At 71.3% G+C, this 51,082-nt stretch carries 42 protein-coding genes; 20 read left to right on the top strand and 22 right to left on the bottom strand.

Annotated elements, in window-relative coordinates; genetic code table 11:
- Positions 1 to 53 precede the first annotated feature (53 nt).
- A complete protein-coding gene (locus tag ACFU95_RS30530) occupies positions 54 to 2,282 on the bottom strand; it encodes a helix-hairpin-helix domain-containing protein (protein WP_383833804.1) in 2,229 nt (742 codons plus the stop codon).
- Positions 2,279 to 3,262: an aldo/keto reductase gene (locus ACFU95_RS30525; protein WP_383833800.1), complete on the bottom strand. Its 984-nt coding sequence runs from the start codon at positions 3,260 to 3,262 to the stop codon at positions 2,279 to 2,281. Before ACFU95_RS30525 ends, ACFU95_RS30530 begins: the two co-directional genes overlap by 4 nt.
- Before the next feature lie 185 nt (positions 3,263 to 3,447).
- Here ACFU95_RS30525 and ACFU95_RS30520 point away from each other — a divergent pair, with 185 nt between their 5' ends.
- Together ACFU95_RS30520 and ACFU95_RS30515 are read left to right on the top strand one after the other, a co-directional pair.
- On the top strand, positions 3,448 to 4,503 hold the full coding sequence (locus ACFU95_RS30520) for an LLM class F420-dependent oxidoreductase (protein WP_383833797.1): 1,056 nt from the start codon (positions 3,448 to 3,450) through the stop codon (positions 4,501 to 4,503).
- 249 nt (positions 4,504 to 4,752) lie between these two features.
- Positions 4,753 to 5,541, top strand: coding sequence for a ferritin-like domain-containing protein (locus ACFU95_RS30515; RefSeq protein WP_383833794.1), 789 nt, complete (start codon positions 4,753 to 4,755; stop codon positions 5,539 to 5,541).
- A gap of 16 nt (positions 5,542 to 5,557) precedes the next feature.
- Here ACFU95_RS30515 and ACFU95_RS30510 read toward each other — a convergent pair whose 3' ends face one another.
- Positions 5,558 to 6,556, bottom strand: a complete 999-nt coding sequence (locus tag ACFU95_RS30510; RefSeq protein WP_383833791.1) for a magnesium and cobalt transport protein CorA — start codon at positions 6,554 to 6,556, stop codon at positions 5,558 to 5,560.
- A gap of 62 nt (positions 6,557 to 6,618) precedes the next feature.
- On the opposite strand from ACFU95_RS30510, the gene ACFU95_RS30505 reads away from it, so the two are divergent.
- The 4 genes from ACFU95_RS30505 (at position 6,619) to mshC (ending at position 10,235) form a co-directional block, all read left to right on the top strand.
- Complete coding sequence (locus ACFU95_RS30505) at positions 6,619 to 7,305, top strand: histidine phosphatase family protein (protein WP_383833788.1); 687 nt, start codon at positions 6,619 to 6,621, stop codon at positions 7,303 to 7,305.
- Between the two features lie 69 nt (positions 7,306 to 7,374).
- Positions 7,375 to 7,965 (top strand): DUF3090 domain-containing protein, encoded by a 591-nt coding sequence (locus ACFU95_RS30500; protein ID WP_383833785.1) that lies wholly within the window; start codon positions 7,375 to 7,377, stop codon positions 7,963 to 7,965.
- Complete coding sequence (locus tag ACFU95_RS30495; RefSeq protein WP_383833782.1) at positions 7,929 to 8,747, top strand: SCO1664 family protein; 819 nt, start codon at positions 7,929 to 7,931, stop codon at positions 8,745 to 8,747. Before ACFU95_RS30500 ends, ACFU95_RS30495 begins: the two co-directional genes overlap by 37 nt.
- Positions 8,748 to 9,005: 258 nt before the next feature.
- Positions 9,006 to 10,235 (top strand): cysteine--1-D-myo-inosityl 2-amino-2-deoxy-alpha-D-glucopyranoside ligase, encoded by a 1,230-nt coding sequence (mshC, locus tag ACFU95_RS30490; protein ID WP_383833780.1) that lies wholly within the window; start codon positions 9,006 to 9,008, stop codon positions 10,233 to 10,235.
- A 95-nt stretch (positions 10,236 to 10,330) separates the two neighbouring features.
- Here the strand turns inward: mshC and ACFU95_RS30485 are convergent, their stop codons facing one another.
- On the bottom strand, positions 10,331 to 10,921 hold the full coding sequence (locus ACFU95_RS30485) for a hypothetical protein (protein WP_383833777.1): 591 nt from the start codon (positions 10,919 to 10,921) through the stop codon (positions 10,331 to 10,333).
- A 35-nt stretch (positions 10,922 to 10,956) separates the two neighbouring features.
- Positions 10,957 to 12,678, bottom strand: a complete 1,722-nt coding sequence (locus ACFU95_RS30480) for a S8 family peptidase (RefSeq protein ID WP_383833774.1) — start codon at positions 12,676 to 12,678, stop codon at positions 10,957 to 10,959.
- A 310-nt stretch (positions 12,679 to 12,988) separates the two neighbouring features.
- Here ACFU95_RS30480 and ACFU95_RS30475 point away from each other — a divergent pair, with 310 nt between their 5' ends.
- Positions 12,989 to 13,963: an SMP-30/gluconolactonase/LRE family protein gene (locus ACFU95_RS30475; RefSeq protein ID WP_383833771.1), complete on the top strand. Its 975-nt coding sequence runs from the start codon at positions 12,989 to 12,991 to the stop codon at positions 13,961 to 13,963.
- A 68-nt stretch (positions 13,964 to 14,031) separates the two neighbouring features.
- Here the strand turns inward: ACFU95_RS30475 and ACFU95_RS30470 are convergent, their stop codons facing one another.
- The 8 genes from ACFU95_RS30470 to ACFU95_RS30435 form a co-directional block, all read right to left on the bottom strand.
- Complete coding sequence (locus ACFU95_RS30470) at positions 14,032 to 15,021, bottom strand: PAC2 family protein (protein ID WP_383833768.1); 990 nt, start codon at positions 15,019 to 15,021, stop codon at positions 14,032 to 14,034.
- A gap of 160 nt (positions 15,022 to 15,181) precedes the next feature.
- Entirely contained in the window at positions 15,182 to 15,853 is a 672-nt protein-coding gene (locus ACFU95_RS30465; RefSeq protein ID WP_383833765.1) for a FadR/GntR family transcriptional regulator, read from the bottom strand.
- A gap of 70 nt (positions 15,854 to 15,923) precedes the next feature.
- The gene (locus ACFU95_RS30460; protein ID WP_383833762.1) at positions 15,924 to 17,222 is read right to left on the bottom strand and encodes an amidohydrolase; all 1,299 of its coding nucleotides are present in this window, start codon (positions 17,220 to 17,222) and stop codon (positions 15,924 to 15,926) included.
- Positions 17,219 to 18,007, bottom strand: a complete 789-nt coding sequence (locus ACFU95_RS30455) for a nucleoside phosphorylase (protein WP_383833759.1) — start codon at positions 18,005 to 18,007, stop codon at positions 17,219 to 17,221. Before ACFU95_RS30455 ends, ACFU95_RS30460 begins: the two co-directional genes overlap by 4 nt.
- A complete protein-coding gene (locus ACFU95_RS30450; protein ID WP_383833756.1) occupies positions 18,004 to 18,870 on the bottom strand; it encodes an ABC transporter permease in 867 nt (288 codons plus the stop codon). The genes ACFU95_RS30455 and ACFU95_RS30450 overlap by 4 nt, the downstream gene beginning before the upstream one ends.
- Entirely contained in the window at positions 18,870 to 19,910 is a 1,041-nt protein-coding gene (locus ACFU95_RS30445; protein ID WP_383833753.1) for an ABC transporter permease, read from the bottom strand. Before ACFU95_RS30445 ends, ACFU95_RS30450 begins: the two co-directional genes overlap by 1 nt.
- Positions 19,907 to 21,433: an ABC transporter ATP-binding protein gene (locus ACFU95_RS30440; RefSeq protein WP_383833750.1), complete on the bottom strand. Its 1,527-nt coding sequence runs from the start codon at positions 21,431 to 21,433 to the stop codon at positions 19,907 to 19,909. Before ACFU95_RS30440 ends, ACFU95_RS30445 begins: the two co-directional genes overlap by 4 nt.
- Positions 21,414 to 22,466 carry a BMP family ABC transporter substrate-binding protein gene (locus tag ACFU95_RS30435; RefSeq protein ID WP_383833747.1) on the bottom strand — a complete coding sequence of 351 codons (1,053 nt, stop codon included), beginning with the start codon at positions 22,464 to 22,466 and terminating at the stop codon, positions 21,414 to 21,416. The genes ACFU95_RS30440 and ACFU95_RS30435 overlap by 20 nt, the downstream gene beginning before the upstream one ends.
- 339 nt (positions 22,467 to 22,805) lie before the next feature.
- Here ACFU95_RS30435 and mtnA point away from each other — a divergent pair, with 339 nt between their 5' ends.
- From mtnA to ACFU95_RS30420, 3 genes are all read left to right on the top strand, one after another.
- Entirely contained in the window at positions 22,806 to 23,837 is a 1,032-nt protein-coding gene (mtnA, locus tag ACFU95_RS30430; RefSeq protein WP_383833744.1) for an S-methyl-5-thioribose-1-phosphate isomerase, read from the top strand.
- A gap of 50 nt (positions 23,838 to 23,887) precedes the next feature.
- Positions 23,888 to 24,220, top strand: coding sequence for an ArsR/SmtB family transcription factor (locus ACFU95_RS30425; protein ID WP_383833741.1), 333 nt, complete (start codon positions 23,888 to 23,890; stop codon positions 24,218 to 24,220).
- A 67-nt stretch (positions 24,221 to 24,287) separates the two neighbouring features.
- Positions 24,288 to 25,169 (top strand): TIGR03620 family F420-dependent LLM class oxidoreductase, encoded by an 882-nt coding sequence (locus tag ACFU95_RS30420; protein WP_383833738.1) that lies wholly within the window; start codon positions 24,288 to 24,290, stop codon positions 25,167 to 25,169.
- A gap of 46 nt (positions 25,170 to 25,215) precedes the next feature.
- Here the strand turns inward: ACFU95_RS30420 and mtnB are convergent, their stop codons facing one another.
- The 3 genes from mtnB to ACFU95_RS30405 are packed head-to-tail and all read right to left on the bottom strand — an operon-like array spanning position 25,216 to position 27,160.
- Positions 25,216 to 25,824, bottom strand: coding sequence for a methylthioribulose 1-phosphate dehydratase (gene mtnB, locus ACFU95_RS30415; RefSeq protein WP_383833735.1), 609 nt, complete (start codon positions 25,822 to 25,824; stop codon positions 25,216 to 25,218).
- On the bottom strand, positions 25,821 to 26,564 hold the full coding sequence (mtnC, locus tag ACFU95_RS30410) for an acireductone synthase (RefSeq protein WP_383833732.1): 744 nt from the start codon (positions 26,562 to 26,564) through the stop codon (positions 25,821 to 25,823). Before mtnC ends, mtnB begins: the two co-directional genes overlap by 4 nt.
- On the bottom strand, positions 26,561 to 27,160 hold the full coding sequence (locus tag ACFU95_RS30405; RefSeq protein ID WP_383833729.1) for an acireductone dioxygenase: 600 nt from the start codon (positions 27,158 to 27,160) through the stop codon (positions 26,561 to 26,563). Before ACFU95_RS30405 ends, mtnC begins: the two co-directional genes overlap by 4 nt.
- 549 nt (positions 27,161 to 27,709) lie before the next feature.
- Between ACFU95_RS30405 and ACFU95_RS30400 the strand changes: the two genes are divergently transcribed.
- From ACFU95_RS30400 to mtnK, 4 genes are read left to right on the top strand one after another with little or no spacing between them, the layout of a single operon-like run.
- Positions 27,710 to 28,807: a substrate-binding domain-containing protein gene (locus ACFU95_RS30400; RefSeq protein ID WP_383833727.1), complete on the top strand. Its 1,098-nt coding sequence runs from the start codon at positions 27,710 to 27,712 to the stop codon at positions 28,805 to 28,807.
- Positions 28,794 to 30,341 (top strand): sugar ABC transporter ATP-binding protein, encoded by a 1,548-nt coding sequence (locus tag ACFU95_RS30395; protein ID WP_383833724.1) that lies wholly within the window; start codon positions 28,794 to 28,796, stop codon positions 30,339 to 30,341. The genes ACFU95_RS30400 and ACFU95_RS30395 overlap by 14 nt, the downstream gene beginning before the upstream one ends.
- Before the next feature lie 40 nt (positions 30,342 to 30,381).
- Positions 30,382 to 31,428: an ABC transporter permease gene (locus ACFU95_RS30390; protein ID WP_383833721.1), complete on the top strand. Its 1,047-nt coding sequence runs from the start codon at positions 30,382 to 30,384 to the stop codon at positions 31,426 to 31,428.
- 22 nt (positions 31,429 to 31,450) lie between these two features.
- Positions 31,451 to 32,623: an S-methyl-5-thioribose kinase gene (gene mtnK / locus ACFU95_RS30385; protein WP_383833718.1), complete on the top strand. Its 1,173-nt coding sequence runs from the start codon at positions 31,451 to 31,453 to the stop codon at positions 32,621 to 32,623.
- A gap of 206 nt (positions 32,624 to 32,829) precedes the next feature.
- Here mtnK and ACFU95_RS30380 read toward each other — a convergent pair whose 3' ends face one another.
- The 4 genes from ACFU95_RS30380 to ACFU95_RS30365 form a co-directional block, all read right to left on the bottom strand.
- Positions 32,830 to 34,446, bottom strand: coding sequence for an FAD-dependent oxidoreductase (locus ACFU95_RS30380; RefSeq protein WP_383833715.1), 1,617 nt, complete (start codon positions 34,444 to 34,446; stop codon positions 32,830 to 32,832).
- A 49-nt stretch (positions 34,447 to 34,495) separates the two neighbouring features.
- Entirely contained in the window at positions 34,496 to 36,037 is a 1,542-nt protein-coding gene (glpK, locus tag ACFU95_RS30375) for a glycerol kinase GlpK (RefSeq protein WP_383833712.1), read from the bottom strand.
- A gap of 97 nt (positions 36,038 to 36,134) precedes the next feature.
- Positions 36,135 to 36,929: an MIP/aquaporin family protein gene (locus tag ACFU95_RS30370; RefSeq protein WP_370256009.1), complete on the bottom strand. Its 795-nt coding sequence runs from the start codon at positions 36,927 to 36,929 to the stop codon at positions 36,135 to 36,137.
- A 319-nt stretch (positions 36,930 to 37,248) separates the two neighbouring features.
- On the bottom strand, positions 37,249 to 38,013 hold the full coding sequence (locus ACFU95_RS30365) for an IclR family transcriptional regulator (RefSeq protein WP_383833708.1): 765 nt from the start codon (positions 38,011 to 38,013) through the stop codon (positions 37,249 to 37,251).
- 293 nt (positions 38,014 to 38,306) lie between these two features.
- Here ACFU95_RS30365 and metH point away from each other — a divergent pair, with 293 nt between their 5' ends.
- The 4 genes from metH to ACFU95_RS30345 all read left to right on the top strand — a co-directional run bounded on the left by metH (position 38,307) and on the right by ACFU95_RS30345 (position 46,439).
- Complete coding sequence (gene metH / locus ACFU95_RS30360) at positions 38,307 to 41,825, top strand: methionine synthase (protein ID WP_383833705.1); 3,519 nt, start codon at positions 38,307 to 38,309, stop codon at positions 41,823 to 41,825.
- 207 nt (positions 41,826 to 42,032) lie between these two features.
- A complete protein-coding gene (locus ACFU95_RS30355; RefSeq protein WP_383833702.1) occupies positions 42,033 to 42,728 on the top strand; it encodes an HAD family hydrolase in 696 nt (231 codons plus the stop codon).
- A gap of 426 nt (positions 42,729 to 43,154) precedes the next feature.
- Positions 43,155 to 44,759, top strand: coding sequence for an ABC transporter substrate-binding protein (locus ACFU95_RS30350; RefSeq protein WP_383833699.1), 1,605 nt, complete (start codon positions 43,155 to 43,157; stop codon positions 44,757 to 44,759).
- A gap of 99 nt (positions 44,760 to 44,858) precedes the next feature.
- A complete protein-coding gene (locus ACFU95_RS30345) occupies positions 44,859 to 46,439 on the top strand; it encodes an ABC transporter substrate-binding protein (RefSeq protein ID WP_383833696.1) in 1,581 nt (526 codons plus the stop codon).
- Positions 46,440 to 46,554: 115 nt separating this feature from the next.
- Here ACFU95_RS30345 and ACFU95_RS30340 read toward each other — a convergent pair whose 3' ends face one another.
- Positions 46,555 to 47,226, bottom strand: coding sequence for a response regulator (locus tag ACFU95_RS30340; RefSeq protein WP_383833693.1), 672 nt, complete (start codon positions 47,224 to 47,226; stop codon positions 46,555 to 46,557).
- A 74-nt stretch (positions 47,227 to 47,300) separates the two neighbouring features.
- Positions 47,301 to 48,302 carry a RecB family exonuclease gene (locus tag ACFU95_RS30335; RefSeq protein WP_383833690.1) on the bottom strand — a complete coding sequence of 334 codons (1,002 nt, stop codon included), beginning with the start codon at positions 48,300 to 48,302 and terminating at the stop codon, positions 47,301 to 47,303.
- A 175-nt stretch (positions 48,303 to 48,477) separates the two neighbouring features.
- Here ACFU95_RS30335 and ACFU95_RS30330 point away from each other — a divergent pair, with 175 nt between their 5' ends.
- Together ACFU95_RS30330 and ACFU95_RS30325 are read left to right on the top strand one after the other, a co-directional pair.
- Positions 48,478 to 50,052: a site-2 protease family protein gene (locus tag ACFU95_RS30330; RefSeq protein ID WP_383833687.1), complete on the top strand. Its 1,575-nt coding sequence runs from the start codon at positions 48,478 to 48,480 to the stop codon at positions 50,050 to 50,052.
- Between the two features lie 74 nt (positions 50,053 to 50,126).
- Entirely contained in the window at positions 50,127 to 51,029 is a 903-nt protein-coding gene (locus tag ACFU95_RS30325; protein ID WP_383833684.1) for a tRNA (adenine-N1)-methyltransferase, read from the top strand.
- Positions 51,030 to 51,082: the final 53 nt, after the last annotated feature.

The raw sequence follows: 51,082 nt of genomic DNA, 5'->3' as shown, positions 1-51,082 counted from the left end.
GGACCGCCGCCGTCGCCGTGTGGTCCGTGTGCTTCCCCGCGCCCCGGGGCGCGTCAGTTCTGCGTCTGCTGTTGTGTTCCGAGCAGGACGGGCAGGCGGGTCGTGCGCGGCTTCGCGGTGACCTCGGCGACCGCTCGCGGCAGGGCCTGCTCCACCCCGTGGACCACGGACAGATGGCGGTCGGCCCGGCCGAACGCCGTGTAGATCCACGGTCGGTTCAGCGTCTGCGCGGCATCGCCGGGCAGCACCACGACCACGGCCGCCCATCGGGCACCCGCCGCCTGGTGTGCGGTCAGCGCCCAGCCGTGCCGCACGGACTGCTCCACCCGCTCCTTCGGTACGACGACGGCCTCGCCCGCACAGGACAGGTGCAGTCCCTCGGCGTCCGCCTTCACCACCTGGCCCGGCACCGTACGGCCCGGCGCGGGCGAGTACGCGACGCGGTCACCGGGGTCGAAGCCGCCGAAGCGGCCGGGGCCGGGGTTGAGCCGTTCCTTGAGGGCGGCATTGAGTGCGCGGGTGCCGGCCGCGCCGCCGTGGCCCGGCGTGATCACCTGGGTCTCCTCGGCCGGGATACCGATCGCCCGCGGCACCGAGTCCGCGACGAGCTGCACGGTGCGGTGCACGGCCTCGCCCGCGTCGCGCACCGGCACGATCACGACCTCCTTGCCGGGCGCCTCGACCTGGTTCAGCTCGCCGATGCCGATCCCGGACACCAGCTCGCCCAGCGGGCCCGGATCCGGCCGCCGCGAGGCGATCTGCGGACAGATCCGCGCCGCCAGCAGATCGGCGAACACCCGCCCGGGCCCCGCCGACCACAGCACCGCGGGATCCCCGGCCAGCACCAGCCGGGCCCCGTCCGGCAACGACTCCGTGAGCAGGGCCGCCGTCTCCACGTCCAACTGCGGCGCGTCCAGCAGGACGAGCAGGTCGAGGGCGAAGGCACCGTCCGTGTCCCGGCCGGGCCCTTCGGTGCCGGAGAGCAGACCGGCCATGGTGGCGACGCCGGGCGCGGATCCCGTCGGCGCGGGGTCGCCCGGCCGCCCCGACCCGCTCAGCAGCGCCGCGAAGCGGCCCCGGGCGAGCGGGCTCTGCGTGGCCGCCCAGGCCCGCAGCCCGAGGGCACGCGCGGCGTGCAGCAGGGCCGCCGGTTCGGCCAGGGACGCCTGCCCGCCGGTGTGCAGGACCAGACCGTGGGCCGCGGCCGCCCGGATCAGCTCGGCGGCGGAACCCGCGGCCGCCGCTGCCCGCTCCCACTCCTCGGCCGAACCGTCCTGCTTCGGCGCCGAGTTGATCAGGCGGGCCAGTCCGTCGGCGAGGCTCTCCTCCGCGAGGGCGTACCGCTCCAGGCCGACCAGGACGCGGACCGGCCGCTCCTCGTCCTCCTCCGCCTCGTCGTCCCCCCGGGCCGGGGCGCCGGGCTCGTCCAGGGCGTCCTGGAAGACCAGGGCCTCGCCCTCCGCCAGCGTGTTCTGCACGGCCGCATCGGCGTCGGGCACACCCCGCTGGGTCAGCGCGGCGGTGAGCGCCGGCATCTCCAGGGCCGTGTGCCCGGCCGCGGCCGCCTGCTCCAGGAGCCAGACGGTGACCGCCCGGCCCCGCCGCTCGTCGTCGGGCCCGCACTCCGCGCCGAGCAGCGCACGCGCGAACCCGTCGGCCTGCTCGGTCCGTACGCCGCCCACGCGCAGCAACTGCCAGGGATCCGCCCGCAACCGGTCGGCCGCGCCCTCGCCGAGGGTCGCGGCGACCTGCGGGGCGAGCGCCTCCGGGGCGCCGCCGTCGGCCAGAGTGCGCCGCACGGACTCGATGGTCTCCGGCGCGGGGCCCGTGGGCGCTTCGGCCGCCGCGGGCTGCGGTCGGTGGACCGGCTCGGGGGTGGGGCGGCGCGGTGGTTCCGGCTCGCTGAAGACGGCGGCGACGGGCTTCGCGCCGCTCTCCACGGCCCGTACGGCGGCCAGCAGATCGGCGGCCTTCCCGCTGAGCTTGGCCCCGCTCTCGACGGGCTCCTGCCGCTCGGCCTTCCGTCGCGCGATCCGCTCCCGCTCGACCCGCTGGGCGGCGAGCTCGGCATCGGCCTCGGACGGCTGCGCGGCGGACGACTCCGTCGCGGCACCTCCGTCGCCCTCCTGGCCCTCGGACGCCGGGGCGCCGGCACTGCCGTCGCCGTCCCCGACGGCCGGCGACGCCCCTTCGCCCACGGCCTCCGGCACCTCGCCCCGCGTCGAGGCCCCCGGCGTCCCCGGCTCGGTGTCCTCCGTGGTCTCCGGCGGCTCCGTGCTCACAGCGTGCTCCAGTCGTGATCGGGATAGCGGTGCACGGGCGCTGACACGTCGTCGAGCGCCCGGCAGATCTCGTCAGGAAGACTAAGGGCCTCCACTGACAATGCCGCCGTGAGCTGCTGGGCGTTGCGCGGGCCGATGACAGGAGCGGCCACACCGGGCCGGTCGCGGACCCAGGCCAGGGCGACCTGGAGCGGGGTGACGGCCAGTCCGTCGGCAGCCGTCCGCACGGCGTCCACGATGCGGCTCGCCGTGTCGTCGAGGTACGGCGCGACGAAGGGCGCCAGATGCTCCGAGGCGCCGCGAGAGTCGGGAGGAGTGGAGTTGCGGTACTTCGCCGTCAGGACCCCCCGGCCGAGCGGGGAGGACGGAAGCATGCCGATGCCCAGGTCCAGCGCGGCCGGCAGCACCTCGCGCTCCACGCCGCGCTGGAGCAGGGAGTACTCCAGCTGTGTGCTCGCCAGCCGGGTCCGGGTGCCGGGCGCCGTTAGCTGCCACGTCGCCGCCTTGGCCAGCTGCCAGCCGCAGAAGTTGGAGACGCCCGCATAGCGGGCCCGGCCGCTGCTGACCGCCAGGTCGAGGGCCTGGAGGCTCTCCTCCAGCGGGGTGGACGGGTCGAAGGCGTGGATGTGCCAGACGTCGACGTAGTCCGTGCCCAGCCGGGCCAGCGAGTCGTCCAGCGCGGACAGCAGATGGCCGCGCGAGCCGTCGAACCGGCGGTCCGGGTCGGGCACGCTGCCCGCCTTCGTCGAGATCACCAGGTCCCGACGCGGGACCAACCCTTCTATGAGCCGGCCGAGCAGGTACTCCGCCTCCCCGTCGCCGTACACGTCGGCCGTGTCGACGAGGGTGCCGCCCGCCTCCCAGAACGTTTTCAAGAGGTCCGCGGCATCGTGCTCGTCGGTGTCCCTGCCCCAGGTGAGGGTGCCGAGCCCGATCCGGGACACGCGCAGGCCGGTGCGGCCGAGATGCCTCTGCTCCATGAACGCCGAGGTTACTGGCCAGAACCTGCCATGTGGGGGCCTGTGGATAACCAGTTTGCAGGACGGTCACCAGTGATCCCCACGGCCGTCGGGGCGACGCCCGCCACACCGGCCTCCCCGCGCGGGGTCTCCCGCGCTAAGGTCGGGCCCACAAGGGACGTTACTGATCGGTAAGGGGATCGGCCATGCAGCTCGGGATCAACCTCGGCTACTGGGGTGCCGGAATGGACGCGGACAACCTCGCCGTCGCGCAGGAGGCCGACCGGCTGGGATACGCCGTGTGCTGGGCCGCCGAGGCGTACGGCTCGGACGCGGCCACCGTGCTGAGCTGGGTCGCCGCCCAGACCGAGCGCATCGACGTCGGGTCCGCCATCTTCCAGATCCCGGCCCGCCAGCCCGCGATGACCGCGATGACGGCCGCGACCCTGGACTCGCTCTCCGGCGGCCGCTTCCGGCTCGGCCTCGGCGTCTCCGGACCGCAGGTCTCCGAGGGCTGGTACGGCGTCAAGTTCGACAAGCCGCTGGCACGCACGCGTGAGTACGTCGAGATCGTACGGAAGGCGATGACGCGGGAGCGGCTTTCGTACGAGGGGCAGCACTGGACGCTGCCGCTGCCCGGTGGCCCCGGCAAGCCGATCAAGCTGACCGTGCACCCGCAGCGTGAGCACATCCCGCTGTACATCGCCGCCATCGGCCCGAAGAACCTGGAGCAGACCGGCGAGATCGCCGACGGCGCCCTGCTGATCTTCCCCTCCGCCGAGCACCTCGAGGACACGACGATCAAGTACCTGCGCGCCGGACGCGAGAAGGCCGGCAAGACGCTCGACGGGTTCGACGTCTGCCCGACCCTGCCGCTCGCCGTGGGCGACGACAAGGACGTGGCCACGCTGGCCGACACCTTCCGCCCCTACACCGCGCTGTACGTCGGCGGCATGGGCAGTCCCAAGCAGAACTTCTACAACCAGCTCGCCCAGCGCATGGGCTACGAGCAGGAAGCCGCCGAGATCCAGACCAAGTACCTCTCCGGCGACAAGCAGGGCGCCGCGGCCGCCGTACCGCACGACCTGATCGACCGGACCACGCTGCTCGGTTCCGTCGACCGCATCGCCGACCGGATGAAGGCCTACGCCGCGGCCGGGGTCACCACCCTGTCCCTCGCACCCGCGGGCTTCACGCTCGACGAGCGCCTCGCCTCGCTCCGCGCCGGTACCGAGGCGCTGGAGCGCGCCGGGCTGGCGTAGGAAGCGACGTCGCCGGGACGCCGTACGGCCCGGGGAGTTTCAGCGGCCGTGGTGGGGGCTCGGGGGTCTTCCCCGCCACGGCCGTCACGCAGAACAACGCGCGGGTGCCCACCCGGTTACGCCCCGTCGTGACCCCGATGGTCATTCTTTTGGCGGAGTTGTCCGACACAGCTGTTGCAGCACCTCTCTCGCCGCATTTGACTCGTTCTCTGCGGAATCCTGCGGCGTCCTGCAGAGAGGTGCCCCACGATGCTTTCGGCCAAGAGTCTGTTCCAGGAGATCCTCGACAACGACGAGTCCTTCCGCCTGTTCTGCTCCATCGCGGCCAGCGGCGAGTCCCAGGGTGGCTGGGAGAACGCGCGGATCGCCGCGCTCGTCCCGGAGAGCGAGCGCGCACTCGCGCCCAAGATCACCCGGCACGGCGCGGACGAGGACAAGCACGGGCGGATCTTCAACGCCCTGATGAAGAAGCGCGGCCTCGAACCCGTCCCCGTCCCGCCCGAGACCGACTACACGATGCTGCTGGAACAGCACGGCATCGGACTCGCCCACGAGAAGCTCAAGAGCGAGGAGCCGCTCACCGTCCAGGACATCGTCACCTACCTGTCGCACAGCCGGGTCACCGAACAGCGCGCCTCCGAGCAGATGGACCTGCTGCGCAAGCACTTCGCCGACCACCCCGACCTCGGCCGCGCGGTCAGGATGATCTCGGGCGACGAGGACAACCACCTCGCCTACTGCCACGAGGAACTCCTGCGCTTCGCCGCCCGGGGCCACGGCCGGGCGATCCAGCGGACGCTGCGCGAGTGCGCGCTCGCCGAGATCCGGATCTACCGGGACGTCAGCCTCGCGGTCATGGACCACATGGGCCGCCTCCTCGACTGGCCCCGGCCCAAGGCGGCCGTGCTCGCCGCGGGCATCCACGCCGTGTACGCCTGGGAGCGGCTGGCGGGCTGGCGGCGCATGGTGTCCCTGAGGATGCCGGAGCGCCGCGACGCGCTCGGCGGCCCGGCCACCTCGGCGCCCGAGTTCGCCTGACCGGACCCACGGACCCCTACAACCAGCCCCGGCGCTTGAAGAGCCGGTACAACAGCACCTCCAGGGCGACCATGCCCGCGATGAGCGCCGGATAGGACCCCGTCCAGTGCAGCTCGGGCATGTGGTCGAAGTTCATGCCGTAGATCCCCGCGATCATCGTGGGGATCGCGGCCATGGCCGCCCAGGCGGAGATCTTCCGCACGTCGTCGTTCTGCCGGACGCTCATCTGCGCGAGATGCGCCGAGAGGATGTCGGAGACCAGCCGGTCCAGGCCCTCCACCGCCTCGTTCACGCGCGTGAGGTGGTCGCTCACATCGCGGAAGAAGGGCTGCGCCTTGTCGTGCACGAACGGCACACGCGCGCCGAGCATGCCGGTACCGGCGAGCCTGGACAGAGGCTGTGCGAGCGGGCCGGTGGCCCTGCGGAACTCCAGGATCTGCCGCTTGAAGGCGTAGATGCGGGACGCCGTGTGCCGTGAGCCCCCGGCGGACGGGGAGAACACCTCCGCCTCCAGCTCCTCCAGGTCCGTGCCCAACTCGCCCGCCACCTCCACGTAGTGGTCGACCACGGCGTCCGCGATCATGTACAGCACCGCGGTGGGACCGTGCCGGAGCATCTCCGGCTCGTGCTCCAGACGGCCGCGCACCGCCCCCAGCGGCGCCTCCTCGCCGTGCCGGACCGTCACCACGAACGAGTCGCCGATGAAGACCATGACCTCGCCGGCGGAGACGATGTCGCTCTTCGCCTCGTACCCGACCGGCTTGAGGACCATGAACAGCGAGTCGTCGTAGACCTCCAGCTTGGGCCGCTGGTGCGCGTGCAGGGCGTCCTCCACGGCCAGCGGGTGCAGCCCGAACTCGTCGGTGACCTTGTCGAACTCCCTCTCCGTCGGCTCGTACAGGCCGATCCAGACGAACGCGTCGCCCCGCAGACGGCACAGATCCAGGGCGTCGGAGAAGTCCGCGGGCCCCTCCGTCCGGCGCCCGTCCTCGTAGATGGCGCAGTCGACGATCACGGAGCGTATTCTCCCGCCATCCCCTCGCGGGCGCACCCGGTCGTATGCCTACGCTGGGCCGCATGCCCACGCTGATCCTGGTCCGCCACGGACGCTCCACCGCCAACACCGAGGGACTCCTCGCCGGGTGGACGCCCGGCGTCGCCCTCGACGAGCGCGGCGCCGCGCAGGCCGCCGCACTGCCCGGACGGCTCGCCGCGCTGCCGATCGCCGAGATCGTCGCCAGCCCGCTGCAGCGCTGCCAGGAGACGATCCGGCCGCTGCTCGACGCCCGGCCGGAGATCACCGCGCACACCGACGAGCGGATCGGGGAGTGCCACTACGGCGACTGGTCCGGCCGCAAGCTCGCCGAGCTGGCGGACGAGCCGCTGATGGAGGTCGTCCAGGCGCATCCGTCGGCGGCCGCGTTCCCCGGCGGTGAGTCGATGCGGGCGATGCAGACCCGGGCCGCCGAGGCCGTACGGGAGTGGAACGCGCGCGTGGAGCGCGATCACGGCGCCGACGCCGTGTATCTGATGTGCTCGCACGGCGACATCATCAAGTCCCTCGTCGCGGACGCTCTCGGTCTTCATCTCGACCTCTTCCAGAGGATTTCCGTAGAACCGTGTTCCATCACCGCGATCCGTTACACACGCCTGCGGCCGTTCCTCGTACGCCTCGGGGACACCGGTGATTTCGCGTCCCTCGCCCCGCGCGAGGAGCCGCCGGCCGGGGACGCGACGGTCGGGGGCGGCGCGGGCGCACCGTGATCGTCCGGCGCAGTAGGGTGAAGCGGTCGCAGCAGCGCCGCACCCATCCACGACTCCAGGAGACAGGACGTGTCCCGTCAGGTGTTCCTCTACGACCCCCCGGACCGCTTCGTGGCCGGTACGGTCGGACTGCCCGGGCGCCGTACGTTCTTCCTCCAGGCCACCGCAGGCTCCCGGGTGACCAGCGTGGCCCTGGAGAAGACCCAGGTCGCCGCCCTCGCCGAGCGCATGGACGAACTGCTCGACGAGGTCGTACGGCGTAGTGGCGGCAGCGCCGCCGTCCCCGCCATGGCGCCCTCCGAGGTCGCCGACACCGACCCGCTGGACGCCCCCGTCGAGGAGGAGTTCCGCGTCGGCACCATGGCCCTCGCCTGGGACGGCGACGAGCAGCGCATGATCGTCGAGGCGCAGGCCCTCGTGGAGCTCGACGCCGACTCCGAGGAAGACCTCGCCGAGGCCGAGGAGCGGCTCCTCCAGGACGAGGAGAACGGGCCCCCGATGCTGCGGGTCCGGCTCACCGGCGCGCAGGCGAGGGCCTTCGCCAAGCGCGCCCTGGACGTCGTCAACGCCGGGCGGCCGCCGTGCCCGCTGTGCAGCCTCCCGCTCGACCCGGAAGGACACGTATGTCCGCGCCAGAACGGATACCGCCGCGGAGCGTGACTTCGGTGGAGCTGCTCACCGAGGGTGAGCTGACGGTACGCGGACGCATCCGCGAGGCGTCCAACGCGGCGCTGTTCTGCACGGTCGCGTTCGAGGGGCAGGAGGCGTCCTGCGTGTACAAGCCGGTCGCCGGTGAGCGGCCGCTGTGGGACTTCCCCGACGGGACGCTCGCGCAGCGCGAGGTCGCCGCGTACGAGGTCTCCGCGGCGACCGGCTGGGGGCTCGTACCGCCCACCGTGCTGCGGGACGGGCCGTACGGCGAGGGCATGGTCCAGCTGTGGATCGAGGCGACGCCCGAGGCCGAACTGCTCGCCCTCGTCGACGGCGAGGAGCCCGGGCCCGGCTGGAAGGCGGTCGCCTTCGCCGAGGTCGGCGAGGGCAGGACCGCCCTGCTGGTGCACGCCGACGACGAGCGGCTGCGGCGGCTCGCCGTCCTGGACGCGGTGATCAACAACGCCGACCGCAAGGGCGGGCATCTGCTGCCCACCGAGGGGGGCCACCTGTATGGCATTGACCACGGCGTCACGTTCAACGTCGAGAACAAGCTGCGGACGCTGTTGTGGGGGTGGGCGGGGGAGCCGCTGGCCGGGGAGGACGGCGAGGTGCTCGGCGCCCTGCGGGAGGGGCTTGAGGAGGGCGGTGAGCTCGCCGTGCGGCTGGCCGGGCTGATCACCGCCGCCGAGGTGGAGGCCACCCGCACGCGCGTGGAGGCGCTGCTGACGTCCGGGAAGCATCCCGAACCGAGCGGGGAGTGGCCGGCCATTCCCTGGCCGCCCGTCTAGGCCCTGCCGGAGGGACCGGCGCGGTCGCGCGGCCCGGTGTTTCTCAGCCGACCTGAGCGCGGCCACGGGGAGTGCCCCCACGCGAGCGCGTCCGGGCGCGGGGGCCGGGGCCCGTGACGCCGGGAGGATCCGAACGGCGGGGTCTGGCAGCGGACCCCGTCCCGCAGCACAATGGCCGGTATCGCGCAAGAACGCCCTACCGGCCATCCGGCCTGGTCCGGTTCGTATCCGGAACATCCGTCCGGTTAGGCTCATGACATGTATGCCTGGCCCGCTTCTGAGGTCCCCGCCCTGCCTGGTCAGGGCCGCGACCTGAGGATCCACGACACCGCGACCGGCGGTCTGGTCACCCTCGACCCCGGTCCCGTCGCCCGTATCTACGTCTGCGGCATCACCCCGTACGACGCGACCCACCTGGGTCACGCGGCGACCTACAACGCGTTCGACCTCGTGCAGCGCGTGTGGCTCGACACCAAGCGGCAGGTTCACTACGTCCAGAACGTCACCGACATCGACGATCCGCTCCTGGAGCGGGCCGAGCGCGACGACATCGACTGGGCCGCCCTCGCCGAGAAGGAGACCGCCCTCTTCCGCGAGGACATGACCGCCCTGCGCATGCTGCCCCCGCGGCACTACATCGGCGCGGTCGAGGCGATACCCGGCATCGTGCCGCTCGTCGAACGCCTGCGGGACGCCGGCGCCGCGTACGAGCTCGACGGGGACACCTACTTCTCCGTCGAGTCCGACCCGGACTTCGGCAAGGTCTCGGGCCTCGACGCCGCCGCCATGAGGCTGCTGTCCGCCGAGCGCGGCGGCGACCCGGACCGTCCGGGCAAGAAGAACCCCCTCGACCCGATGCTGTGGATGGCCGCCCGTCCCGGCGAGCCCAGCTGGGACGGCGGTTCACTCGGGCGCGGCCGCCCCGGCTGGCACATCGAGTGCGTCGCCATCGCGCTCGACCACCTCGGCATGGGCTTCGACGTCCAGGGCGGCGGCTCCGACCTCGCCTTCCCGCACCACGAGATGGGCGCCTCCCACGCCCAGGTGCTGACCGGCGAGTTCCCCATGGCCAAGGCGTACGTCCACGCCGGCATGGTCGCGTTGCACGGCGAGAAGATGTCGAAGTCCAAGGGGAACCTGGTCTTCGTGTCGCAGCTGCGGCGCGAGGGCGTCGACCCCGCCGCCATCCGGCTCGCCCTCCTCGCCCACCACTACCGGGCCGACTGGGAGTGGACCGACCAGGTGCTCCAGGACGCCGTGGCCCGCCTGGACCGGTGGCGTGCCGCCGTGTCCCGGCCCGACGGGCCGCCCGCCGAGGCGCTCGTCGAGGAGATCCGCGAGGCTCTCGCACACGACCTGGACGCCCCGGCCGCGCTCGTGGCGGTCGACCGCTGGGCAGCCGCGCAGGAGACGAGCGGCGGCACGGACATCGGCGCCCCCGGTGTGGTGTCGCGCGCCGTGGACGCGCTGCTGGGCGTGGCCCTGTAGGACCTGCGAGCCCTCGGAACCAGGAAGGGGCGCTTCCTCCCGCCGGAGGAAGCGCCCCTTTGGCTCACGCGCCGTTCTGCCGGCTCATGTGCCGGTCAGATCTTGCGGATCTGGATGCTGCGCAGGATCTGCTGTGATCCGCTGTCCCAGACGCCGATGACCTGGTGGCCGAACGCGAAGGCATCCTGGACCTGGTCGTGGGTCTGCGGGTTCGGGTTGTTCAGGACCCGGAAGACGTTGCCCGGGAAGCGCAGGAAGATCTGCGAGGGCTGTCCGGGCAGCGGCTGGACGATGTCGATGTAGCCGTTCGCCACGCCGGCCTGGAGGGCCTCCGCCTGGACCTGCTGCGAGACCTGCTGGATCGCGGCCTGCGTGACCTGCTGCATCAGGTGGAGCACCTGCTGCTCGACCTGCTGTTGCTGCTGGTCGGCCTGGAGCGGGCCGAAGCCCTGCTGACCGTAGCCCTGCTGACCGAGCTGCGGCTGCGCGAGCTGCTGGAGCAACTGCTGGAACGGCTGCTGCTGGCCGAGCTGCTGGAGCTGCTCCAGGGAGCCGCTCATGCCGTACGGCTGCTGCTGGCCGTAGCCCTGCTGCTGCCCGAACGGCTGCTGCTGGTACGGGGACGTGCTGGGGAACTGCTGGCCCTGCTGTTGTCCCATGTGACTCATCTGCGGGGTGGTGCTCATGCGGGTGTCACCTTCCCTTGATGTGATGGGCTGCGTCAGCCGGTGATCACCAGGCCGACGATCTCGTCGTCCGAGAACCACACTCGGACTTCGGGCCGTCCCCCCGCGAAGGCGGTGTGGACCGCCTGGCGGATCTCCGGGGACGGGTGGTTGAGGTTCCGCCAGCCGCCGGCCACGAACAGCCGGAGCCTGGGCGGGAGTTCGCGCGGGTAGGGCAGGAGCTCGTCCCAGTAGCGTTCGGCCAGGCCGGAGCCGACCGCCTGCGGCACCAGGCGGGTGACCGCCGCCCTGATGTCGGGGCGGTTGCCGATCCGCTGCGAGGCGGGCCGGCCCGGCGCGTCCTGCTGCGGGGAACCCGTCGCCCGCAGCGTCGCGCGGGCACGTTCCGGGGACATGGGCGGCTGGCCCGCGGCTTGGAGCATGCCCTGGAGCGCGGCCAGCGCGCCGACCACGACCGGGGAGGCGGACGACGTCCCCGAGAACGTGTCGGTGTACCAGGCGATCTCCTCCGGTCCGCCCTGAAGGTCGCCGGGCCGGTCCCAGAAGCCGCCGGTGGTCGTCACCTCGCGCCCCCAGCCCTGCGCGTCCACGCGGGCGCCGTAGTTGGAGAACGCGAGCCGTGAGCGGTCCGGGCCGTGGTCGCGGCCGTGCGTGCCGGGCGGCGGGGCGCCCGCGCCGACCAGGACGGCACCGGAGGACGGGTTGGACGGGTTGAAGGGGTTGCGCCACGACTCGGGGAATCCGTCCGGGCGGCGCTCGTAGACCGCGTCGTCGAGCGACTCGGCGCCGTTGCCCGCGGCGGCCACCACGAGGACGCCCCTGGCGGTGGCGTGGCGGACGGCGGCGAGGTCGTCCGGCCACCATTCCAGCGGGATGTAGCCGCGCTGGTCGTCGCGCTGGGCGTACTCGAACCGCGGCCCGGGGCGGTGCAGTTCGATCAGCAGGATGTCGCCGGGGTTCAGCCGGTCGGCCGCCGCGTGGATCGCGGGCGCCGTGCCCATGCCCTGGAAGGACGCGGCCGCGGTCACCGTGTCCGGCACGATGCCGGTGATGCCGTACTGGCCCTGGTCCCCGCCGATCACCCCGATCACGGCGGTGCCGTGGTTGCGCCAGGCGAGGTCGGACAGCGGGGTGCCGACGACGACGCCGGCCAGCTTGGCGGCCAGGTCCTCGTGGCCCAGCTGCCAGGAGCCCTCCACGTCGATCACGGTCACGCCCGCACCGGTGCCGCCGGGCCGCTGCCAGGCCCAGTGCGCGTCCACGCCCTCGGGCGCGGGCCGCAGATAGCCCTGCCGGCCGCTGTAGTCGGGCGTGATGGGCGCGCCCTCCTTCAGGCGCCCGCTCTCCTCTCCCACCGGCCCGAACGCGGCCGGTACCGCGCCCGGCTTCACATACGCCGTGTCGATCCCCGGCAGCGCGGCGATCCGGGCCCGCAGCTCCTCGGTGCGGCTCTCCCCGCCGCGCACCCGGTAGAACAGCCCGAGGCCGGGGACGTCCTCGGCACCGGCTTGCGGCAGCCGCTCCTCGCTGCCGAACAGCGGCTCCAGCGCGAGTTGTTCGTCACTGAGGAACATGTCGAGGGCCGACACATCGGCGCCCGCCGCCGACCGGACGCCCTCGGCCCGGGCCCGCAGCCGGGCCTCCGGGCGGGCGACGACGATCAGCTCCTGCTCGGCTCCTCGGTAGGTGAATCCCGCTCCGTCGGGCCCCGGCCCGGACGCTCCCGGGCCCTGTGCCGGCTCTGCCTGGTCGGTCATCGTCTGCCGCTCCCTTCGGTTCCTGTGGATACCAAGTGCGGGTGGTGCGGCGCGCCTTCGCAGGACAACCAAGCACGCAAGGCCCGGTCCGTCCAGACTTATTTCGCCAAGTCGGTTTGGAACAAGTTGAATTGGGCAACGTGTGCAATCCGGCGTGAATGAGATGTCACGCCATAATCGGGCCAGATGTGTCCAGTCGCTGTCGAGAGGCTGTCTACGGCTGCGGAGGCGCCCGGCGTGTGGTGGGGTGGAGGAGTCAGTTGACCGTTGGACCAGCTGCCCGCCGGTCCTGTCCGCGGAAGGACGCACAGTGGCCCCCGAACACCGCTCCTTCGCACCTCGCCCCACCCGCCGCAGACTCCTCACGGCCGGTGCCGCCACCGTCGGCGCCGTGCTCGTCGGGTCGGCCGGCACCCCCGCCGCCGCGGCCGGAAACACCCGGCCCGTGGTGATCCACCTCCCGAACGGCTTCCGGCCGGAAGGCATCACCGTCGGCGGCGGACCATACGCCTATCTCGGCTCCCTCGGCGACGGCTCGATCTACCGTGCCGACCTGCGCACCGGCGAGGGCGGCATCGTCTCGGCCGGGCCCGGCACGCCCTCGGTCGGCCTCAAACTCGACCGCCGAGGACGCCTGTTCGTCGCCGGGCGCGGCCAGGGCGCCCGCGTGGTGGACGCCCGCACCGGCGAGGTCCTCGCCTCGTACGTCCTCACCACGGCGACCCCGACCTTCGCCAACGACGTGTTCCTGACCCCGCGCACCGCCTGGTTCACCGACTCCTTCCAGCCCGCGCTGTACGCCCTGCCGCTCGGCCGGCACGGCGAACTGCCGCACGCGGACGGCGTCGTGACGCTCACCCTGAGCGGCGACTGGAGCCAGGTCCCCGGCGAGGCCGTGAACGCCAACGGCATCACGAGCACCCCCGACGGCTCCGCGCTGCTGGTCGTGCAGTCCGGGGTCGGCGGTCTGCACCGGGTGAACCCGCGCACCGGCGTCACCCGGCTCGTCGACCTCGGCGACGCGGCCCCGCTCACCAACGGCGACGGGCTGCTGCTGGACGGACGCACGCTGTACGTCGTCCAGAACCGGCAGAACGCGATCGACGTGTTCAGGCTCGCCGCCGACGGCCGCAGCGGCGTCTTCCAGCGCCGTGTCACCCACCCGCTCTTCGACGTGCCGACCACGGTGGCCGCGTACCGGGGCCGCCTCTACCTGCCCAACGCGCGCTTCACCACGACGCCGGCGCCGGAGACGACGTACGACGTGATCTCCGTGCCCGTGTGATCCCCCGATCCACGGCTCGGCCCGGGTGACGAAGGAGGGCGGTGCGCAGTCCGCGCACCGCCCTCTTCTCAGTCCTCCGACGACTCGTCGTCGTCCGTGTTGCCCGGTTTCGGTGGCTTGGGCGGCCTCGTGCGGCCGCTCGGGTTGTCCCTCAGGAAGGGGCCGGTGGACTCCCCGCCGTCCGCCGTGGCGTGCCCGCCGGGCGTCGGGGGGCCGCCACCGTCCCGTCTGCGCAGATACCGCTCGAACTCGCGGGCGATCGCCTCACCCGACGCCTCCGGCAGCTCCGCGGTGTCCCGGGCCTCCTCCAGCGACTGCACGTACTCGGCGACCTCGCTGTCCTCGGCCGCCAGCTGGTCCACACCGACCTGCCAGGCGCGCGCGTCCTCGGGCAGCTCGCCCAGCGGGATGCGCACGTCGATCAGGTCCTCCAGCCGGTTGAGCAGGGCCAGCGTCGCCTTCGGGTTGGGCGGCTGCGAGACGTAGTGCGGCACGGCGGCCCACAGCGACACCGCCGGGACGCCGGCGTGCGTGCACGCCTCCTGGAGGACGCCGACGATGCCTGTGGGGCCCTCGTACTTGGTCTCCTCCAGGTCCATCCGCTGGGCCAGGTCCGAGTCGGACGTGGTCCCGCTGATCGGGACCGGACGGGTGTGCGGGGTGTCACCGAGCAGCGCGCCCAGGATGACCACCAGCTCCACGCCCAGTTCGTGCGCGAAGCCGAGGAGCTCGTTGCAGAACGAGCGCCAGCGCATGGACGGTTCGATACCTCGGACGAGCACGAGATCACGCGGCTTCTCGCCGCCGACGCGGACCACCGACAGCCTGGTCGTGGGCCACGTGATCTTGCGGACACCCGCGTCCATCCACACCGTGGGGCGGTTCACCTGGAAGTCGTAGTAGTCCTCGGCGTCCAGCGCCGCGAACACCTCGCCCTTCCACTCCCTGTCCAGATGCGCGACCGCGGTGGAAGCGGCGTCGCCGGCATCGTTCCAGCCCTCGAACGCGGCCACCATGACCGGGTCGATCAGCTCGGGAACCCCCTCGAGCTCGATCACCCAGTGCCTCCTTCCGACGTGCCCTCGCTTGACCACCCAACCTTACGGCGTGCGGCGGGGGCGCCCGCAGCCCCCTTGCACGGGGGAGTGAACGGATCACTGCCCCGTTCGCAGCCGGGGAACACCCAGCAGTCATCCGAGCCCTCGCGCACACCCCGGTTCACAGCGTCGACCGCAGCCACTGCTCCACGCTCGCGATGTGCACCGTCGCCCACGACTTCGCCGCCTCCGCGTCCCGGTCCCGCAGCGCGGCCAGGATCGCCCGGTGCTCGTGCAGGGTCCGGCTGACCGCGTCCTCCTGGGTCAGCCCGCGCCAGATGCGCGCCCGCGTCGTCGGCCCCGACAGCCCGTCGAGGAGCGAACAGAGCACCGAGTTCCCCGAGCTCTGCACGATGCCCCGGTGGAACTCCAGGTCGCAGGCGACGAGCTCCTCCACCGACGGATCGTTGCCGAGCTTGTCCAACTGGTTCGTCAGCGCGCCCAGTTGCTGCTCGCTGATCCGGGACGCGGCCATCGCCGTGGCGGCCGGCTCCAGGATGCGGCGCACGGCGAGGAACTCCAGCACCGTGTCGTCGCGGTGGAAGTCGACGACGAAGCTCAGCGCCTCCAGCAGCAGCTGCGGATCCAGGCTCGTGACATACGTGCCGTCGCCCTGCCGTACGTCCAGGATCCGGATCAGTGACAGGGCGCGCACGGCCTCCCGCAGGGAGTTGCGGGACAGACCCAGGTCGGCGGCCAGCTCGCTCTCCTTGGGGAGCCGGTCGCCGGGGCGCAGCGCGCCGGAGACGATCATGCCCTTGATCTTCTCGATCGCCTCGTCGGTGACAGCCATGGCCCGCCTCCCTGTCGTTCAGGATGTCGCGCAAGACATCCGATGTCTCAGCCCACATTATGGGGTCTGTTCACAGGAGTGCCTCCAGGTCGGCGATCACCGCTTCCTCGTCGAGCGTCGTCAGCGCCCGGTCCCGCATCAGCACCCGCCCCTCGACCACCGTGTCCCGTACGTCCGCCGAGTGCGCCGCGTAGGCGAGCGTGGACCACGGGTCGTGCAGCGGGCGCAGGTGCGGTGCGTTCAGGTCGAGCACGATCAGGTCCGCCCACTTGCCCGCCTCCAGCGAGCCCAGGTGCTCGGCGAGCCCCAGTGCCCGCGCCCCCTCGATCGTCGCCATGCGCACGGCCCGCTCGGCGCCCACCGCCGTGGGGTCGCCGCCCGCCTTGTGCACCAGCGCCGCCTGCCGCACCGCCCCCAGCACGTCCAGGGTGTTGGAGCTGACGGCGCCGTCCGTGCCGAGTCCGACGGTCACCCCGGCGCTCAGCAGCCGGGGCACCGGCGCGATGCCGCAGCCCAGCTTCAGGTTCGACACCGGACAGTGGGCGACGGACGTGCCCGTGCGGGACAGCGCCGCGATCTCCGGCCCGTTGAGCTCCACGGCATGGGCGAGCAGCAGGTCGGGGCCGAGCAGCCCGAGGGAGTCGAGCAGCTCCACCGGGCGCTTGCCGTACCGCACCTCGACGGTGGCCACCTCGGTCGCGTTCTCGGCGGCGTGGATGTGCAGCAGCGCCCCGAACTCCCGTGCCAGGGAGGCGATCTCGGTGAGCTGGCCGGGGGAGAGGGTGTAGGTGGAGTGCGCGAAGACGACGGGGCGGACGCCGTGGCGGGCGGGGCCGCGTGCTTCGAGGTCCCGGCGGGCCCACGCCAGCCGCTCCGCGTGGGTGCGCTGGTCCGGCGGCTCCGGTACGTCCATGAAGGTGGGTCCGGTCAGCAGTCGCCAGCCCGACTCGCGGGCCGCCCGCTCGGCCGCCTCGTGGAACCAGTACATGTCCAGCGCCGAGGTCACCCCGGCCCGAACGCTCTCGGCGACCGCGACCCGCACCGCCGCCGCCACGTTCTTCGGGGTCAGCAACTCGGCCTCCCACCGCAGCACCCGCTCCAGGAAGCCCTGGAGCGAGACGTCGTCGGCGCGACCGCGCAGCAGGGTCATCGCGAGGTGGGTGTGGGTGTTGATCAGCCCCGGGAGGACGAGACAACCCGCCGCGTCGACGGACTCCCGCGCTGTGAACCGCGTACCCAGCTCCTCGGCGGAACCGACGGCGACGATCTCGCCCTCGTGGACCGCAACCGCCCCGTCCCGTACGACGGTTCCGGCGCCGTCGACCGTCAGGACGTCACCGCCGTGGACCACCAGGTCGATCGTGCTCACGCCGGGCTCCCCTCCGGGAGGCCGGCGCCGTACTCCTGCGCCAGCAGCCGCAGCGCCTCCAGCGACACCACCGCGCCCCGCTCCACACCGGCCGCGACGACCTCCCGGTGCGGGTTGTACCCGCCGGTGGCACCCTCGTCGACGAGTTCGTCGGCGTTGGCGCCGTCCACGACCAGCACGCCTCCGGCGACCAGCCCCCGCAGCGAGGCCGACACCAGCAGCGCCGACAGCTCCATCTCGATCGCCGCGAGCCCGGCACCGTCGTACGAGAACAGCGGCAGCGGTCCCGGCTGGAACGCCGCCCGCGTCCACACGATGCCCCGGTGGTGCGGGGCGCCCGCCTCGCGCGCGGCCCGCTGCAGCGCGAGCACCGCCTCGGGGGCGGCGACGGCCGGGTACTCCGGCGGCAGCAGCTGCTGGGTGACCCCGTCGTCCCGTACGGCCGCCTCCGCGATGACCAGATCGCCGTCGCCGATACCCGGCCGCATCGCGCCCGCCGTACCGAACCGCAGGATGGTGCGGACCCCCGCGTCCGCCAGCTCCTGGAACATCAGGATCGCGCCCGGCCCGCCCACCCCGTGCGAGGCGACGGTGACCGGCACGCCCTTCCAGCCTCCGCTGAACACGCGGTACTCGCGGTGATGGGACACCTCCTCGGCACCGTCCAGCAGGGCGGCGACGGCCGCCGCGCGCGCCGGGTCGCCGACGACGACCGCGTGCGCGGGGAGTCCGGTGCGGGGTATGCGGGTGACGGGCAGCAGGTCCTGGGGCGGGTCCTGGGTCATGAGGCGGCTCCGGAGGGGCGGATACGGCGACGGCGGCGGGCCGTCGTGAGGAACAGGGCGCCGAGCGTGACGACGTACGGCGCGGCGTCGGTCGCCTGCTGCGGCAGGCCGAGGCCCTGGAGGCGGAATCCGGCCGCCTCCGCGAGGCCGAACAGCAGGGCGGCGAGCAGGACGCCGACCGGGGCCGCGCGGCCGAGCATGACGGCGACGACGGCGATCCAGCCGCGGCCCGCCGTCATGTTCTCGGTGAACAAGGTGACGTTGCCGAGGGCGAGTTGGGCGCCGGCCAGCCCGCACAGGACTCCGGAGACCAGGATCGCCCCGTACTTGTACCGGACGGGGCTCACTCCGAGCGTCGCCGCCGCGTCCGGCGACTCGCCGACCCCGCGGAGCCTGAGCCCCCACACATGCCGGGACAGCAGCACCGCGGCCACCGCGACCGCCGCCCACGACAGATACGTGAGCGGGGTGAAGCCGCCGACCAGCGGGAGCCCGGCCAGTGACGGGTCGTCGAAGGTGCCCTGTACGCCGAAGACCGTACGCAGCAGGAAGCCGGTCAGGCCGACGGCCAGCAGGTTCATGGCGACGCCCAGCACGACCGCGTCCCCCCGCAGCGTCACCGCACCCACGGCCAGGACCAGCGAGTACGCGGCCGCCGCGAGCGCCGCGGCCAGCACGCCCAGCCAGGCGCTGCCGGTGAACCAGCTGGTGGCCACCGCCGTGAAGCAGCCCATCAGCATCATGCCTTCGAGGCCGATGTTGAACACGCCCGCCCGCTCGCAGATCGCGCCGCCGAGCGCGGCCAGCAGGATCGGGGTGAGCGCGCGCAGCGCCGACATCAGCAGATCGGAGTCGAGGAACATCACACCGTCTCCTTACGGCGGCCCGGCCGTCGGCCGGGGAAGCGCAACCGGGCCGCCAGGAACACGATCACGATCGCCTGGAGCACCTGCGTCAGCTCGCGCGGCACCTCGGTCGTCCGCTCCATCGCGAGCCCGCCGACCTGGAGAACCGCGAAGAAGAACGACGAGACCACCGTGCCGACCGGGGCCGCCGTCGCCAGCAGCGCCGCCGTGAGGCCCGTCCAGGTGTAGCCCGGAGCGGTGAGCGAGCCGTCGACGAAGCGGTAGGGGAAGCTCAACACCCCGACCGCGCCCACCAGTCCGGCGAGCGCGCCCGAGACGGACATCAACCTCAGGGTCAGGCCCCGGCGTTCGACGCCGGCGTAGGCCGAGAAGCGTGCGTTGAGGCCCGTCATACGTATCTCGTACCCGACGGCGGTGCGCCGATCCGTGAACCAGTACGCGGCCGCCGCGACGGCGACGAGCACCAGCCCGACGGTCACCGTCGAGTCGCCGAACGCGGGCAGCGCCACCCCGTCGGGCAACGTCCGGGTCTGCGGGAGGCTGGAGCCGGGCTCCTTGAGCGGGTAGCGGGCCAGATAGGAGGCCAGCGACACCGCCGGATAGCTCAGCAGCAGGCTGCTGACCAGCAGCGGGACACCGAGGTGGTTCTCGCACAGGGCGGCGAGGGCCGCGTAGGCGGCGCCGGCCGCCATCCCCGTGAGCAGGGCGAGGACCACGGTCAGGGGCGCGGGCAGCGGCGAGTACAGGCCGGTCACGGCCGCGGTGATGCCGCCGAGCACCATCTGTCCGTCGCCGCCCAGGTTGATGAGCCGGGCGCGCAGCGGGATCGCCAGCGCGAGCCCCATGCCGAGCACGCTGGTGGTCGTGGTCAGGGTCGAGCCGATGCCGTCGGCGCCGAGAGCGCCGGTCAGGACCGCCCCGTAGGCCGTGACCGGGTCCGCTCCGGTGCCGACGAGGAAGAGCGCGCCGATGACGACGCCCGCGAGCACGGAGAAGGTGACGGGGGAGCGCAGGGCTCCGGATATTCGGTCGTTCATGTCAGTCGACGGGCCTCCACGGGGGCGGTGCCGCCCGCCATCGCGAGCCCCAGCGTCCGTTCGTCCGCCGCCTTCTTGTCGTACGTCGCCGTGATCCGGCCCTCGTACATCACCAGCACCCGGTCGGCGAGACCCCGGATCTCGCTCAGCTCGGCCGAGACGAGGAGCACGGCGTGACCGGCGTCGCGGTAGGCGATCAGCTGGTCGTGGATGTTCTGGATGGCGCCGATGTCCACACCGCGCGTCGGCTGCTCGACCAGCAGCAGCGGGGCGTCATGGGCGAGTTCGCGGCCGATCAGCAGCTTCTGGAGATTGCCGCCGGACAGCGCGGAGGCGGGCACCTCGGGGGCCGGCACCTTGATGCCGAAGCGCTCTATGAGCCGTCGGGCGTGGGCCCGGACGGCCGCCGGCGGCAGCAGGCCGCGGACGGACAGGGACGTACGGTGGTGGCCCATCGCGAGGTTGTCCGCGACCGATGCCGCCGGGGCCGTACCGACCGCGTGGCGGTCCTCGGGGACGTACGCCAGCCCCCTGAGGCGGCGTTCGGTGGCCGAGGCGTGGGTGATGTCCTCGCCCTGGAGGGTCACGTGCCCGGCCGTGACCGGCCGCAGACCGGCCAGCGCCTCGATCAGCAGGCTCTGCCCGTTGCCCGCGACGCCCGCGATGCCGACGATCTCCCCGGCACGGACGGTCAGGGCGGCGTCGCGCACGGCGCCGGTGGCGAGGCCGGACACCTCGAGCACCACGTCACCGGGCGTGCCCGGCGCGTGGACGCGGTCCAGTTCGACCGCGCGGCCGGTCATCGCGGCGGCGATCTCGTCGGCGGACGTCCGCGCGGTGACCAGCCGGGCCACGACCCGCCCGTCCCGCAGGACGGTCACGTGGTCGCTGCCCTCCAGCACCTCGCGCAGCTTGTGTGTGACGAGGATGACCGTACGGCCCTGGGCGGCCAGCGACTTGAGCACCGCGAACAGCGCGTCCGCCTCGGCCGGCGTGAGCACGGCGGTCGGCTCGTCGAGGATCAGCGTGCGGGCACCCCGGTGCAGCAGCTTGAGGATCTCCACGCGCTGGCGCAGGCCGACCGGCAGGCCCCCTACCCGGGCGTCCGGGTCGACGGACAGTCCGTGCTCCTCGGCGAGTTCGCGCACCCGGCGGCGGGCGGCGGCGCGGTCCACCAGGCCGAAGCGGCGCGGCTCGGCGGCGTACACGACGTTCTCCGCGACGGTCAGCGAGTCGAACAGCTTGAAGCTCTGGTGGACCATGCCGAGCCCGGCGGCCATGGCGTCGGACGGGCTCCCGAAAGCGACGTCCCGCCCGTCGACCCGGACCGTCCCGGCGTCGGCGCGCTCCATGCCGTACAGGATCGACATGAGCGTCGACTTGCCCGCGCCGTTCTCGCCCATGAGCGCGTGGATCTCACCGCGCCGGACGGTCAGGTCGACGGCGTCGTTGGCGAGCGTGCCGGGGAACCGCTTGGTGATTCCCCGGAGCTCGACGGCCTGTTCAGCTCGCGGCGGGGTCATCGACCGTCAGCTTCCCGGCCACGATCTGGTCACGCAGCGCCTCGACCTGCTTGAGGACGTCCTGGTGCTCGGCGATGACGCACTTCGAGGAGTCCACGCCGTCCTCCAGGCCGGTCAGGCTGATGCCGCCCTCCTTCAGGCCGTACGAGACGGTCGTGCCCGTCTTTCCGGCGAGGACCGCCTCGATGCCCTTGTCCACGGCGACGTCCGTGCGCTTGATCACGTTGTCGACGACCGTGCCGGGCGCCGAGACGCACTGGTTGACGTCGACGCCGTACGCGAACGCGCCCTTGGCCTTCGCCGCCTCGAACACGCCGTAGTTGCCGGCCGCCGCGGCCGCCATGATCTGGTCGTAGCCCTTGGCGAGCAGGGTGTTCGCCTGCTCCTTGGCACGGGCCGAGTCGTCGAAGGGCGACTGTCCGCCGACGAAGCGCGTCGACGTCAGCGTCCTGGTGGCGACCTTCTTGGCGCCGGCCGCGAACGGGTCGCTGTAGCGCCGGAACTGGGGCGTGTCGAGGACGTCGACCGCGCCGACCTTGCCCGACCTGCTCAGCAGACCGGCCTCGGCGCCGGCGAGGAAGACGCCCTCGTGCTCGCGGAAGACCGCGCAGCTGACGTTCTCGAAGGTCTTGGTGGTGCACGCGTCGACGATCAGGAACTGCTGCTTCGGGTTCTTCTCGGCCTGCTGGGCGACGAGGTCCGCGAACTCGAAGCCGACCAGCACGATGACGTCCGGCCCGGCGTCCACCGCGGCCTGCACGTTCTGCTGCTGGGAGGCGGTGTCCGTGGACTCGTAGACCTTCTGCGTCCCGTCGTGCCGCTGTGCCGCGTCCTTGATGCCGCTGACGGCGAGCTTCAGGAACTCGTTCTGGCCGACGGCGTCGGGGGTGACGAGGGTGAAGGACGTGCCGCTGCCGCCGCTCGCGCTGTCGGAGGCGTCCTTCTTGGCGGCGGCGTTGCAGGCGGTGGCCGCGGTGACCACGAGCGCGGTGGTGGCGGCGAGTTGCAGGGAACGGCGGAGTCTGCGGGACATGGGGACCTTCCGGGGGAAGCCTTCCGGGGAACGGCAGGGCGCGCTCGGCGATGAGCGCGTGAGGTGAGAGGGGGCGACGCGGGAAGTCGCTGAGGCGGAGGCGGCTCAGCGGGGACAGCAGTCGCCGGCACAGCGGCCGAAGTCCAGGAAGCGGCGCTTGGTGAGCAGCACACGTCCTCCTCGTCTCGGCCTGCGGGCTGTGCGGGTGGCTGGACTGCACACCTGATGTTCGGACACCTGCTCGACTGTCTCGTACTGTGGTTTCCCAAGGTCAGGTACGGTGGCGAACACCTACGCCAGCAGCAGGAGTGTCCCGTTATGTCCAAGGAAGTGCGGTCCATGTCCGGGGAATTGCGTGCGGTCCGATGGACCGGAACCAGCCTCGCGCTGATCGACCAGACCGTGCTCCCGCACCGCACCGAGACCGTGGACGTCCTCGATGTGGACACCCTGGTCGACGCGATCCAGCGGCTCGTCGTGCGCGGCGCGCCCGCGATCGGCGCCGCCGGCGCCTACGGTGTCGCGCTCGCGCTGCTCCAGGGCGAGCGGGAGGGCTGGTCGGCCGACGAGATAAGCAAGGCCGTGGCCCGCGTCCGCGAGGCCCGGCCCACCGCGGTCAACCTCATGGTGTGTGTCGACCGCGTCATGACCCGCTTCGACGAGGGCCTCGACGCCGTACTGGAGGAGGCCGCCGCCGTCCAGTGCGAGGACGTCGACGCGAACCGCGCCATGGGCGCGTTCGGTGCCGACTGGCTGCTCGGACGGGTCGGCGTCGAGCGGCCGTTGCGCGTCCTCACCCACTGCAACACCGGCGCGCTCGCCACGTCCGGCTGGGGCACGGCGCTCGGTGTCATCCGCGAACTGCACGCGCGTGGCCGCCTGGAGGTGGTGTACGCCGACGAGACGCGCCCGCTGCTCCAGGGGTCCCGCCTGACCGCCTGGGAGCTGGCCCAGGAGGGCATCGCGCACTACGTCCAGGCCGACGGCGCCGCGGCCGGCACCATCCTGCGCGGCGAGGTCGACGCGGCGATCGTCGGCGCCGACCGCATCGCGGCGAACGGCGACACCGCGAACAAGGTCGGCACCGTGGGCGTCGCCCTGGCCTGCGCGGACGCCGGGATCCCGTTCCTGGTCGCGGCGCCGACGACGACCGTCGACCTGGCCACGAAGACCGGCGACGACATCCACATCGAACTCCGGGGCGAGGACGAGGTGCTGGAGTGGGGCGGCGTCCGCACGGCTCCGGCCGGCTCGCGCGGCCACAACCCGGCGTTCGACGTCACCCCGGGACGCCTGGTGACCGGGCTGGTCACCGAGCGCGGGGTGCTGGAGGTGTCGGCGGGAGAGCTGCCGGGGGAGAGGCTGCGCTGACGTCCCCGGCCCACGTCCCGGCCCACGGAGCCGACCTATACTCCGAACCCATGACCGACGCCGCGACCTCCCCGGATGCCGATCTGGTCGGCGCCCTGAAGGCGCTGGCCAACCCGGTGCGGCTCCAGCTGCTGGTGTGGCTGCGCGAGCCCGAACGGCACTTCTCGCAGTACGAGGCGATCGCGGACCCGGCCGAGGTCGGCGTCTGTGTGAGCCACATCCAGGCCAAGGCCGGACTGGCCCAGTCGACGGTGTCGGCGTACATGGCCGAACTCCAGCGGGCGGGTCTGGTGCGGGCGACGCGGGTGGGCAAGTGGACCCACTACAAGCGGGACGACAAGCGCATCACCGAGCTGGTCGCCCTGCTCGGCCGGACCCTCTGACCGTGTGAACCGACCGTCCGGGCACGCCTGTTGCATTTCATATCGAGAATCTGCGATATTTCGATGCATGATGAACCTGGGGACCTTCGGCATCTACACCTTCGACTTCGAGCACCAGCCGGCCGCGCTGGCACGCGACTGCGTACAGGAGCTGGAACAACGGGGATGGCGGGCGGTGTGGTTCCCCGAGGTGGGCGGGCGCGAGGCACTCACCCAGGCCGGCCATCTGCTCTCCGCCACCGAACGGCTGCACGTGGTCAACGGCATCGCGCAGATCTGGGCGCGCGGGGCGGCCGCGACGCACGCCGCGAGCACACTGCTGGCCGACGCCTACCCGGGACGGCATCTGCTCGGCCTGGGTTTCGGCGGCGCGCCACGGCCGGGCGTCAAGCCCCTGGCCGCCATGGCCGAGTACGTCGACGAACTGGACGCGCACGCCAAGGAGTCACCCAACCCCGCGCCACGCATCCCGGTACGCCGGATCCTGGCCGCGTACGGCCCCAAGATGCTCGCCCTGGCACGGGACCGCTCCGCCGGCGCCCACACCTACCACGTCAACACGGCCCACACCGCCCAGGCCAGGGAGATCCTCGGCCCCGACGCCTTCCTGGGCGTCGAGCACGCCGTGCTGCTGGAGCCGGACCCCGACACGGCCCGTGCGACGGCCCGCGAGCACCTGGAGGTGTACCTCAACACCCCTTACAACGTCGCCAAGTTCCGCCGCCTCGGCTACCCGGACGAGGAGATCGAGCACGGCGGCAGCGACCGCCTCGTGGACGACCTCGTCTTCTGGGGCGACGTCGACACGGTGGTCGACAAGCTCCGCGCCCATGTCACGGCGGGCGCCGACCACGTCGCCGTACAAGTGATCGGCACCGAACCGGGCGGCACCGCGATGGCGCACTGGCGGCGACTGGGCGAGGCACTGCTGCCCCCGACGGCGTCCTGACCGCCGTACACCCGCGGTCGCCGCACCCGGCCACGGCGCCGCACGGTCACCGCTGGGCGAGCTCCAGCTCCAGCAGCCACTCCACCACTTCGGTGTGGTGCCGGGCCTGGCGCGGGTTGTCTCCCCAGACGTAGAGGCCGTGCCCGGCCACGACCACCGCGGGCATCCGGGGGTCGCGTGCGGCCTCCAGACGGTCGCCGAGGATCTTCATGTCCTGGCTGTTGGCGATGACCGGCAGGGTCACCTCGACGTCGTGGGCGCTCTGGCCGACGCCCTTGAGCATCTCCAGGTCCCTGAAGACGATGCCACCCGGCTCACGTCGGCCCATCGCCACGGAGGCGACCGTGTGGACGTGGACGACGGCACCGGCACCGGTCAGCGCGGCCACGCGCGCGTGCAGTTCGGCCTCGGCGGACGGCTTGCCGCCCCGCACCGCGGCGCCCTGCCCGTCGACCAGCACCACGTCCGCGGGCGTCAGCTCGCCCTTGTCGTGGCCGCTGGCCGTGACCGCGAGCCGCAGCGGGTCGCGGGTCAGCACCACGGACAGGTTGCCGGAGGTGCCCCGCATCCAGCCGAAGGAGGCGAACCGGGCGGACTCGGCGGCCAGGACCGCGCCCGCCTCCTCGAGGTCGAGCTGGCTGATGTCGGCGGTCACGTGCTGCTCCCGGAAGTGGTGATGGTGATCTCGTCGAACGTCCCCGCCTGCGCGTGGTCGCCGACACCCTGCTCGTAGTACGGCTCCCCGGGCCGCCGGACGCCGACCGCCCGCCAGCCCGCCGCGCGGGCCGCGTCCAGTTCGCCGGGGCGGTCGGAGAGGAAGAGGAGACGGGCCGGCGCGAGGCCGGTGGACTCCGCGATACGGCGGTAGGACTCCGGCTCCTGCTTGGGGCCCGCGTTCTCGGTGTCGTACAGACCCGAGACGAGCGACGTCAGGTCGCCCTCCGGGCTGTTCGTGAACCACGCCCGCTGGGCGGCCACCGACCCGGACGAGTAGACGTACAGCCGCACACCCGCCGCGTGCCACGCCCGCAACCGCGGGACGACGTCGTCGTAGAAGTGCGACACCAGGTCGCCGCGGGCGAAGCCCTCGGACCAGATGATGCCCTGGAGGGTCTTCAGCGGGGTGGCCTTGCGGTCCTCGTCCAGCCAGGTGTTGAGGGTCTTCTCGACCTGTGCGGCGTCGGCGTCCGGGTCGCCCGTCAGCTCCCGCACCTGGGCGATCGCCCGCGCCACCGCAAGGTCGTCGCCGCGCTCGGCGAGCAGCGCCCCGAACCGCGAGCGCGAGAACGGGTACAGCACGTCCACGACGAACCCCGTGGCGCTGGTGGTGCCCTCGATGTCGAGCACCACGGCGTCCACGTCGGCCACGTCGAACCGGAGCTCCCGCACGGTCACGCCGTCGCCCTGTCGGCCTCGTGGCCGGCCGCGATCGTGTCGTAGTCCGGGAAGCGGCCGGCGATGGTGGAACCGGTGAAGTTGCCGATCCAGCCGTCCTCCTCGTGGAAGAAGCGGATCGCGGTGAAGGACGGCTTCGTGCCCATGTCGAACCAGTGGGTGGTGCCCCGCGGCACGCCCAGCAGGTCGCCCTTCTCGCAGAAGACGGCGTGCACCTCGCCGCTCACGTGCAGGTAGAAGATGCCGGAGCCGGAGACGAAGAAGCGCACCTCGTCATCGTCGTCGTGCGTGTGCTCCTGAAGGAACTTCGCGCGCGCGGCCTTCGCCTTCGCCGGGAACTCCGGGTCGTCGCTGGGGTGCAGACCCAGGACGTCGACGGTGGTGAAGCCCTCCTCGGCGTTCAGCCGGTCGATCTCGGGGCCGTACGCCGCGAACACGGTGTCGCTGTCGGCGTCGAACGGGACGTCCTCCCGGATCGGCCACTGCTCGTACCGCACGCCCAGCGGCTTCAGGGCCGCGGCGATCTCGGCGGGGTCCGAGGTGCGGCGGATCAGGGTCTGAGGTCCGGACTCGGGCCAGGTCGTCAGCAGGGTCATGGGTGCAACTCCTGGAACTGGAAGGGAGGTCCGGGTACCGAGACAAGCACCCGGAGGGGGAGTGAGGAAGGGCGCGGCGGCGGGAGAGCCGGTCGGAACTGGTCAGCCGCGACACATCGCGCCAGGACAGCTCCGCATGCAGGGCATGCGATCCGCTGTCGCGCGGGGTGTCGTCATCAGGGCCTCACTGTGCCGGTGGGGGTGCCGGGCTGTGCCGGTTCTGGTGCCGGTCTCCTCGTGATCGTAACTCCGCCGTGACGCCGTCGAGGCGTCAGCCGGGTGTGACGAACTCGTTGTCTCACGTGGTGAGAAACCGCTTCCACCGCTTTGACGCATGGCTGAAATCGTTCCCATGATCTGCGTATGAAGACGCTGCTGCTCGTGCGGCGGCTGTACGTGGACTTGCTCCGGTCGACCACAGCCAGCTGTCGCTGACCCCATCCGGAGCGCTCCCGCGCCCGCGCTCTCGCGAGGCGGCCGTTCAGCCATCGGTGTCCCAGCTCCGGGTCCAGCAACTCCCCACCCTTTTCCCGCACCTGGAGCCCCGCCATGTCCCGTGTCCGCCTTCCCCTCGCCGCGCTCTCCCTCGCGTCCGTCTCCGCCCTGCTCCTCGCGGGCTGCTCGCAGTCCACGGACGCCTCCAAGACGTCCGGCGACAGCGCCGCCCCGGCCGCGGCCGCCACCGGCGCCAAGCCGGCCCCCTTCAGCAAGGGCACCGTCAAGGTGGCCCTGGTGCGGCAGAGCGGTGCCGGTGACTACTTCGAGCAGTGGGGCAACGGCGCCAAGGCCCAGGCCAAGGCCCTCGGCATCGACCTGACCGTGTACGACGCCCAGGCCGACAACGCCAAGCAGGCCACCGACCTGTCCTCGGCCATCAACTCCGGCGCGCAGGCCATCATCGTCGACCACGGATTTCCGGCCACCATCCAGCCGGAGATCGACAAGGCCGTGAAGAAGGGCGTCAAGGTCGTCGTCTACGACGTCGAGACCGCCACCAAGGGCGTCGTCAGCACCAGGCAGAACGACGCGAGCATGGCCCAGGCCGTCCTCGACGTGATGGCCGAGAAGGTCGGCAAGAACGCCAAGGTCGGCTACGTCAACGTCGCCGGATACGCCGCCCTCGACAAGCGGAACACCGTCTGGGCGAAGGAAGTCGCCGCACAGGGCTGGAAGCAGCAGTTCAAGGTCGGCAAGGTGACCGACTCCACGGCGACCGACAACGTGCCGCTGGTGTCCGCCGCCCTCACCCAGCACTCCGACGTCACCGGCGTCTTCGCGCCGTACGACGAACTCGCCAAGGGCACCGTCCTCGCTGTCCAGAACAAGAAGCTCCAGGACAAGGTGAAGGTCTTCGGCGCGGACGTCTCCAACGCCGACATCCAGAACATGACCGCCGACGGCAGCCCCTGGGTCGCCACCGCGGGCACCGACCCGTCCGCCGTCGGCGCCGCCGTCGTCCGCACGACCGCCCTGGAACTGGCCGGTCAACTGGGCAAGAGCTCGGTCGAGTTCCCGGCCGTCGCCATCACCCAGGACTTCCTGCGTGCGAAGAAGATCGAGAACATGGCCCAGCTGCGCGAGGCGCTGCCCGCACTGAACCTGTCGCAGGTCAGCACCGCCGACTGGATCTCGAATGTCGCCCACTGACCTCGGCCGGGCCGAGGCGGCCGTCGCCCTGACCGACGTCAGCATGGCGTTCGGCGGGAAGACCGTCCTCGCGTCCGTCACGCTCGACATCGCCCCGGGCAGCGTTCTCGCGCTGCTCGGCGCGAACGGCGCCGGCAAGTCCACGCTGATCAAGATCCTGTCGGGCGTCCACACGGACCACGGGGGAGAGGTGCGGGTCGCAGGCGAACCCGCGGCCCTCCACTCCCCGCTGGCCGCCCGCCGGCTGGGCATCCAGACCGTCCACCAGCGCATCGGCGAGGGTGTCGTACCGGGCCTCTCGGTCGCCGAGAACCTGGTGTTCGAGGAGCTGGCGCAGCGCCGCGGCAACCCGTTCCTCAACGGGGGCAGACTGCTCGCCCGCGCCCGCGAGATCCAGGCGGGCCTCGGCCTGGACTGGAGCGACTCGGTGCTGCGCAAGGACGTCACCGAACTCGGCCTCTCCGACCGCCAGTTGCTGATCCTCGCCCGCGCCCTGGCCACCCGCCCGCGCCTGCTCATCCTCGACGAACCGACCTCGGCCCTGTCCGCCGCCGAGGCCGCCCGCCTGTTCACACTCGTCGAGAGGATGCGCGACGACGGCATCGCGGTCCTCTACGTCTCCCACCGCCTCGGCGAGATCGACGCCCTCGCCGACCGCCTGGTCGTCCTGCGGGACGGCCGTCTCACCGAGGACCAGGCCAAGCCCTTCGACTGGGACAGCGCCCTGCGCGCGATGCTGGCCCAGGCAGAGGAGGCCACGACCGCCCGTCCGGTCCGGGCAGGCACAGAACGGGAAGGCTCCACAGGCGAAGTCGCCCTGTCGCTGCGGGGCGTACGGCTCTTCGCGGGCCGCACCCCCCTGGACCTCGACGTCCGCACCGGCGAAGTCACCGGCGTCGTCGGCCTGCTGGGTGCGGGCAAGACCGAGCTGGCCCGCGGCCTGTTCGGCGCCGAGCCCTTCGCCGCGGGCACGGTCGAACTGGACGGCGAGGCGTACGAGCCCCGCCGCCCCGCCGACGCGATCCGGGCCGGCGTCCACCTGGTCCCCGAGGACCGGCACGCCGACGCCCTCGTCCCCGGCTGGTCGCTGGCACAGAACATCTCGCTGCCGTTCCTGAAGTCGCTGTCCCGCCTCGGGCTGGTGAACACGGCCAGGGAGGACGCCCTCGGCCGCGACACCATCGACACCCTGGGCGTCGTGGCGCGCGACGAGCGCAGCACCGTCGAGGAGCTGTCCGGCGGCAACCAGCAGAAGGTCGTCGTCGGCCGCTGGCTGGCCCGCACCCCCCGCGTCCTCATCCTGGACGAACCCTTCCGGGGCGTGGACATCGGCGCCCGCCGCGACATCGGCCGCCGCGCCCGGGCGCTGGCCGCCGAGGGGGCCGCCGTCCTCGTCCTGTCCGCCGACGTCGACGAGGTGCTGGAGGTAGCCGACCGGGTCGTCGTGCTGGCCGCCGGCGAGATCCACCTCGACGCGTACGGCGAGGACGCGGAACGCGACCGCGTCATCCAGACCATCTCCGCGTCCGTCTGACGCCGCCCGCCGGCCGTACGCCCGAAGGAAGCAGCACCCCATGACCACCCAGCAGAGCACCGAGGTCCCCACGAAGGCGGCGATCGCGCCCGCGACCTCCACTGCCGTACGCGTCCAGAACGCCGTCATCAAGTACGGCTTCATCTTCGTCACCGTCGCGCTGTTCCTGTACTTCGCGCTGAGCGAGGGCTCCTTCCGTGAGTCGGCGACCCTCCTCGACACCCTGCGGTACGTCTCCGTCGCCGCGATCCTCGGTCTCGGGGTCACCCTCACCATGGCCGTCGGCGGAATGGACATGTCCGTCGGCGCGGTCGCCGGACTGGGCGTCTCGGTCGCGGCCCAGACGATGGTCGTCCACAACCAGATCGGCGCGGTCGCGATCGTCGCGGTCCTGGCGGCGGGCGCGCTCGCGGGCCTGCTCAACGCGCTTCTGATCGTCGTACTGAAGATCCCGGACATGCTCGCCACCCTCGGCACGATGTTCGTGATCCAGGGCAGCAAGCTCATCCTGGTCGACGGCCAGTCCATCACCCCCGGCATGACCCTGGACGACGGCACCACGGCCCCCGGCAGGTTCACCGAGGGCTTCCTGCGCATCGACCGCGGCACCGTCCTCGGCATCCCCGTCTCGGTCCTCGTCTTCGGCGGCCTCACGATCGCCGCCTGGGTCTTCCTGGCCCGCACCCGCTGGGGCCGTGTGCTCTACGCGATCGGCGCCAACCCCGAGGCCTCGCGCCTGGCGGGCATCCGCGTAGGCGCCTACCGGTCTTTGGCCTACGTCCTGTCCGGCGTCCTCGCCTCGATCGGCGGCCTCATCCTGGCCTCCCGCATCGGCCAGGGCGACGTGTCGGCCGGCACCTCGCAGCTGCTGGAGGCGGTCGCGGTGGCCCTCGTCGGCACCTCTGTCCTGGGCCGCGGCCGCCCCAACGTCTGGGGCACGGCACTCGGCGCCGTCCTCATCGGCATCATCACCACCGGCCTCACCATCAAGGGGCTGCCGTACTACACCCAGGACGTCGTCGAGGGCGCGGTCCTCATCCTCGCCCTCGTCTTCAGCTTCACCCTGTCCAAGCGCCGTACCGCATAAGGAAGTTCGAGGAGTTCGTACGATGGGCTACCGCATCCTGGAGACCGACGACATCCCCGGCTACCTGCGCGAGCGCGGCCACTGGGACGACGCCACCGACATCAGCGTCCGCGAGGTGTCGGACGGCAACATGAACCGGGTCTTCCTCGCGTCGTCCGCCGACGGCACCCGCAGCCTCGCCGTCAAGCAGGCCCTGCCCTGGGTCCGGGTCGCCGGACCGTCCTGGCCGATGAGCCCGGACCGCGCCGACGCCGAGGCCCGTGCGTACGACCAGGTGGCGAAGGTCGCCCCCGACAAGATCCCGGCGATCCACGGCTACGACCCCGAGAACCACGCCCTTGTCATGGAGGACATGTCGGACCTGGAGGTCCTGCGCACCCGCCTGAACGAGGGCGAGCCCTACGGCCCGCTCACCTCGGCGCGGACCGGCGAGCTCGTCGCCCAGCTCTCCTTCGCGACCAGCGACTTCGGTATGGAGTCCGCCGAGCGGAAGGCGCTCGTCGCGGCCTCGGTCAGCCCTGAGCTGTGCAAGATCACCGAGGACGTGGTCCTGTCCGAGCCGTACATCGAGCACGAGCACAACCACTGGCACGGGGGACTGGACGACCTGGCGGCGGAGTTCCGCGCCGACGCGCGGCTGCGTACCGAGGTCGCCGACCTCCGCCACACCTTCATGACCAGCGCCCAGGCCCTCCTCCACGGTGACCTGCACACCGGCAGCATCATGGTCGGGGAGCGCGAAGGCGCCCACGTGGTACGGGTCTTCGACCCCGAGTTCTCCTTCGTGGGCCCCGTCGGCTACGACCTGGGCCTGTACTGGGCGAACGTCCTGGTGTCCGAGGAGCGGGCGCGCGAGCTCGGCACGCTGTCCGACCACGGTGACCAACTCCGGCTCTCCTGGGAGGCGTTCGAGTCGGAGTTCCGCCGCCTCTGGCCGACCCGCGTCGACACCTTCTTCGACGACGCCTACCTCGACCGCTTCCTGCGCCGGGTGTGGACGGAGTCGCTCGGCTACGCCGGCACGGAGATCGTCCGCCGCATCATCGGCTTCGCGCATCTGACGGACCTGACGACCCTGCCGGATCCGGTACCCGCCTCCCGGCGCGCGCTGCTGCTCGGGCGCGAACTGATCGTGCGGCGCGCGGAACTGACGGACGCCAACGCCGTACGGGCCCTGGTGGAGTCCCGGATCTGAGCGCGAGCCGGTACCACCCGGCAGGGACCACAGCGCATGCGAAAGGGGCGGCTCCGTCGGCGTGGAGCCGCCCCTTCCGGTGATGGCCGGCCCCGGTACGGAAGAAACGGGGCCGCCCTCGTGCGGTCCGACCGGTCAGGGGAGTGGCCGGACCCGGCGCCGGGGGAGCCTCATCCGGCGAAAACCTCCCCTGGCGCCTGCGAGGCTCACTTCTTGTCGAGCAGGTCCTGGACCTTCGCCCGGACGTCGTCCGTGGCCAGACCCCGGATGGTCAGCGTCGTCCGGCGGCGCAGCACGTCGTCCTGCGTCTCGGCCCACTCGTGGTCCCGGGCGTAGACGACCTGGGCCCAGATCTCCGGGGCGTCCGGGTGGACGCGCTCGCCCAGCTCCGGGTTCTCGTTCGCGATGCGGGCGATGTCGAAGGCCAGCGAACCGTAGTGCGTGGCCAGGTGCCTGGCGGTGTCGGCCGCCATGCGCGGGCCGGGCGCCGGGCGGTCGGTCAGCAGCCGGTGGGCGACCGCGCGCGGGTTGGCGATACCCGGCAGCGGCAGCTTCTTCGGCAGCGAGGCGATCGGCTCGAAGTCGTCACCCAGCGGGTGGCCCGGCAGTGCCTCCAGCTTCTTCATGATCGTGCGGCCGATGTGCCGGAAGGTCGTCCACTTGCCGCCCGCGACGGACAGCATGCCCGCCCTGCCCTCGGTCACGACCGTCTCGCGCTTGGCCTTCGCGGTGTCACCGGGGCCGCCGGGCAGCACCCGCAGACCCGCGAAGGAGTACGTGATCAGGTCGCGGTCCAGCTGCTGGTCCCGGATGGAGAACGCGGCCTCGTCCAGGATCTGGGCTATGTCCTTGTCGGTGACCGCGACGTCCGCCGGGTCGCCCTCGAACTCCTCGTCCGTGGTGCCCAGCAGGAGCATGTCCTCCCAGGGCAGGGCGAACGTGATGCGGTACTTGTCGATCGGGGTCGCGAGCGCCGCCTTCCACGGCGACGTCCGCTTCAGGACCAGATGCGCGCCCTTCGACAGACGGATCGACGGCGCGGCATTCGGGTCCTCCATCCGGCGCAGGTGGTCGACCCACGGGCCGGTCGCGTTCAGCACGAGGCGGGCGTTGACCCCGAACTCGTCACCGGACACGCGGTCCCTCAGGTCCGCGCCGGTCACCCGGCCCTTGGTGAACCGCAGGCCGGTGACCTCGGCGTGGTTGAGCACGACCGCGCCCGCCTCGACGGCCCCGCGGACCGTCATCAGCGCCATGCGCGCGTCGTTCATCTGGTCGTCGCCGTACACCGCGACGGCCTTGAGGTTGTCGGTGCGCAGCTCGGGCACGTCCTGCGCCGCCTTGGCGGGGGACAGGAGGTGGCCGACGCCGTCACCGAAGCCGGAGAGCGCGGAGTAGGCGAACACGCCCGCCCCGAGCTTCGCGGCGCCGTGCGGCCCGCCCTTGTACACGGGGAGGTAGAACGTGAGCGGGTTCGCCAGGTGGGGGGCCACCTGGCGGGAGACCGCACGGCGCTCGAAGTGGTTCTCCGCCACCAGCTTCACCGCGCCGGTCTGCAGGTAGCGCAGACCGCCGTGGAGCAGCTTGGAGGAGGCGGACGAGGTGGCGCCGGCGAAGTCACCGGCGTCGACCAGAGCCACCCTGAGGCCGGACTGCGCGGCGTGCCAGGCGGTGGAGATGCCCAGGATACCGCCGCCGATCACGAGAAGGTCGTACGACGCCTTGGCGAGCTGCTCCCGGGTCTCGGCGCGGCTCGGGTTGGAGCCGGAGGCCGGGTGCGTCCCGAGGGCAGGCACGGACTGCAGGGTGGTCTGACTGGTCATTTCGGGTTCTTACTCCTCATCAGAGTTCGAGAGCTGGCGAGCGCTGCTCTCAGCTCTCGTCGTCCTCGATCCAGCCCATGGTCCGCTCGACGGCCTTGAGCCAGTTCTTGTACTCACGGTCGCGGGTCTCCGCGTCCATGTGGGGGGTCCACTCGGCTGCCCGGCGCCAGTTGGAGCGCAGTTCGTCGGTGCCGGACCAGAAGCCGACGGCGAGACCGGCGGCGTAGGCGGCGCCGAGGCAGGTGGTCTCGGCGACCATCGGGCGCACCACGGGTGCGTCCAGGACGTCCGAGAGGGTCTGCATCAGCAGGTTGTTGGAGGTCATGCCGCCGTCGACCTTCAGGGCCACCAGCTCGTCCCCGGAGTCCTTGACCATGGCGTCGGCGATCTCCCGCGTCTGCCACGCGGTCGCCTCCAGGACGGCACGCGCGAGGTGCGCCTTGGTGACGTACCGGGTCAGGCCGGCGATCACACCGCGGGCGTCGGAGCGCCAGTGCGGGGCGAACAGGCCGGAGAAGGCCGGTACGAAGTAGGCGCCGCCGTTGTCCTCGACCGAGAGCGCGAGCGTCTCGATCTCGGCGGCGGTGGAGATCAGGCCCATCTGGTCCCGCATCCACTGCACCAGCGAACCGGTGACGGCGATCGAGCCCTCCAGGGCGTACACCGTCGGCTGGTCGCCGATCTTGTAGCCGACCGTGGTCAGCAGGCCCGCGTACGAGTTGATGATCTTGTCACCGGTGTTCATCACCATGAAGGTGCCGGTGCCGTACGTCGACTTGACCTCGCCCTCGGCGAAACAGGTCTGGCCGAACAGGGCCGCCTGCTGGTCGCCGAGCGCCGAGGCGACCGGGATGCCGCCGAGCAGGTCGCCCAGCTTGCCGCCGGTGACGTCGCCGTAGACCTCGGCGGAGGAGCGGATCTCCGGCAGGATCTGCAGCGGCACACCGATCGACTCGGCGATCTTGTCGTCCCACTCCATGGTGTGCAGGTTCATCAGCATGGTGCGGGACGCGTTGGTGACGTCGGTGACGTGCTTGCCCCCGTTGACACCGCCGGTCAGGTTCCAGATGACCCAGGTGTCCATGGTGCCGAAGAGGATGTCGCCGGCCTCGGCGCGCTCCTGGAGGCCCTCGACGTTGTCCAGCAGCCAGCGGGCCTTGGGGCCGGCGAAGTAGGAGGCCAGGGGCAGGCCGGTCTCGCGGCGGAAGCGGTCCTGGCCGACATTGCGGCCGAGCTCCTTGCAGAGCCCGTCGGTGCGGGTGTCCTGCCAGACGATGGCGTTGTGGACGGGCTCACCGGTGTTCTTGTCCCACAGCACGGTGGTCTCGCGCTGGTTGGTGATGCCGATGGCCTTGATGTCGTCGCGGGTGATGCCGGCCTTCTGGATGGCTCCGGCGACGACCTCCTGGACGTTGGTCCAGATCTCGTTGGCGTTGTGCTCGACCCAGCCCGGCTTCGGGAAGATCTGCTCGTGCTCCTTCTGGTCGACGGAGACGATACGGCCGTCGCGGTCGAAGACGATGCAGCGGGACGAGGTGGTGCCCTGGTCGATGGCGGCGATGAAGGGGCCGGCGGTGTGGGCGTCGGTCACAGTTAGCTCCTGGAAGTTCCGTGGTTATGGGGCTTTACGTACGGCGCGCGCTGAGAGTTTCGGTGCTTATCACCCGAATGGGTGAAGCTCGCTGCTCCTAGGCGAAAGCGACGTTGTAGATGCCTGCCGCGATGGCGCCGCCGATCAGCGGACCGACCACCGGGATCCAGGCGTAGCCCCAGTCGGAACCACCCTTGTTGGGCAGCGGAAGAAGGGCGTGGACGATACGCGGACCGAGGTCACGGGCCGGGTTGATCGCGTAACCGGTCGGGCCGCCGAGGGACAGACCGATGGAGACGACCACGAGCGCGGTGATCAGGGCGCCCAGGGTGCCGAGGCCGTTGCCGGCGTCGTTCAGGCCCTGCGTGAGGACGGCGAGGACCAGCACGACGGTGCCGATGATCTCCGTGGCGAGGTTCTGCACCGCGTTCCGGATCTCGGGACCGGTGGAGAAGATGCCCAGGACCGGGCCCGCGCCCTTCTCCTGGGCCTCGACGGCCTTGGTCGCGGTGGCCTGGGCGCCCGGACCGCCGACGATCTCCTTGTCGGTGAGGTGGGCGTGGAACTGGCCGTAGTAGGCGACCCAGACCAGGGCCGCACCGATCATGGCGCCGAGCAGCTGTCCGGCGAAGTACGTCGGAACATTGCTCCACTCGCCGTCCTTGATCGCGAGTGCGACGGTCACGGCCGGGTTCAGATGGGCGCCGGACAGCGGCGCCGAGGTGTAGACCGCCGTGAGTACTGCGAAGCCCCACCCGAAGGTGATGGCGAGCCAGCCGGCGTTGCGGGCCTTGGAGGCCTTCAGCGTGACGGCGGCGCAGACGCCCCCGCCGAGCAGGATGAGTATGGCGGTACCGATGGTCTCGCCGATGAAGATGTCGGAGCTGGACACCCGCGACTCCTTTGTCCTTCGTCCAGGGAAGCCGAACCCCGGGTCCCTCCGGTGGTTCGCGTTGCCCTCGGGGGTGAGAGCGATGCCGGCCCTTGGCGTTGTCACACTCTAGCGCGTATTGCCGGTAGGTGTTCGACAATGCCGACCGATGGACGGGAGTCTTGCCCCGGCGTCAGGTGTGCGTCAAGAGCTCTGTCGTTGAATGCGCGATCGTTGTTGATTGTGTTTATTTATCGACATCGCGACAGTGGGGTCGTGACATGACAAAGGCCGGGACGTCCTACGACGTCCCGGCGGTCACTCTCGTGCCAGGGGGCGCTCAGAACCGCCCGGCGCCCAGGTCCCGCGACACCGCACGGGCGCAGTCACGCACGGCCGCGATCAGTTCGGGGCGCAGCTCGCCGTCCCGGTACAGCCGCTCCATGGCGCCGGTGATGCCGACCGCGCCGACCGGCATACGGCGTCGGTCGTGGATGGGGGCGGCCAGGGAGGCGACGCCCTCCCAGGTCTCCTCGACGTCCGCCGCGTAGCCACGCGCGCGTGTCATGTCGAGGAGATGCTCGAAGTCGTCCAGCTCGCACACCGTCCGGTCCGTGAAGGCCTTGCGGTCGGCCTCGATCGCCTCGCTGTGCGCGACCGGGTCGTACGCCGACAGGACCTTGCCCAGGGCGGTGGAGTGCAGGGGCTGCATGGCGCCGATCTCCAGCACTTGCCGGCTGTCGTCCGGGCGGAAGACGTGGTGGACGATCAGCACCCCCTGCTGGTGCAGGACGCCCAGGTAGACGCTCTCCCCGCTGGAGCGGGCCAGGTCGTCCGTCCACACCAGGGCGCGTGCCCGCAGCTCGTGCACGTCCAGATAGGTCGTGCCCAGGCGCAGCAGCTCGGCGCCCAGCTGGTAGCGCCCGGAGGCGTCGTCCTGCTCGACGAAGCCCTCCTGCTGGAGGGTGCGCAGAATTCCGTGGGCGGTGCCCTTGGCGAGGCCCAGTGACGAGGCGATGTCCGACAGGCCGAGGCGTCGCTCGCCGCCTGCGAGAAGCCGCAGCATCGCGGCCGCCCGTTCGAGCGACTGGATGTTCCGTGCCATCGCCGTGCTGCCTCCGTCCCCTTCGACCGTCGACATCGCGACGTCGCTGCCGCCGTTCGGCAATGTCGAACACTACCGGTCGATGCCGACCTCCCGCTAATGGTCCGTCGCCATCCGGCTGCTTCTCTTGTGTCACAGGTATCCGGTGAGCGCCCCCACTGTCGTCCCCGTCCGCGTCGTGGACGGCCCGACCATTTCGTCGCGGTCCCGGCTACCCTGACGGCGTGCGCCCGCTGTGGAAAGTCACACAGGGGGGCAAAGCCGACAGCCGTCGCATTCCAGGGAGCCCTTTCATGGCCTCGTTGCCACCGACCCCTTCCGCCGACAGCCGGACCCGTGCGTCCGCCCTCCGTGAGGCGCTCGCCACCCGTGTGGTGGTAGCCGACGGAGCGATGGGCACCATGTTGCAGGCCCAGGAGCCCAGCCTGGAGGATTTCCAGCAGCTCGAGGGCTGCAACGAAATCCTCAACGTGACCCGCCCGGACATCGTCCGCTCGGTGCATTCCGAGTATTTCGACGCGGGCGTCGACTGCGTCGAGACCAACACCTTCGGTGCGAACCTCACCGCGCTCGGCGAGTACGACATCCCCGAGCGCGTCGCCGAGCTGTCCGAGGCCGGCGCCCGCATCGCCCGCGAGACGGCGGACGAGTTCGCCGCGCGGGACGGCCGCGCGCGCTGGGTGCTCGGGTCGATCGGTCCCGGCACCAAGCTGCCCACCCTCGGCCACACCACCTTCACCGCCATCCGTGACGCCTACCAGCAGAACGCCGAGGGCCTGCTGGCCGGCGGCGCCGACGCGCTGCTGGTGGAGACCACCCAGGACCTGCTCCAGACCAAGGCATCCGTCCTGGCCGCCCGCCGGGCGATGGAGACAGCCGGGTACGACGTCCCGCTGATCGTGTCCGTGACGGTGGAGACCACCGGCACGATGCTGCTCGGATCGGAGATCGGCGCCGCGCTGACCGCGCTGGAACCGCTCGGCATCGACATGATCGGCCTGAACTGCGCGACCGGCCCGGCCGAGATGAGCGAGCACCTGCGCTACCTGTCCCGGCACTCCCGCGTCCAGCTGTCCTGCATGCCCAACGCGGGCCTGCCGGTGCTGACCAAGGACGGTGCCCACTACCCGCTGACGGCCCCGGAGCTGGCCGACGCGCAGGAGAACTTCGTCCGCGACTACGGCCTCTCCCTCATCGGCGGCTGCTGCGGCACCACCCCGGAGCACCTGCGTCAGGTCGTCGACCGCGTCCGCGACCTCACCCCGGCCGGGCGCAGCCCGCGCCCCGAGCCCGGCGCCGCATCGCTCTACCAGACCGTCCCCTTCCGCCAGGACACCTCCTACCTGGCCATCGGTGAGCGCACCAACGCCAACGGCTCCAAGAAGTTCCGCGAGGCCATGCTGGAGGCCCGCTGGGACGACTGTGTGGAGATGGCCCGCGACCAGATCCGCGAGGGCGCGCACATGCTCGACCTGTGCGTGGACTACGTCGGCCGGGACGGCGTCGCCGACATGGAGGAGCTGGCCGGCCGCTTCGCCACCGCCTCCACACTGCCCATCGTCCTCGACTCCACCGAGGTCGACGTCATCCAGGCCGGCCTGGAGAAGCTCGGCGGCCGCGCGGTCATCAACTCCGTCAACTACGAGGACGGCGACGGCCCCGAGTCCCGCTTCGCGAAGGTCACCCAGCTCGCCCGCGAGCACGGCGCCGCGCTGATCGCGCTGACCATCGACGAGGAAGGCCAGGCCCGCACCCCGGAGAAGAAGGTCGAGATCGCCGAACGGCTGATCGACGACCTGACCGGCAACTGGGGCATCCTCGAGTCGGACATCCTCATCGACGCCCTGACCTTCACCATCTGTACCGGCCAGGAGGAGTCCCGGAAGGACGGCATCGCCACCATCGAGGCGATCCGCGAGCTCAAGCGCCGCCACCCGGACGTCCAGACCACCCTCGGCCTGTCGAACATCTCCTTCGGCCTGAACCCGGCCGCCCGCATCCTGCTCAACTCCGTCTTCCTCGACGAATGCGTCAAGGCGGGCCTGGACTCGGCCATCGTCCACGCCTCGAAGATCCTTCCGATCGCCCGCTTCAGCGAGGAGGAGGTGCGGACGGCCCTCGACCTGATCCACGACCGCCGCGCCGAGGGCTACGACCCGCTGCAGAAGCTGATGGCCCTCTTCGAGGGCGCCACTGCCAAGTCGCTGAAGGCGGGCAAGGCCGAGGAACTCGCCGCCCTTCCACTGGAGGAGCGCCTCAAGCGCCGCATCATCGACGGCGAGAAGAACGGCCTGGAGGCCGACCTCGACGACGCCCTGCAGACCCGTCCTGCCCTCGACATCGTCAACGAGACCCTCCTGGACGGCATGAAGGTCGTCGGCGAACTGTTCGGCTCCGGCCAGATGCAGCTGCCGTTCGTCCTCCAGTCCGCCGAGGTCATGAAGACCGCCGTCGCCCACCTCGAACCGCACATGGAGAAGTCCGACGCCGACGGCAAGGGCACCATCGTGCTGGCCACCGTGCGCGGCGACGTCCACGACATCGGCAAGAACCTCGTGGACATCATCCTGTCCAACAACGGCTACAACGTGGTCAACCTGGGCATCAAGCAGCCCGTCTCCGCGATCCTGGAGGCCGCCGAGGAGCACCGGGCCGACGTCATCGGCATGTCCGGGCTGCTGGTCAAGTCCACGGTGATCATGAAGGAGAACCTGGAGGAGCTCAACCAGCGCGGCCTGGCGGCGAACTACCCTGTCATCCTCGGCGGCGCGGCCCTCACGCGCGCGTACGTCGAGCAGGACCTGCACGAGCTCTACGGGGGCGAAGTCCGCTACGCCCGGGACGCGTTCGAGGGCCTGCGCCTGATGGACGCCCTGATCGGCGTCAAGCGGGGCGTGCCCGGCGCGAAGCTGCCCGACCTCAAGCAGCGCCGGGTCAGGAGCACCGCCACGACGGCCGTGGAGGACGAGCGTCCCGAGGAAGGCCACGTCCGCTCCGACGTCGCCACCGACAACCCGCTGCCCGAGCCGCCGTTCTGGGGCACCCGCGTCATCAAGGGCATCCAGCTCAAGGAATACGCCTCCTGGCTCGACGAGGGCGCCCTCTTCAAGGGCCAGTGGGGCCTGAAGGAGACCCGCACCGGAGACGGACCGTCGTACCAGGAACTCGTCGAGAACGAGGGCCGCCCGCGGCTGCGCGGACTGCTCGACCGGCTGCAGACGGACAACCTCCTCGAAGCGGCCGTGGTCTACGGCTACTTCCCGTGCGTCTCCAAGGACGACGACCTGATCCTCCTGGACGAGCACGGCAACGAACGCACCCGCTTCACCTTCCCGCGCCAGCGCCGCGGCCGCCGCCTGTGCCTCGCGGACTTCTTCCGCCCGCAGGAGTCGGGCGAGACGGACGTCGTGGGCCTCCAGGTGGTCACCGTCGGCTCGCGGATCGGCGAGGAGACGGCGCGGATGTTCGAGGCGAACGCCTACCGCGACTACCTGGAGCTGCACGGCCTCTCCGTGCAGCTGGCCGAGGCGCTCGCCGAGTACTGGCACGCGCGCGTGCGCTCCGAGCTGGGCTTCGCCGGTGAGGACCCGGCCGACATCGAGGACATGTTCGCGCTGAAGTACCGCGGCGCCCGCTTCTCCCTCGGCTACGGCGCCTGCCCGAACCTGGAGGACCGGTCCAAGATCGCCGACCTGCTCCAGCCGGAGCGCATCGGCGTCCACCTCTCCGAGGAGTTCCAGCTGCACCCCGAGCAGTCCACGGACGCGATCGTCATCCACCACCCCGAGGCGAAGTACTTCAACGCACGATGACGTACTCCGTGACGTACTCCGTCGGCGCACGACGCGCCGCCTCCGGCGTGATTCTGGGCGGGACCGCGGGCGTGTGACCGGTGTGCCCCGAGGCACATCGATCAGATCAGGCGCTTCGGCGCCGCACGTCGTAGACTGGACGGTCCACCGCAGGCCGGTTCCCTTCATGGGAGCCGGCCTGATCGCCCCTCAAGGAGGTGCGCCAGGATGACCAGCACGGTCCCCGCGCCAGTAACCCGTACGGCCGACGGTTCGGCACTTCAGGCTGTACTCCTCGACATGGACGGAACCCTGGTGGACACCGAGGGCTTCTGGTGGGACGTCGAAGCCGAGGTCTTCGCGGGCCTCGGCCACACCCTCGACGACACCTGGCGCCATGTCGTGGTCGGCGGCCCGATGAGCCGCAGCGCGGGATTCCTGATCGAGGCCACCGGAGCCGACATCACCCTCGCCGAGCTCACGGTGCTGCTCAACCAGGGCTTCGAGGACCGTATCGACCGCGCCCTGCCCCTGATGCCGGGAGCGGCCCGGCTACTGGCCGAACTGGCCGAGTACGAGATCCCCACGGCGCTGGTCTCCGCCTCGCACCGGCGCATCATCGACCGCGTGCTCACCTCGCTCGGCCCGCAGTACTTCGCCCTCACCGTCGCCGGCGACGAGGTGGCGCGCACCAAGCCGCACCCGGACCCGTACCTGTTCGCCGCGGCCGGACTCGGCGCCGAGCCCGGCAGATGCGCGGTAGTCGAGGACACGGCGACCGGTGTGGCCGCCGCCGAGGCCGCGGGCTGCCATGTGGTGGCCGTGCCGTCGGTCGCGCCGATCACGCCGGCCGCCCGGCGTACCGTGGTGACCTCGCTGGAAGAGGTCGATCTGGCATTTCTGCGCGGGCTGATCGTGGTCTGACAACAAAAATAGGGTCGGCGTTCACCCAGTGTGCGGCCCCGATAGACCAGGGAATTCCGCAAAGGAATTCGAATGTCGAGCGATGGCTGAATTCCGGAGCGGACCAAGACCGTTCACTTTGTGACGTTCACCACTCTCCGGAGTGTCGACAGGTGTTCCGCGGTGTGCCGTCGGCCCACATTCGGGGCCTTCAGGCGCACCGTTGTGTCCCGATTGATGGATCAGTGCACGAATCCTTCCGGCATCAGCTTTCCGGTGCGTCCGCGATCGGTCTCACAGCGTGATGGGTTCTCAACTCCGGTGGCGGCGAACCTTCCTACGGGTGCGGACTAACCTCGTCGCGAGAACATCGCCCTTACCCCCGTGATCCGCCGCGACACCCCTGCATGCCGGGTACACGGAGTCGACAGCTGGAGAAACCCGAGCATGAACCGCAAGACTTTGGTGCTGCCGGCCGTCATCGGCCTGCTCGCGCCGGTTCTCGCCGCCTGCGGCGGAACCGACAGCGGTAGCGGCGGCGGCGACGCGATCGTCGTCGGCACCACGGACGCGTTCACTGCCTCGAAGGACGCTCCCGCCCCCCTCGACCCGGCCTACGCCTACGACGTCGGCACCTGGAACATCCTGCGCCAGACCGTGCAGACCCTGATGGTCCAGCCGCGCGGCGAGGGCGACCCGGTGCCCGAGGCCGCCCAGAGCTGCGGCTTCACCGACAGCGGCAACGAGCGCTACGCCTGCACCCTGCGCAAGGACCTCACGTTCGCGAACGGCGACCCCGTCACCGCGGGCGACGTGAAGTACTCCATCGACCGCGCCCGCGCCCTCAAGGCCGACAGCGGCGTCTTCGCTCTGCTGTCCACCATCGACACCGTCGAGACACAGGGCGACCGCGAGGTCATCTTCCACCTCAAGACCGCCGACGCCACCTTCCCGTTCAAGCTGTCCACCCCGGTCGCGGGCATCGTCGACCCGGACACCTACGCCAAGGACAAGCTGCGCGACGGCTTCGAGGTCGACGGCTCCGGCCCGTACACCCTCCAGGCCGAGGTCAAGAACGACGAACTCGTCTCCGCCGTCTTCACCAAGAACCCCGACTACAAGGGGAGTCTGACGGTGAACAACGACAAGGTCGAACTGCGCAACTTCGCGGACGCCGACGAAATGGGCACCGCCCTCGACAAGGGCGACATCGACCTGATGACCCGCACCATGTCGCCCGAGCAGATCCAGAAGCTCTCCGCGGACTCCGACGACACCGTCGACCTCGTCGACATGGCCGGCCTGGAAATCCGCTACCTGGCCTTCAACACCAACGACCCGAGCGTACGGACCAAGGCCGTCCGCCAGGCGATGGCGCAGATCGTCAACCGCGGCGAACTCGTCTCCAAGGTCTACGGCTCCCAGGCCGAACCGCTGTACTCGCTGGTCCCCGCCAGCGTCACCGGCCACTCCAACTCGTTCTTCAACAAGTACGGCGACCCGAGCCCCGCCAAGGCCAAGTCCCTGCTGGAGAAGGCCGGCATCACCACACCGGTGAAGCTGACGCTGCACTACACCACCGACCACTACGGCTCGGCCACCAAGAAGGAGTTCGAGCTGCTCCGCGAGCAGCTCAACGACAGCGGCCTGTTCGACGTCGACATCGAAGGCGCCCCCTGGGCCACGTTCCGCCCCGCCGAGCAGAAGGGCGAGTACGAGGTCTACGGCATGGGCTGGTTCCCGGACTTCCCCGACGCCGACAACTTCCTCGCGCCCTTCCTCGACAAGGACAACTTCCTCGGCTCGCCCTACGCCAACAGCGCGATCCGCAACAACCTCATCCCGGAGTCCCGCCGCGTGGCCGACCGGCTCTCGGCGGCCGGCAGCCTGACGGACATCCAGGACATCGTCGCCGACGACGTCCCGGTGCTGCCGCTGTGGCAGGGCAAGCAGTACGTCGCCGCCGGCGACGACGTCACGGGGACGGCGTACGTGCTCAACTCCTCCTCGACCCTTCAGCTGTGGGAGCTCGGCCGCGGCGTGAGCGGCTGACGTCTCTCCGTGCCCGGCGCCGACGACCAGGGCGCCGGGCCTGGCCCGGGATCCGGGACGCGGCCCGGGTTCCTCACAACGACGACAAGGCACTCGTACGTGAACATGCGCAACCAGTGGCCGGTCCTGCCCGTCGTGGCAGGGCTGGCCTCCGGCCTGCTGACCGGCTGCGGAACCGAGACGGGCGACACCGGGGGGACCGGCAGCTCGGTGGTCATGGGGATGTCCGACGACGTCCTCGCCACCGACCCCGCCTCCGGCTACGACCCCGGCTCCTGGCTGTTGTTCAACAACGTCTTCCAGTCCCTGCTCAGCTTCCCCAAGGGCGCCACCGAACCACAGCCCGAAGCCGCCGAGCAGTGCACCTTCTCCGACACGGAAGCGAAGGTCTACAAGTGCACGCTCAGAGACGGCCTCAAGTTCAGCAACGGTGACGAACTCACCTCGGAGGACGTCAAGTTCTCCTTCGACCGCATGCTGAAGATCAACGACCCCGACGGCCCCGCCGTCATGTTCCCCACGCTCGACAAGGTGCGCACCCCGGACGAGAGGACGGTCGTCTTCCAGCTCAACACCCCGGACGCCACCTTCCCGAGCAAGATAGCCTCCGGCGCCGGCTCCATCGTCGACCAGGAGCAGTACGACGCGAGCGGCCTGCGCAAGGACAACGAAGCGGTCGGCTCCGGCCCGTACAAGCTGGACTCGTTCGACGACGACGAAGCCGTCTTCTCCGTCAACGAGAACTACAAGGGCACCGCGAAGGCGCAGAACTCCGGCGTGACGCTGAAGTTCTTCCACGGCGACCAGGACGCCCTGAAGAAGTCCCTGAGCGCGGGCGACGTCGACATCGCCTACCGAGGCCTCACCGCCGGCGACATCGCCGACATCGAGAAGTCCGGCGGCGAGTCCGGCGCCGAGGTCGTCGAGGGCAGCAGCGCCGAAGTCCAGCACCTGGTCTTCAACATGGACGACCCGGTCACCGGAAAGCTCGGCGTCCGCAAGGCCATCGCCTACCTCATCGACCGTGACGCCCTCATCAAGGACGTCTACCAGGGCACCGCCAGCCCGCTGTACTCGATCATCCCGGCCGGTATCAGCGGCCACAACACGGCCTTCTTCGACACCTACGGCGCCCGCCCCTCCAAGGCCAAGGCCGCCGCCGCGCTGCAGGACGACGGCATCACCGGCAAGGTCAAGCTGACCCTCTGGTCCACCCCGTCGCGCTACGGCCCGGCCACCGACCAGGAGCTGAAGACGATCGCGCGGCAGCTCAACGACAGCGGCCTGTTCGACGCCGACGTGCAGTCCGTCGCCTTCGACCAGTACGAGAAGGACATCGCCGACGGCAAGTACGGCGTGTACGTGAAGGGCTGGATCCCGGACTACCCGGACGCCGACAACTTCACGGCCCCCTTCTTCGGCAAGGGCAACGTGCTGAGCAACAACTACAGCAACAACGCCATCACCGGCTCGCTCATCCCGCGCACCGCCGCCGAGAGCGACCGCTCCGCGACGGACGACGAGTTCAACCAGCTCCAGGACATCGTGGCCAGGGAACTCCCCGTCCTGCCGGTCTGGCAGGCCAAGCAGTACGCCGTCGTCCGCGACAACGTCTACGGCCTGGAGTACTGCCTCGACGCCTCCACCGTCTTCCGCTTCTGGGAGCTGAGCAAGGGCTGACGCGCGGCCACCGCCGACGGACGGTCCCCTACCCGTCGCACATACGAAGAGGGCGCCCCTTCCAGGAAGGGGCGCCCTCTCCGCCGTGACGCGGGCTCTCGCCGTGCTCCGGCCCCTACTGCGCGCCGGGGCGCACCAGCCCGCTTTCGTACGCGTACACCGCGGCCTGCACCCGGTCACGCAGCCCCAGCTTGGTGAGGACATGCCCGACGTGCGTCTTCACCGTGGTCTCGCTGACGAACAGGTCCGCGGCGATCTCCGCGTTGGACAAGCCCCTCGCCACCAGCTTCAGCACCTCCACCTCGCGCTCGGTGAGCGTGTGCAGGGTGTCCGGAACCGGCTCGTCACCCGACGGCAGATGCGTCGCGTACTTGTCGAGCAGCCGACGCGTGATGCTCGGCGCGAGCATCGCCTCACCACCGGCGACCACACGGATCGCCTGCACCAGCTCGTTGGCCGGAGCGTCCTTCAGCAGGAAGCCGCTGGCGCCCGCCTTCAACGCCTCCACCACGTACTCGTCGAGATCGAAGGTGGTCAGCACCAGCACCTTCGCCGGCCCGTCCCGCTCGGGCCCGGTGATCTGCCGGGTCGCCTCGACACCGTCCATCCGAGGCATACGGATGTCCATCAGAACCACGTCGGGCTGTAGAGCCCGCACCTGGTCGAGAGCCTGGAGGCCGTCGCCGGCCTCGCCCACGACCGCGATGTCCTGCTCCGCTTCCAGAATCATCCGGAAGCCGGTACGCAGCAGCGGCTGGTCGTCGACCAGTAGGACGCGGATGGCCACGTAAGTCTCCTTCGCTAGTCCGGCCCCATTCTGCCCTGCGGGCCGTCACCGGACTCGCCCGCCCTGACCGGCAGCTACCGCGTCCCCCCGCCGACGCTTTCCTCTGCCCCCCTCACCTCCAACGGATACGGCGGGGGAGTGCCGCCGAATTCCGGGCAGTGCGCCTGGTGATCGCACCAGCCGCACAGCTTCGTCGGCCGCGGACGCCAGACGCCCGTCTCGGTCGCCTCCCGGATCGCCTCCCACAGCGCCAGCAGCTTGCGCTCGACCCGCTCCAGGTCGGCGAGGACCGGGTCGTACGTCAGCACGTCACCGCTGCCGAGATAGACGAGCTGGAGCCGGCGCGGGATCACGTTCTTCAGCCGCCACACGACGAGCGCGTAGAACTTCATCTGGAACAGCGCGCCCTCGGAGTACTCGGGCCGCGGCGCCTTGCCGGTCTTGTAGTCGACGATCCGCACCTCACCCGTGGGCGCCACGTCGACCCGGTCGATGATGCCGCGCAACCGCAGCCCCGAATCCAGCTCGGCCTCCACGAACAACTCCCGCTCGGCCGGCTCCAGCCGCGTCGGGTCCTCCAGCCCGAACCACCGCTCGACGAGCCGCTCCGCCTCACCCAGCCACGTCGCCAGCCGCTCGCCCTCCGGATCGTCCGCGAACAGCTCCACGACCTCCGGCCTGCTCTCCCGCAGCCGGTCCCACTGACCGGGGATGAGCGACTTCGCACGCGGAGCGGTCCGCTCGGCGGCCGGGGCGTCGAAGAGCCGCTCCAGCACCGCATGCACCAGCGTGCCCTTCGTCGCCGCCGCGCTCGGCTTCTCGGGCAGCCGGTCGATCACCCGGAACCGGTAGAGCAGCGGGCACTGCATGAAGTCACTGGCACGCGAGGGAGACAACGAGGCCGGCGCTATGGCAGCGCGGACCACAGTGCCACCCGCCGCGGCCGCGTCCTCACCCGCCACGACCACCGCCGCCGTACTGTCCGCCCCCGCTGGGTACTCGTCCGTCGCCGGCGCGGTCACCGGCGCGGCGTCACCGCCGCGGTCCGCCGCGGCACCCTCCGTGCTCGTCTCCATGCCCACAGACCTTACGGCCCGCCACTGACAGTGACCCAGCCCCGGCCGTTACGGCTGGGACGGCCGGGGAAACAGAGAGGGGTGCCGGGGCGGAACACGCCGCGACGGCCGCATACCATCGACCCAGACCCATCCGCCCGGCAGGCGCGGAAGACGCTTCGAACGAGGGGAAACCGTGGACGAGAGCGGCGGGAGCGGGCAGCCGCGGTCCGGCACCGACGAGTCGACCGAGCGCCGAGCAGACCGTAGGTCCCCGGCCACCGACCCCGCACGCCCCGACCCGGCCCCGACCGCCGAACAGCCCACGGACGGCCGGCCATCGGGCACCGACCAGGACGACACCCCGCACGAAGCCCCGCAGGCCACGGACGGCGACGACGCGGCCGCCGACGGTGAGGCAGCCCAGCAGGCACAGGGCGCCCCCGTCGACGACCCCGCGACCCGGCCGGCTCCCGCCCACCCCGCCACAGCACCGGCGCCGACCGAACCCCAGCCCGACGCGGACCCCCACCACGCCCCCACGCACGGCCCCGACGCCCACGACCGCACCCTCGCCCACTCCGGCACGACCAAGGGCCGACCGCCCCAACGCCCCAAGGAACCCCGCGGCGGACTGCTCATGGGACGCCCCTTCGGCGTCCCCGTATACGTCGCCCCCAGCTGGTTCCTCGTCGCCGCACTCATCACCTGGGTCTTCGGCGGACAGCTCGACCGCGTCCTGCCCGAGCTCGGCGCCGCCCGCTACCTCGTCTCCCTCTTCTTCGCCGTCGCCTTCTACGCCTCCGTCCTCGTCCACGAACTCGCCCACACCGTCGCCGCACTCCGCTTCAAACTGCCCGTGCGCCGCATTCAGCTCCAGTTCTTCGGCGGGGTCTCCGAAATCGAGAAGGAGGCCGAGACACCCGGCCGCGAGTTCGTCCTCGCCTTCGTCGGACCGCTGCTCTCCCTCGTCCTCGCCGGCGTCTTCTACGCCGCCATGCAGCCCGTCGAACCCGGCACCGTCCCCGGCGTCCTCCTGGCCGGCCTGATGATCTCCAACCTCATCGTCGCCGCCTTCAACCTGCTCCCCGGACTGCCCCTCGACGGCGGCCGCATGCTCCGCGCCGTCATCTGGAAGCTCACCGGCAAGCCCATGGCCGGCACCATCGCCGCCGCCTGGGTAGGCCGCGCCCTCGCCGTCTCCGTCCTCATCGGACTCCCCTGGCTCACCCAGTCCGGCGCCCTCGGCTCCGACGCCGTCGACAACGTCGGCATGGACACCGTCATGGACGCCCTGCTCGCCGCCATCCTCGCCGCGATCATCTGGACCGGCGCCGGCAACAGCCTCCGCATGGCCCGCCTGCGCGAACACCTCCCCGAACTGCGCGCCCGCACCCTCACCCGCCGCGCCGTCCCCGTCGAGACCGACACCCCCCTCTCCGAAGCCCTGCGCCGCGCCAACGCCGCCGGCGCCCGCGCCCTCGTCGTCGTCGACGCCGACGGCAACCCCCTCTCCCTCGTCCGCGAGGCGGCCATCGTCGGCGTCCCCGAACACCGCCGCCCCTGGGTCGCCGTCAGCGGTCTCGCCCAGGACCTGACCGACGGCATGCGCGTCTCCGCCGAACTCGCGGGGGAGGACCTGCTGGACGCCCTGCGGGCCGCCCCCGCGACCGAATACCTGGTGGTGGAGGAGACCGGCGAGATCTACGGCGTCCTCTCCGCCGCCGACGTGGAGCGCGCCTTCGTGAAGGCGATGGCCAGGCCCAGCTGACACCCGCCCGCACGGACCGGTGCCCCGACCGCCCCATGGTCGGCGGCCCCCACAAACCCCGGTAGGCTGTTCACATGTCCGAACCGACCGGTGCCGCCCGCAGGCGCGGGCCCTTCAAGGTCGGGGACCAGGTTCAGCTGACCGACCCCAAGGGCCGCCACTACACGTTCACGCTCGAAGCCGGGAAGAACTTCCACACCCACAAGGGTTCCTTCCCGCACGACGAACTGATCGGCGCACCCGAGGGCAGCGTTGTCCGCACCACCGGGAACGTCGCCTACCTCGCGCTGCGCCCCCTGCTCCCCGACTACGTCCTGTCCATGCCCCGCGGGGCAGCCGTCGTCTACCCCAAGGACGCGGGGCAGATCCTCGCCTTCGCCGACATCTTCCCCGGCGCACGCGTCGTCGAGGCCGGCGTCGGCTCCGGCTCGCTCAGCAGCTTCCTGCTGCGCGCCATCGGCGACCAGGGCATGCTGCACTCCTACGAGCGCCGCCAGGACTTCGCCGATATCGCCCAGCAGAACGTGGAGCGCTACTTCGGTGGCCCCCACCCCGCCTGGCAGCTCACCGTCGGCGACCTCCAGGACAACCTGTCCGACACCGACGTCGACCGCGTCATCCTCGACATGCTCGCCCCCTGGGAATGCCTGGAGGCCGTCTCCAAGGCCCTCGTCCCCGGCGGCATCGTCTGCTGCTACGTGGCGACCACCACCCAGCTCGCCCGGACCGTCGAGTCCATCCGCGAGATCGGCTGCTTCAACGAGCCGAGCGCCTGGGAGTCGATGATCCGAAACTGGCACATCGAGGGCCTCGCCGTCCGCCCCGACCACCGGATGATCGGCCACACCGGCTTCCTGCTCACCGCCCGCCGCCTCGCCGACGGAGTCGAGCCGCCCATGCGCCGCCGCCGCCCCGCCAAGGGCGCCTACGGCGAGGACTACGAAGGCCCCAACGCCGACGGAGGCGCCGGCCGCTGAGGCGGCCCCGTGCCGCAACCAACGTACAAGCGCTGTGGTCGAGTTCCCGGAAC

It is taken from the genome of Streptomyces sp. NPDC057623 (assembly GCF_042800355.1).
GTDB lineage: Bacteria > Actinomycetota > Actinomycetes > Streptomycetales > Streptomycetaceae > Streptomyces.
The sequence above is the reverse complement of the archived record's forward strand: the minus strand, read 5'-3'. Positions and strand labels throughout refer to the sequence as shown.

Bases quoted from the DNA above. Each gene is read 5' to 3' on its own strand.
- ACFU95_RS30450 (WP_383833756.1), bottom strand. From the start codon at position 18,870: ATGTTCCTCGACTCCGATCTGCTGATGTCGGCGCTGCGCGCGCTCACC.
- ACFU95_RS30455 (WP_383833759.1), bottom strand. From the start codon at position 18,007: ATGACCCAGGACCCGCCCCAGGACCTGCTGCCCGTCACCCGCATACCC.
- ACFU95_RS30445 (WP_383833753.1), bottom strand. From the start codon at position 19,910: ATGAACGACCGAATATCCGGAGCCCTGCGCTCCCCCGTCACCTTCTCC.
- ACFU95_RS30380 (WP_383833715.1), bottom strand. From the start codon at position 34,446: ATGACCAGTCAGACCACCCTGCAGTCCGTGCCTGCCCTCGGGACGCAC.
- ACFU95_RS30390 (WP_383833721.1), top strand. From the start codon at position 30,382: ATGACCACCCAGCAGAGCACCGAGGTCCCCACGAAGGCGGCGATCGCG.
- ACFU95_RS30425 (WP_383833741.1), top strand. From the start codon at position 23,888: ATGACCGACGCCGCGACCTCCCCGGATGCCGATCTGGTCGGCGCCCTG.
- ACFU95_RS30350 (WP_383833699.1), top strand. From the start codon at position 43,155: ATGAACCGCAAGACTTTGGTGCTGCCGGCCGTCATCGGCCTGCTCGCG.
- ACFU95_RS30335 (WP_383833690.1), bottom strand. From the start codon at position 48,302: ATGGAGACGAGCACGGAGGGTGCCGCGGCGGACCGCGGCGGTGACGCC.
- mtnK (WP_383833718.1), top strand. From the start codon at position 31,451: ATGGGCTACCGCATCCTGGAGACCGACGACATCCCCGGCTACCTGCGC.
- ACFU95_RS30435 (WP_383833747.1), bottom strand. From the start codon at position 22,466: ATGTCCCGCAGACTCCGCCGTTCCCTGCAACTCGCCGCCACCACCGCG.
- ACFU95_RS30525 (WP_383833800.1), bottom strand. From the start codon at position 3,262: ATGGAGCAGAGGCATCTCGGCCGCACCGGCCTGCGCGTGTCCCGGATC.
- ACFU95_RS30365 (WP_383833708.1), bottom strand. From the start codon at position 38,013: ATGGCACGGAACATCCAGTCGCTCGAACGGGCGGCCGCGATGCTGCGG.
- ACFU95_RS30395 (WP_383833724.1), top strand. From the start codon at position 28,794: ATGTCGCCCACTGACCTCGGCCGGGCCGAGGCGGCCGTCGCCCTGACC.
- metH (WP_383833705.1), top strand. From the start codon at position 38,307: ATGGCCTCGTTGCCACCGACCCCTTCCGCCGACAGCCGGACCCGTGCG.
- ACFU95_RS30325 (WP_383833684.1), top strand. From the start codon at position 50,127: ATGTCCGAACCGACCGGTGCCGCCCGCAGGCGCGGGCCCTTCAAGGTC.
- ACFU95_RS30520 (WP_383833797.1), top strand. From the start codon at position 3,448: ATGCAGCTCGGGATCAACCTCGGCTACTGGGGTGCCGGAATGGACGCG.
- ACFU95_RS30420 (WP_383833738.1), top strand. From the start codon at position 24,288: ATGATGAACCTGGGGACCTTCGGCATCTACACCTTCGACTTCGAGCAC.
- ACFU95_RS30440 (WP_383833750.1), bottom strand. From the start codon at position 21,433: ATGACCCCGCCGCGAGCTGAACAGGCCGTCGAGCTCCGGGGAATCACC.
- ACFU95_RS30485 (WP_383833777.1), bottom strand. From the start codon at position 10,921: ATGAGCACCACCCCGCAGATGAGTCACATGGGACAACAGCAGGGCCAG.
- mtnA (WP_383833744.1), top strand. From the start codon at position 22,806: ATGTCCGGGGAATTGCGTGCGGTCCGATGGACCGGAACCAGCCTCGCG.
- ACFU95_RS30515 (WP_383833794.1), top strand. From the start codon at position 4,753: ATGCTTTCGGCCAAGAGTCTGTTCCAGGAGATCCTCGACAACGACGAG.
- ACFU95_RS30355 (WP_383833702.1), top strand. From the start codon at position 42,033: ATGACCAGCACGGTCCCCGCGCCAGTAACCCGTACGGCCGACGGTTCG.
- ACFU95_RS30400 (WP_383833727.1), top strand. From the start codon at position 27,710: ATGTCCCGTGTCCGCCTTCCCCTCGCCGCGCTCTCCCTCGCGTCCGTC.
- mshC (WP_383833780.1), top strand. From the start codon at position 9,006: ATGTATGCCTGGCCCGCTTCTGAGGTCCCCGCCCTGCCTGGTCAGGGC.
- ACFU95_RS30495 (WP_383833782.1), top strand. From the start codon at position 7,929: ATGTCCGCGCCAGAACGGATACCGCCGCGGAGCGTGACTTCGGTGGAG.
- ACFU95_RS30405 (WP_383833729.1), bottom strand. From the start codon at position 27,160: ATGACCCTGCTGACGACCTGGCCCGAGTCCGGACCTCAGACCCTGATC.
- ACFU95_RS30465 (WP_383833765.1), bottom strand. From the start codon at position 15,853: ATGGCTGTCACCGACGAGGCGATCGAGAAGATCAAGGGCATGATCGTC.
- ACFU95_RS30480 (WP_383833774.1), bottom strand. From the start codon at position 12,678: ATGACCGACCAGGCAGAGCCGGCACAGGGCCCGGGAGCGTCCGGGCCG.
- ACFU95_RS30505 (WP_383833788.1), top strand. From the start codon at position 6,619: ATGCCCACGCTGATCCTGGTCCGCCACGGACGCTCCACCGCCAACACC.